The sequence below is a fragment of the Nostoc sp. UHCC 0251 genome (assembly GCF_034932245.1).
GTDB lineage: Bacteria > Cyanobacteriota > Cyanobacteriia > Cyanobacteriales > Nostocaceae > Nostoc.
Window position 1 is genome coordinate 1 of sequence record NZ_JAYGHD010000307.1, and the last position, 43500, is coordinate 43500.

Annotated in this window: 28 protein-coding genes and 3 pseudogenes; 8 read left to right on the top strand and 23 right to left on the bottom strand. The window is 40.8% G+C overall.

Translation table 11 applies throughout. The annotated features are described in order from the left end of the window. Positions 1 to 506: 506 nt before the first annotated feature. Positions 507 to 1448: an N-acetylmuramoyl-L-alanine amidase gene (locus tag VB740_RS23825; RefSeq protein ID WP_323202353.1), complete on the top strand. Its 942-nt coding sequence runs from the start codon at positions 507 to 509 to the stop codon at positions 1446 to 1448. A 336-nt stretch (positions 1449 to 1784) separates the two neighbouring features. Here VB740_RS23825 and VB740_RS23830 read toward each other — a convergent pair whose 3' ends face one another. Continuing rightward, complete coding sequence (locus tag VB740_RS23830) at positions 1785 to 2405, bottom strand: hypothetical protein (RefSeq protein ID WP_323202354.1); 621 nt, start codon at positions 2403 to 2405, stop codon at positions 1785 to 1787. A 182-nt stretch (positions 2406 to 2587) separates the two neighbouring features. After that, a complete protein-coding gene (locus VB740_RS23835) occupies positions 2588 to 4816 on the bottom strand; it encodes an EAL domain-containing protein (RefSeq protein ID WP_323202355.1) in 2229 nt (742 codons plus the stop codon). 328 nt (positions 4817 to 5144) lie between these two features. Between VB740_RS23835 and VB740_RS23840 the strand changes: the two genes are divergently transcribed. Next, entirely contained in the window at positions 5145 to 5339 is a 195-nt protein-coding gene (locus VB740_RS23840) for a hypothetical protein (RefSeq protein WP_323202356.1), read from the top strand. Positions 5340 to 5523: 184 nt separating this feature from the next. On the opposite strand, the gene VB740_RS23845 is transcribed toward VB740_RS23840, so the two are convergent. After that, positions 5524 to 6504, bottom strand: coding sequence for a helix-turn-helix domain-containing protein (locus VB740_RS23845; protein WP_323202357.1), 981 nt, complete (start codon positions 6502 to 6504; stop codon positions 5524 to 5526). A 658-nt stretch (positions 6505 to 7162) separates the two neighbouring features. Between VB740_RS23845 and VB740_RS23850 the strand changes: the two are divergent. Next, positions 7163 to 8587: pseudogene (locus VB740_RS23850) on the top strand (hypothetical protein). A gap of 112 nt (positions 8588 to 8699) precedes the next feature. Here the strand turns inward: VB740_RS23850 and mtnA are convergent. The 9 genes from mtnA to VB740_RS23895 all read right to left on the bottom strand — a co-directional run bounded on the left by mtnA (position 8700) and on the right by VB740_RS23895 (position 18481). Continuing rightward, complete coding sequence (gene mtnA / locus VB740_RS23855) at positions 8700 to 9803, bottom strand: S-methyl-5-thioribose-1-phosphate isomerase (protein ID WP_323202358.1); 1104 nt, start codon at positions 9801 to 9803, stop codon at positions 8700 to 8702. Further along, positions 9800 to 10507 (bottom strand): acireductone synthase, encoded by a 708-nt coding sequence (gene mtnC / locus VB740_RS23860; RefSeq protein WP_323202359.1) that lies wholly within the window; start codon positions 10505 to 10507, stop codon positions 9800 to 9802. Before mtnC ends, mtnA begins: the two co-directional genes overlap by 4 nt. Positions 10508 to 10658: 151 nt before the next feature. Then, the gene (locus tag VB740_RS23865; protein WP_323202360.1) at positions 10659 to 11531 is read right to left on the bottom strand and encodes an S-methyl-5'-thioadenosine phosphorylase; all 873 of its coding nucleotides are present in this window, start codon (positions 11529 to 11531) and stop codon (positions 10659 to 10661) included. A 75-nt stretch (positions 11532 to 11606) separates the two neighbouring features. Beyond that, positions 11607 to 12125, bottom strand: coding sequence for an adenine phosphoribosyltransferase (locus VB740_RS23870; protein WP_323202361.1), 519 nt, complete (start codon positions 12123 to 12125; stop codon positions 11607 to 11609). A 169-nt stretch (positions 12126 to 12294) separates the two neighbouring features. Beyond that, positions 12295 to 13458: an ABC transporter permease gene (locus VB740_RS23875; RefSeq protein WP_323202362.1), complete on the bottom strand. Its 1164-nt coding sequence runs from the start codon at positions 13456 to 13458 to the stop codon at positions 12295 to 12297. Next, entirely contained in the window at positions 13459 to 14571 is a 1113-nt protein-coding gene (locus tag VB740_RS23880) for an ABC transporter permease (RefSeq protein WP_323202363.1), read from the bottom strand. Between the two features lie 14 nt (positions 14572 to 14585). Further along, on the bottom strand, positions 14586 to 16565 hold the full coding sequence (locus VB740_RS23885; protein ID WP_323202364.1) for an ATP-binding cassette domain-containing protein: 1980 nt from the start codon (positions 16563 to 16565) through the stop codon (positions 14586 to 14588). Beyond that, on the bottom strand, positions 16562 to 17884 hold the full coding sequence (locus tag VB740_RS23890; RefSeq protein WP_323202365.1) for an HlyD family secretion protein: 1323 nt from the start codon (positions 17882 to 17884) through the stop codon (positions 16562 to 16564). The genes VB740_RS23885 and VB740_RS23890 overlap by 4 nt, the downstream gene beginning before the upstream one ends. 156 nt (positions 17885 to 18040) lie before the next feature. Then, the gene (locus VB740_RS23895; RefSeq protein ID WP_323202366.1) at positions 18041 to 18481 is read right to left on the bottom strand and encodes a DUF5367 domain-containing protein; all 441 of its coding nucleotides are present in this window, start codon (positions 18479 to 18481) and stop codon (positions 18041 to 18043) included. A gap of 100 nt (positions 18482 to 18581) precedes the next feature. Here VB740_RS23895 and VB740_RS23900 point away from each other — a divergent pair, with 100 nt between their 5' ends. Beyond that, entirely contained in the window at positions 18582 to 19235 is a 654-nt protein-coding gene (locus VB740_RS23900) for a TetR/AcrR family transcriptional regulator (RefSeq protein WP_323202367.1), read from the top strand. 340 nt (positions 19236 to 19575) lie between these two features. Here VB740_RS23900 and VB740_RS23905 read toward each other — a convergent pair whose 3' ends face one another. The 4 genes from VB740_RS23905 to VB740_RS23920 form a co-directional block, all read right to left on the bottom strand. After that, a complete protein-coding gene (locus tag VB740_RS23905) occupies positions 19576 to 23127 on the bottom strand; it encodes an NACHT and WD40 repeat domain-containing protein (protein WP_323202368.1) in 3552 nt (1183 codons plus the stop codon). 920 nt (positions 23128 to 24047) lie between these two features. After that, entirely contained in the window at positions 24048 to 24188 is a 141-nt protein-coding gene (locus VB740_RS23910; RefSeq protein ID WP_323202369.1) for a hypothetical protein, read from the bottom strand. 112 nt (positions 24189 to 24300) lie between these two features. Then, a complete protein-coding gene (locus tag VB740_RS23915) occupies positions 24301 to 27879 on the bottom strand; it encodes an NB-ARC domain-containing protein (RefSeq protein WP_323202370.1) in 3579 nt (1192 codons plus the stop codon). Between the two features lie 467 nt (positions 27880 to 28346). Beyond that, a complete protein-coding gene (locus VB740_RS23920) occupies positions 28347 to 28610 on the bottom strand; it encodes a hypothetical protein (RefSeq protein WP_323202371.1) in 264 nt (87 codons plus the stop codon). A gap of 419 nt (positions 28611 to 29029) precedes the next feature. On the opposite strand from VB740_RS23920, the gene VB740_RS23925 reads away from it, so the two are divergent. Both VB740_RS23925 and VB740_RS23930 read left to right on the top strand, forming a co-directional pair. Then, a complete protein-coding gene (locus VB740_RS23925) occupies positions 29030 to 29731 on the top strand; it encodes a serine/threonine protein kinase (protein ID WP_323202372.1) in 702 nt (233 codons plus the stop codon). A 282-nt stretch (positions 29732 to 30013) separates the two neighbouring features. Continuing rightward, positions 30014 to 30163 (top strand): hypothetical protein, encoded by a 150-nt coding sequence (locus VB740_RS23930; protein WP_323202373.1) that lies wholly within the window; start codon positions 30014 to 30016, stop codon positions 30161 to 30163. A gap of 38 nt (positions 30164 to 30201) precedes the next feature. Here the strand turns inward: VB740_RS23930 and VB740_RS23935 are convergent, their stop codons facing one another. Next, positions 30202 to 32742, bottom strand: a complete 2541-nt coding sequence (locus VB740_RS23935; RefSeq protein ID WP_323202374.1) for a calcium-binding protein — start codon at positions 32740 to 32742, stop codon at positions 30202 to 30204. A 1191-nt stretch (positions 32743 to 33933) separates the two neighbouring features. Between VB740_RS23935 and VB740_RS23940 the strand changes: the two are divergent. Continuing rightward, positions 33934 to 34911: pseudogene (locus VB740_RS23940) on the top strand (peptide chain release factor 3); the annotation flags it as partial. A gap of 75 nt (positions 34912 to 34986) precedes the next feature. Further along, positions 34987 to 35874: an aromatic ring-hydroxylating dioxygenase subunit alpha gene (locus VB740_RS23945; protein ID WP_323202375.1), complete on the top strand. Its 888-nt coding sequence runs from the start codon at positions 34987 to 34989 to the stop codon at positions 35872 to 35874. A gap of 66 nt (positions 35875 to 35940) precedes the next feature. Here the strand turns inward: VB740_RS23945 and VB740_RS23950 are convergent. The 6 genes and pseudogenes from VB740_RS23950 to VB740_RS23975 form a co-directional block, all read right to left on the bottom strand. After that, positions 35941 to 36516 (bottom strand): annotated as a pseudogene (locus VB740_RS23950) (SulP family inorganic anion transporter); the annotation flags it as partial. A 181-nt stretch (positions 36517 to 36697) separates the two neighbouring features. Further along, positions 36698 to 37561, bottom strand: coding sequence for a universal stress protein (locus VB740_RS23955; RefSeq protein ID WP_323202376.1), 864 nt, complete (start codon positions 37559 to 37561; stop codon positions 36698 to 36700). Positions 37562 to 37643: 82 nt separating this feature from the next. Further along, positions 37644 to 39035: a SulP family inorganic anion transporter gene (locus tag VB740_RS23960; protein WP_323202379.1), complete on the bottom strand. Its 1392-nt coding sequence runs from the start codon at positions 39033 to 39035 to the stop codon at positions 37644 to 37646. An 824-nt stretch (positions 39036 to 39859) separates the two neighbouring features. Further along, a complete protein-coding gene (locus VB740_RS23965; protein WP_323202377.1) occupies positions 39860 to 41383 on the bottom strand; it encodes a VanZ family protein in 1524 nt (507 codons plus the stop codon). 359 nt (positions 41384 to 41742) lie between these two features. Next, a complete protein-coding gene (locus tag VB740_RS23970; protein ID WP_323202380.1) occupies positions 41743 to 42408 on the bottom strand; it encodes a biotin/lipoate A/B protein ligase family protein in 666 nt (221 codons plus the stop codon). 166 nt (positions 42409 to 42574) lie between these two features. Beyond that, positions 42575 to 43054, bottom strand: a complete 480-nt coding sequence (locus VB740_RS23975) for a YbjN domain-containing protein (RefSeq protein WP_323202378.1) — start codon at positions 43052 to 43054, stop codon at positions 42575 to 42577. Positions 43055 to 43500: the final 446 nt, after the last annotated feature.

A 43500-nucleotide genomic window follows, 5' to 3' on the forward strand; every position in this document is an offset into this window, starting at 1 on the left:
GTTAAAGGAGTAAACATCTTTTCCCTTTACCCCTTGCCCTTTACCCCGCCAAGTTCCCTTGGCGAACTACTAGTACAGAATGACCGAAATCAACATATCGGTCCAAAAGCCTGTATTATCGGTTTTCCTCCTTCTACTCCTCTGCTTCTGTACCCCTTTGTCTTCTTGTACTAGGTAAATTTGTCATAGCTTTCTACTTTTACGAAGCGTTATTATTTTAAGGATGGAGATAATTGCTGCATTTCAGTTTATTGCAACAATCACCCAATTATTCCCGCTTTTGATAAATTATGAGAGTTGTGTCTTTCTTCCAAAAAGTGGGTTTTCCCACATAAACTCTATTTCCAAAGTTTGTAAACAAATTATTTTATTTACTAGCGTAGTAATGCTGAAAATAATGTGGATATTGCCAACAAGTATTTAAAGAAATTTATTAACAAAACTTTGTCTCTATAATTGGAAAAGTTTTGAATTAGTGTGAAAATAAGTAACTTGAGGATTAAATCATGAAAATTGGAATTGATAGTGGGCATAATTCTCCACCAGACACAGGAGCTAGAGGAATCAAAGTTGAGGATAACTTAACTCTAGATGTAGGTAATAGAGTTATAGCCAAGTTAAGAGCTTTAGGAAATGAAGTCGTAGTATGTAAACCAAGTAGTTCTAGAACAGTCACGGAATCACTCTCAAAAAGATGTTCTACAGCTAACGCGAGTAGAGTAGATATTTACGTCTCGATTCATTTTAATGCTTTTAACAGACAAGCTAATGGCACAGAAGTATTTGCAACTAGCGAAAATGGGAGAAAAATCGCTAAACCTGTATTAGATGAAATCGTCAAGTTGGGATTTTTTAATCGCGGTGTTAAGAGTGGTTCCCATTTGTATGTTCTGAAAAATACAGATATGCCTGCTATCTTGATAGAATGTTGCTTCATTGATTCGCAAAAAGATATGAATCTTTTTAATCCAGAAACAATGGCCAATGCGATTGTCAAAGGTTTAACTGGTAAATTGCCAAGTACTCCTGTTAACCCCGTACAAGATGAAGAAGATAATGTAGATGCCACTATTCTCAGACTGCAAAAATCCTTAAATCGACTAAAAATAACTGATAGAAATAATAGGGCGTTAGTAGAAGATGGCTTTACCGGGGCTAATACAAAATCTGCCACAGAAAAATTTCAGACTATTGTCGGGGTTCAAGCGACTGGAATTGCTGACTCAGCTACATGGAATGCCATAAATCTAATTTTGGCAAAACGAATTATCAGACCAAATCATGCTGGTGGTGCAGTTGTCAGATACTTGCAATATCGTGTAGGTGTTGAGGCTGATGGCGTCTACGGGCCGCAAACAGAGGTTGCAATTAAGAACTTTCAAAAGCAAAATGGTTTAGATGCCGATGGAATTGTTGGGCCTGCTAGCTGGCAGAAATTCATTGGTTAGATTAAGGAGTAAGCATTGTTTGTAGTTGGCGCTTTAGCCCTAAATTGCCAACTACAAACTTTTAACTTTTGGCTTGATTAAAAGAGATAACCAGGGCGTAGGAAGCCACCTATGCTGTTGACAGGAATATGTTCAACTTAACCAGGTTTACGTTTGATAACTATCAATCGCACTTGGTCACAGGTAATTTCCTATCGCTCTGGTGCTTTTTTGGCGGTGAAGTTTCGCCAAAAGTATAAAAGTAAAGGGCTTTTCAAGCCTATAATAATTGCTACTACTTTGTTGTATAAGTGAACACAATTTTTCGGGGTTTCAAATTTCAAAACACCTGGACTTTTAAGCAGCCACCAGATTGTTTAGCTGTAATTCACACTGTTGAAATACGTAATTGACAGCAGAAAATAATTTATCTAGCTCTTGAATAGAGTAAAATGTGATATTTCTGGTAAATACTTCATCTTTTAGCTTGCCAAATTGCCAGCGATCGCCATTAGAAACAACACCAAATATAGTAATTGTTAATTTATCATTTAATCTCTGTGCAGCAATCATTTCTGCCAGACATTGTGCCCACCCAGCTTCAAAATTATCTTGTTTTGCCTCTACTAAAATGAAGTATGGCTTGTCAAATACAACTTTGCCTAAAGGAGAACGTTTAGCCAAAATATATTCAGGAAATCCTGATAATTTTTCATCATAATTTAATGACTGATGGCTCCATAAAGTAAACTTGCTAGTGTATTTTTTCCAGACTTCCTTCAAAACTGGGTAGATCAAGTTTTCGCAAATGGCAAACTCTGAGTTATCCACTACTCCTTCCCGCATTACCGTTTCTAAGTCTTCCCGAAAGTAATCAGGAATATTGAACTCAGTTTCACCAATGAAATTCGATTCAGTATAGGTAGTTTGAAATGCTTTGAGAACTTCACCGATAGTTTTGTAACTACTGAAAGCCATATTGCCATCCTGAAGAAAATTTATCCGGTTGCTCAATTTACAGTTTAGCGATAATCAAACTGTGCGATCGCTCAACATCAAATTCACCCTATTATTAATAGAGTTTTTCCTTTTACGGAAGCATGGATAATCAACTAATCGACAATATTCACGATAATTAGCAGAGAACATAGAAACTGGCGCTAAAGGAGATATCTAACCTCAGTATCTTTACAATCCATCTGTACTACACAATTTCTTCCTTGTGCTTTTGCCTGGTAAAGTCCCTGATCAGCAGCAGCAATTAAGGTCGCGGGAGATAATTGACTATGGGGAGTGATGGTTGCCACACCAAGACTTAGGGTGATAAATTCACTGACATGAGAATGTGAATGAGGCATTTTTAATACACTAAGATTGTTTTGAATTTCTTTTGCAACTGCAATAGCCCCTTCGATATCAGTATTTGGCAAAATGACTGCAAATTCTTCTCCACCATAACGAGCGACTAAATCAGTGGGGTGTTTAACTGTTTGAGAGATTGCCTTGGCAACCTGTCTGAGCGCATCGTCTCCCGCCAGATGTCCATGTGTATCGTTGTAAAGTTTAAAGTAATCGACATCACACAAAATTAAAGATAGCGAACCTTGCTCTCGTGAAAACTTTTCCCACTGTACGTTTAACACATCATCAAAACAGCGTCGATTTGCCACTTGGGTTAGACCATCCGAACAAGCAAGGCGCTGTAATTCCTGGTTTGCTTGTTGTAATTGGTGGTAAAGTTCGGATTGCTGAATAGCGATCGCAGCTTGTCCCGCTAACTGGTTAAACAAGTTAATCTCCGATTGCTGCCATTGTCTGGGGTTATGGCATTGGTGAGCGATTAATAATCCCCACAAATGCTCTTGCTGCAAAATAGGCACAACAAGATTTGCCCGAATTTGCAAACTCCGCAAAAGGTCAACATGACACGGCGATAGTCCTGCATTTTCAACGTCTTCGATCGCTCTGGTGTTACCTTGTTGGTAGTAAGCTGCACGTGTAGATTTAAAGCAGGTGTCCATGACGTGAAATCCAAAAATTGACATGCACCCTTCTGCTAAGGATTCTACAGCGACTAACCCACTCCAGTCTGGCTCAAACTGGTAGATCACCACTCGATCTACCTCAAACAGTTGCCGCACTTCGGCTGCTGTAGTTTGCAAAATCTCGTCTAACTCCAACGATTGGCGAATGCGCTGCGTGACAGCGGCGACAATTCTCTCGGACTCGCTTTGGTGTTGGACATGCCACTCAACCTGCTTACGATCTGTCGATGCTAAAGTTAGGGCGATCAGATCAAAGTGAGGAGTTGTAGTCACAGGCACTGCATTGGGTTTAGCAATCAAATAGCCTTGAGCAAAAGTTGCGCCTCGTTCTCGCAGCCAATTCAGTTCCTCAATGCACTCAATTCCTTCAGCAACGGTCTGGATGTTTAATTTTTGAGCAATTTCTAGTAGCTTCTCGGTAATTGAGGCTTTGTACAGGTCTTGATGTACATTCCTTATTAACTCCATGTCCAACTTGATAAAGTCTGGACGTAATTGATGCAGCAAGTTTAGGCTGGAATAGCCAGAACCGAGGTCATCAAGGGCAACTAAAAAACCAGCATCCCGGTAGTATTGAAGCACTGCTTTGAGGTGGTCTAAATCTTGAGGATTATCTGACTCCACGACTTCAAAGACAACGCGTTCATGGGAAATGCCGGCAATATCAATCGCCTCTACAGTACTACCTAGGCAAGAAGCTGGGTCATAAAGTGACGTTGGTGCAAAATTGATGAAGATGTGCCCACTCACTTGATGGCGGTTGAATTGAGCGATCGCGCTCAGGCGAGCAACTTGGTCGAGTTGTGGTATGAGTCCGGCTTCGGTTGCTAACTCTATAATTGACCCCGGTAGGATTAAGTTGCCTTGTTCATCCAACCCTCGCAAAAGCGATTCATATCCAAAAATCTGCGATGTATCCTTAATTGAGACAATTGGTTGGAAGTAACTGGTGAATCGTTCCGTTGCCAGCATTTCAACCAGCCAGTCGGATTGATTGAACTTAATGAAGCGTTGTAATGAGGCTATGTCACTAAAATCGTGGAGTTGAGGTTGGATAGCACCTCGAATGAAAAGGACTTGCGTCTCTTTTAATTCTCTCGGTGCGAGTAGTTGCGCCAGATTACGGGCAATTTCTTGGGACTGTCCGGGTCTACAGTCCAAACTCAAACCTGGACGCTCGTGCATCAGTTCATACTCAATGGCAAACTGCTGTAGGTAAGAGGTGGCTTTTTTCAGGGTATGTGGAACGGGGAACCAGAGGAAGAGCCTACCTGCCTCTTGAGTCTGGCAGCGTGCAACATTGCGACAAGCACAGGTTTTAGAGATAGGACATATTTGGCTCATAACTAATTACTTTGTTCAATCCGATTTACTTTATTATTCCCAACATTTTTAGTGTAAAAGATAAACTATACTTCAAATAGATAAAGATTTGATGAGTTCGGCAAACTGAATAATTTACCTGTTCAGGTAACTCACTAATATATCTTTTATATCTTTAACTTTAGAATAAATACTTAATTAATAGTTAGTATTTTTTGGGAATCAAGTAAATTAATGACAAGTAGAATTAGCAATTTAAGATACAGAGAAAAGTAGAAGCTAGCCAAACTAGTAAAAATATTTAGCTGAATTATTTAAGAGTAAATATATATTACTAAGGGTCTCGGCTATGTCTACCATTGTATCTCGCCTCATATCACGCAAATCTTCGCTCGTTGTGGATGATTTCTGCAATCAGTGGCAAAGTTTATGGCCACAAGTACCACAGTTAGCATCCACCAAAGGAGAACGTCGCAGTCAGTCCAGGATGCATTTATCGAAAGTGATGATAATAGTAATCGCAAGTAATCGCGTTTCATGGTAGCGGTTATAAGACTTTTAAGGAGTTTTATACCTTGCACGTACTACAAAGTTGGCGTGGAGCATTTCCAAACTTGGTCAGCTACACAAGGTTTGTGGAACTCATGCCTTCTCTTCTCTACGAGAGGCTGCGCCAACGAGACGCTACGCGAAGGTGTAAAATGATTGTTGTGTTGTTCGAACTCACGTTAGTATAATCTTTCTGGTGGGGAAATATCAGATCCGACAGCCACACCAGTGTTAGTAGATTTAATCCCTGGTTTAACAGTAGGGGATTGTTGTTTTGACGATTGTAAAACAGAAGAAGAGTTATCTTGCTCAATTGATATATTGGTATTTGCTTGTTGCTGGGACATCAAAGCTAATCCTCCCATTGCACCAGCAAGAAGAGCTGTATAACCTACATATAAATGCGTCGGACGAATTTCCAATCCCATTCCTTTTTGAGTTTGCTCGGAAAAGGGGTGAGTTACTGGTATAGCTGCTAGGCATGGCAAAGAACCAGCTAAAGCAACACCATTAAGTCCTAAAGCATCTCCATAACGTCGTATAAATCCACGTACAAAAATGTCATCTGATAATTCTTTCCAGTTGCCGTTTTCTAATGCCTCTATCAGCTCCGTTCGGATATGAGTGGAAAGCTGGATGTGGTCTAAAGAAAGCCCTTTGGACTGACGGGTTTTTTGGAGTTGTTGCCCGATTTCACGTAGGCATGCCATGCGTTGTTGAGCTGCTTGTTCAGCAAGTTCTGCTTGAGAAATTCTCTGATGATTCAGCAATTGTAGTGGTTTTTTCCACAACGAATTTTCTGCTGTATTTTTAGAGGGTTTCTCCCGGAGAGTACAATGCTCCTGCTGTATCTCTGATGGAAGATTGACTGTTTCTGTGGCTTGCTTGGTATCTGTAGCTGTTTCAACTTTTTGAGATTGTTGGGCAAATTGTTGAAATGCTAACCCGATCGCTTCTCTACCTACGGCTTTTAATAAATCTTGAGCCTGATCTGTTTTTTCACCTATTAACTTCTGCACAATAGCTAAAGCACGTCGATAAACTCGGCTACGGTGCAGTTGTACTTCTATTTCTCCTAAAAGCGATCGCAACTCATCTTGAGGAATTTCAATATTGAGATTGTCCAGAATTTGCAAATAATATACAGGAGTAGTAACCATTGTGAAAGCCTTTTATATTAACTCAAGAAAAGAAAGTTACAATCATATGTTCACTATTTTTCCTAACTTCACCTTTGTGTTCCGGATAGTATTTGTATAATTTAAATTTTTTAATTGATCACCAACACTGAAGCGAGACAGTAATAAACGTAATCTTAATTGTAAAAATGATACCAATATCTTTTTGAAAAAAACCTTGGGTGGGTACCAAGGACTAAAAGAGGCAACGGAGCTTGTACTCCGCCCCAGTTCAAGGTATACTGAGTAAAATTTAAGTCGGGTTCCTCTAGCTATTTTCTCATCTAGAACTTAAAATAGTCGTTAATACTGTTTGCGGGACTTTGGTGCGACTTCCGAACCTAGCCTGTAACGCTATCCTAGCTTGTCGTGTCGTCATTCCCCGAACAGTACCCCCAAAGAAAAGGGTGTTGGGGGTAGGGGGTAGGGTGTAGGGGAAGAAGTGATGCAATATTCTTCACAAATGGCACGCTTGATAAGCGTAAATTCCTGGTATTTCTGGGTTTTGGTTGTAGGCTCGGGTGTGGGGAATTAAGAATGTGTTGAACTGCTTAACGTACTCGCATTTAATTGTCTTAAACACTACCCCCCACACCCTACCCCCCACACCCTACACTCTACCCCCTGTTTTCGGTCAACAATGGAAATTAATCGGGCTAACCAACATCAGCAGGTGGCAAGGGAAGATTTAGTCATGTTCATTAATGCCTGCCTCTCCTGCACAGGACAGCGTGAGTTCTATGGTGATGGTTACGGGCAGCGTGTATCTATTGACTTTTTGCACGACTATATTTTAGGTAATTACCGATTACTCTATACCCGGACATTGGCAGCAGGGATTAACCACTTCAACCAAGCGCAGATTATCCTCAAATTACTAGCAACAGGAAAACATACACCCCCTGAACATCGACAAGAAGAAGGTGCATTAATTGCCGCAGCATTAACAGCCCTACCACCACAACGAGGTTGGGAAGTATTGCAACAATTGCGGAAAAGAAGTATCAATAATCGTCGTAGCAGAGCGATCGCTCGTGATTATCTCCAGCAAAAACATGACATTAACTTTGATGCTGTGAAGTATCGCTCCAAATTTCGAGCTGTAGCCTCCCATGCTCACCTCACGCTACCAGGAGAATTAGGTAATTTTCTCTTTGGGAAATGGAAACAGCAAGTTTATCAAACAGAGCTATTCGAGACATTTCGCCAAGCGCACTATAGCGCTCAAGCAGTTTATCAACTACCCTTTACAGTTGCCGAAGGTTTAGCAGCAAAACATGGAATTAAACGAGAGGTCTTTTTATCTCGTATTCAAGAGCAAATGACCTTGAATGAAAAATTGCGCTTTCAAGGTTCAGCCAACCGCACAGAAGTAGAAATCGACATTAATTTAGGTCGTCTCCCCCTAACTCGTTTGGCGCTGTATATCCTATCCTTGCCATTGGATACTCGCAAACAGCAGTGGGATATCTTAAACCAAGCATTAGAGAAATCTGCTGCTTTCACATTAAGAAAATCACCCCTAAAACTAGGACGAGTAGCCGCAGTTCTAGATTGCAGCTACTCCAGTTCCGGTTCAGCCGAAAAACATCGTCGTCCTTTAGGGGTAGCTTTAGCTACTCATTACTTACTAAAAGCAGCATCCCAGGAATACCAAGCTTTTTGGACAGCATCAACCAACGATCCACTGCTGATTCTACCTCGTGGACAAACAGACCTAGCTACTCCCCTACTCGATGCTTTGGACTGGAGCGCAGATTTAATAGTACTTGTCACCGATGGTTGAGAAAACGATCCTCCCAGTGGAGCATCAGAAATTCTACGTGTATATCGCGATCGTTTAGACCCGAAACAAAAAACTTCGATTATTCATTGCAATCCTGTTTACAATGCCGATGACTTTTCTTTACACCCCCTTAGTCCCGCAATTCCCACAGTAGGATTACGAGATGCAGAAGATTTACCTACGATGTTGGGCTTTGCCCGGTTTGCTGAAGGTTCTGCATCTTTAGCCGAATTGGAATCATATTTAGCAGAGCGAGTCAAGCAAATGTTAGGGGGGTAGGGTGTTGGGTGTAGTGAGACGGCGTTGGACGGAGCTTGGAACTCCGCCCAACGCAATCGTGCTTCTTCCCCAACACCCCACACCCTACACCCGCCCCAACGGGGCTGGTCAGTTATGCTAATACGCATGTACCAAAATTTAGAGATCGCCTGTGACAGTTGCGTAAGTCCTGTTTGTGAAAAATACCCTGTTCTGTGATCAGTCCAGTTACTAGATGAGCAGGCGTAACATCAAAGCTATAGTTGGCAGATTGAACCTGTGGCACAGTAATACAAACCTTCTCTAATTTGCCTTGGTCAGTTAATCCAAAAACATGCGTAACTTCTTCTGTATTACGCTGCTCAATGGGAATTTCCGTAATGCCATCTTTTACTGACCAGTCAATTGTTGGTGTGGGTACAGCTGCATAAAACGGTACGTTATTATCGTTGGCAGCCAGAGCTTTTAGATAAGTACCAATTTTATTACAAACATCACCTTGAGATGTTACCCTGTCAGCACCAACTAAACAAATATCTACCATGCCATGCTGCATTAGGTGTCCACCCACATTATCAACAATTAAGGTGAATGGAACACCATGCTGGGCAAGTTCCCACGCTGTTAAGGCTGCTCCCTGATTTCGTGGGCGAGTCTCATCAACCCAAACGTGAACAGGAATACCAGCATCATAAGCCATATAAATTGGTGCTAGTGCTGTTCCCCAATCGAGTGTTGCCAACCAGCCAGCATTACAGTGCGTCAGAATGTTAACAGTGTCTTGTTTTTGTTGATAAATTTCTTTTATAAGTTTCAAGCCATACTTACCAATAGACTCATTAATCTTAATATCTTCCTCGCAGATTGCTTTTGCCTCTGCTAAGGCGGCTTGATAACGTTGACTGATAGGTAATGGTAGAAGCTTTTGCTTCATCCGATTTAAAGCCCAGGCCAGGTTAACTGCTGTTGGGCGGGTTGCCAGTAATTTTTGACAGGCAGTTTCGAGGGTTGTATTATCTGGATTATCTTGCAAGGCAAAACATAATCCCCATACAGCGACAGCTCCAATCAACGGTGCTCCGCGCAACCACATTTCGTGAATAGCAGTCACAACTTCTTCTGTTGTCCTAAGATTAACAAAAACTAGCTGGTGTGGTAGTTGCCTTTGATCTATAATCCGAATAGATTCGTCAGAATTAACTGTAATTGAGTGATACCAAATATCATTAATTTTCATAAGAATTTCAGAGGGATTTGTGAGAAGTTTTTTACATAGATAAAGTCATCAGATACAGGCATAGTTTCTCTACTTAACCCACAAACGTTTAAATTAGCAGCACTGGCCGCAGCTAACTCTTGTGAAGAGTCAGACAAGAACAAAATCTCCTGTGGAAGGACAAGTAATTTATGTGCAATGGTAAGGTAGGACTGACTCTCTATCTTACTGCCTGTAGTTGTATCGAAGTACTTGGAGAATAATGGGGTTAAATCTCCCATTAAAGTGTTTTGAAACAATAGTTTTTGAGCAGCAACCGAACCAGAAGAATAAATAGCTAGTGTTAAACCCGTAGCATACCAATGTTGAAGATATTCTACAGCATCAGGATATACATGAGCCTTTAGTTCACCACTGTTATATCCTTCTTGCCAGATTAAACCTTGCAAGGTTTTTAATGGAGTAATTTTGCGGTCTTCAGCGTGCCAAATCATCAATTTACTCAGACAGCTTTCCACATCAAGATTTGATTGGTCGCTGATTTCTCTGACTTGTTGTAGGATACCCTGAATAACCGACAATTCTAAGTGGTTCTGTACCCATTCTGATAAATGTTTTGCAGAATACGGAAAAAGAACTTCATGTACAAAACTAATATCGGTTGTAGTACCTTCAATGTCCGTAAGAATAACTTTAATTTGATTGTTTTGGTAAGTAACTGTCATAGTTTGAAAACTTTATTACAGTTAAATCGCTACTGAAATACTTTACTCGTTTTCTTTTTCGCAGAAAGCCGTGATAAGTTGCTCACTTCAGTATGAATTTATGGATACATTCCTCATTCTGCTGCATAATATAAGCTAAAGTTGCTGATAGTCAAAAATACCGCTTCAATAAAAATTCTAACTTCTCTTTCGTGGCTAAAGGAACTTTATCCATTTGAGTAAGAATTGCATTCTTTAAAGCTGAGTGAGCATCTGAGGGTGGTGAGTTTTCCTTAAGACGGCGTATTGTTTCCTGAATTACCTTTTGTGCATTCACTGCATTGCGTTGTAGATTGGCAATGACCATCTCAACTGTTACACTGTCATGATCTGGATGCCAACAGTCATAATCAGTTACTAAAGCTAAGGTTGCATAGGCAATTTCTGCCTCTCTCGCTAATTTGGCTTCTGGTAAGTTGGTCATTCCAATCACTGTAGCCCCCCAGCTACGGTATAGACGTGACTCTGCTTTAGTTGAGAATGCTGGGCCTTCCATGCAAACATAAGTGCCACCAGAATGTAGGGTAACATTTGGTAATTCCAGGTTAGCAATCACATCTGCTAACACTGTAGCCAGCTGATTACACACTGGATTGCCAAAAGCAATATGAGCAACAATTCCTTCTCCAAAAAAGGTAGATATCCGATTCTTTGTTCTGTCAATAAACTGATCTGGTACTACCATATCTAATGGTTTAACCTCTTCCTTGAGTGAGCCAACTGCTGAAGCAGAAATCAAGTACTCAACTCCTAAGTGTTTCATGGCATAGATATTAGCACGGAATGGAATTTCAGAAGGTAAAAGACTATGATTGCGATTGTGACGAGCAAGGAAAGCAACTTTTACCCCTTCTAAAGTTCCTATTATCAAAGCGTCGGAAGTTGCTCCAAAAGGTGTATCAATACTAACTTCTTTCACATCCTTCAGGGCATCCATTTTGTATAGACCACTACCGCCAATAATTCCAATTTTTGCCTGAACCATGCTTTTTCCCTTGTATTTAGTTGCAGAATACACACTAATTATTAATGCTTAATTGCATAAAAATGGCTGCGATCGCTAGTATTCAACTAATGCAATAATTGGTACATCTGGTAAATACTTACGCCCGTGTAAATTTTTTAACTCCACAATGAAGCTAAAGCCCACTAGTTGACAACCAATTTGCTTGATTAACTTTGCTGTAGCATTGGCTGTTCCACCTGTAGCTATTAAATCATCCACAATCAGAACTCGACTTCCTGCTTCTAGAGCATCTTGATGTACTTCTAGGCGGTCTGTACCGTACTCTAGCTCATACTCAACCGAGTAAACTGAACAAGGCAATTTACCAGGTTTACGGACTGGTACAAAACCAGCTTCTAATTTATAAGCCAATGGTGCGCCAACAATGAAGCCTCGTGATTCAATTCCTACTACATAATCTACACTTAGCCCAGCAGCATTAATCTTTTGGGCTAGGGAATCAATTGTGTAATTTAGTCCATTTGAGTTACGTAGCAGTGTGGTTATGTCTCGGAAATAAATTCCGGGTTTGGGAAAGTTGGGGACATCACGAATTAAAGATTTTAAATTCATATATTTGTTAGGCAATAACTACACAGACATGGTATCAATTAGAGAAAAACATAAATGGTTTTCATTCGGATCTGGTATCTTATTTAATGATTATTTTTCTAATCATTCACAATACTTTTTTGGACAAATTATTGAAAAAACTACCCTGAATTAGATTTTATTGATCAGCTTAATTTAATTGCTGTCGAAATTGTCTAATACTGAGATACATGAGGAATACAGCGAAAATTAGCAGGATAAGTGCTTGATTCCATAGTATTTCAAACCCAACTCCTTTGAGCAATATTCCGCGACAGGCTTCGACAAAGTAGCGTAATGGATTCAGATAACTTAACCATTGCATATAATCAGGCATTGCAGATATAGGGCTGAAAGGGCCAGCTAAAAAAACTAAAGGTGGGTTAACAAAGGCAGTTGATAGTAATGCCTGTAGTTCGGTTTTGGTGAAGCAAGCTAACAAAACACCAATGCAAATTACTACCCAAAAATAAAGTACTGCTATGGTGGTATAAACTAGTAAAGCACCATTAAATGGAAGATTAAAGAAAAGTCTACCTATAACAAGAGCAACAAGAGAATTACAAGTGAGTAAGATTAGTAGTGGAAAAATTTTTGCCAAGATAACTTCTGTGTCAGAAGCTGGAGTTATCATCAGAGCTTCAATAGTCCCCGCTTCTTTTTCCCTAACTACCAATGATGAGGCAGCCTGAACACCAACTACTGTGAATAAAACACCAATTGCACCCGAAAAGATAAACCAGGAACTTTCTAGCCCCGGATTGTAGAAAACGAAAGTATTAGCTTGGACGTTGCCAGTTGTGAGAGCTATATTAACAGTTTGAGAATGGCGGTTCAATTGACGTAAGTTGTAGTCACTGACTAATCGGCTCATGTAATTTGAAGCAATACTTGCTGTATTAGCATCCACAGCATTGTATAGAACCTGCACTTGGGCAGTATGTTTACGAGCAATGTCATCAGTAAATTCGGGTGGAATAGTGATGCCAACTGTCAGATTCCCAGCAGCTAAGGCATCTGCCATTTCTTTTTGAGAATTGTAGTATTTACTGATTACAAAGACATCTGTTTGGTTCAAAATCTCAACTAATTGACGAGACGTACTGCTATTACTATAGTCAGTAATACCAACCTTTAGGTTTTGAAAGTTTGGATTTAGGGCAAATCCAAACATTATTAATAATATGTTAGGCGTTATTAGAATTGTGACTAGAAGCTGACGATTGTGTGAAAGTTGTGCAATTTCTTTGTTAAATAATGCCCAGAACCGACTATTACAAATTTTATCTATTAGTTGTATAAACTGCTTTTTCATTTAATCCTCCAATTGCATACGCCGTAGTTTCCACCAAGCCAGCAAGAAAAAGAAACCTGCCAGAACTCCCAAAGTTAGAACCGAACTCCAAGCTATAGACCAGCCCATGCCCTGAGAAAATGCATCACGAGCCAGTAAAATATAGAAAGTAGTTGGTGTAAAATTGGCAAGCCAACGCAAAGCAGTAGGAATGTTAGCAATTGGATAGGTAAAACCAGACATCAGCCAGGGCAACATGAAGGTGGTTGCAACTACTACCTGAACTACAACAGGGAGAGATTTGAAATTACTACCAACAAAGATGCCCCAGAGAACGCCACAAGCTACATATAATGCAGAACCAACTATCAGAGGGGTAGGGTCACCAGCATACCAAAGACCAAAGAAAAACCACGCCATCACGTTTGTCAGAAATACCTCTGTGATTCCCACTAACCAGTAAGCCATTGTCTTACCTAATAAATACTCAGTGCCAGTGAGGCTAGAGGCGTAAACTTGGATAATAGTCCCATGCTCCCACTCTTTGGCTGTAGCTAGACCAGCAAACAATGGGGGAAGTAGTGTCAAAGACATACCCATAGCTCCTGGCCCAACGTAATTTAAGCTTTTTAAACCAGGGTTGTACCAAAACTGTGATTGAATGTTTACAGCGATCGCAGTTTTGTGATTCAAATTTCCAACAAAGGCATTATTAGTTGCGATCGCATAATTGCGAATGAGATTAGCAGTGTTAGCATCAGTACCATCTACTAAGATTTGCACTTGAGCTTCACGTCCATGCCGCAAGTCTCGCGTAAACTCTGGAGGAATAATCAGACCTGCTGCAATTTTTCCTTGATTGAGCATTTGAGGTACCTTGACTTTTGAGCCAATGGCAACTATTTTGAATTTGTTTGTACGCTCAAAAGTAGCAATGTACTCGCGGCTAGTATATGTGATATCTAAATCCTGAACAGCGAAATTAATATTGTTCACATCAAGAGATGATGTTAAGCCAAACAGCAGCATTGCAAACACAGGTAAAAGAAATGCTAATGCCAATATCAGTTGGTCACGTTTAAGTTGTACGAGTTCTTTGATTGTCTGGGTAATGACCCGTTTTGGTCGTACCATCACAATTTATCCTTCTACTCTGTTGGCACATATAAACCACGCTGTTGGGCTTGAGCCACAATACTGATAAAAACATCCTCCAGAGAGAACTCAATCTCACGATAGCTATCAACTATAATTCCTGCTTGTTGTAGCCAGGATTGAATTTGCGGTATCTCAGTTCGATGAGTGTCTAAAATTGTGTGCAAACATGAACCGAAAATAGACATTCGCCAAGGCTCAAACTTATCTTTAAGCAGTTTTGCAGCTTTCTGTAAAGGATTGCACCGCCATTCCACTAACTGTCCCGGTTGCTGAGATTTTACTTGGCGGGGAGTTCCTTGAGCAACTATCTCTCCTGCAACCATGAAACCTAAACGGTGACACTGTTCGGCTTCTTCTAAATAATGTGTAGTAACTAGTATCGCCATGCCTTCACGGGCAAACTCGTTAATCCAACGCCAAAACTCACGTCTTGCTAGGGGATCAACACCAGAGGTTGGCTCATCTAAAAACAAAACTTTAGGTTCGTGCATAACTGCTGCACCAAAAGCCACTCGCTGTTTCCAACCACCTGGTAAGTCAGCAGTTAACATATCTCCTTTGCCGATCAGGTCGCTCATCTGCAATACCCAGTTTTTCTTGGCTCGGCGATAGCGATGCGGTATACCATATACACCACAATAAAACTCTAAGTTTTGTTCGATTGTAATGTCATCGTAGAGGGTAAACTTTTGAGACATATAGCCAATTTTCTGCCTCACTAAAGAGCTACTTAAGGCATTTGTTTCGCCTGCTAAAGTTACTCTCCCAGAACTGGCTGGAAGTAAGCCGCAGAGCATTTTGATTGTGGTTGTTTTTCCAGCACCATTGGCTCCTAATAAACCAAAAACCTCACCATATTTAATATCCAAGTTGATTTGTTTGACAGCATGAAACTTACCAAAGGTTTTATTGAGATTTTGTGCGCCGATCGCAGTTCCAAAATCTTGTACTTGATGGCAAATTTGAGGATAGTTACACCTTGGACTGTCAGCTTTGAACTGTCGCAGACGCGCAACAAAAATGTTTTCTAGAGTTGGGGTATTAATAACTATGTTTTGCAGGTTTAGCTGTTGCTGCTGTAAAATACACTGCATTTTCTCAATAGTCTGGTGGGGCTGTGCTGTTAACACATCCAGATGATCTCCAAAGCGCTGTGTGTCTGAAACTAACTGATGTAAATCAGCGTTCTGCTGGAGAATATCCTCAGCCTGATCTAGCTGGGCAATTGGTAGGTAAACTTCCAAGCGTTGCACACCTAAGCTCGCTTTTACCTCAGCAACGGTGTCACACTGCTGAATCTTGCCCTCATACATGAGAGCAATTCGTGAGCAGCGTTCTGCTTCATCTAGATATGGTGTAGCTACTACTGTAGTCATACCTTCATCAGCAGCTAATTGCGCTAAAATATCCCAAAACTCACGGCGTGAAACTGGGTCTACACCTGTGGTTGGCTCATCTAGTAGCAAAATCTGCGGTTGATGAATCAGCGTACAACATAACCCAAGTTTCTGCTTCATGCCCCCTGACAAGTTCGCTGCTAAACGATCTTGGAATCGTGCTAAACCTAAAAATTCTAAGAAATATTTGCTACGAGTTTTGAAGGCTGCCTCACGCACTTCACGTAGACCTGCTGCATAGCGCAAATTTTCTATAATACTCAGGTCTGGGTAGAGACTAAATCGCTGGGTAAGGTAGCCCATCTGTAAACGCGCATCTTGTGGACGAGAACCCAGTACTTCAATAATGCCACTAGTCTGAGGCATGACACCTGAAAGCATCTGAAATGTTGTGGTTTTACCTGCTCCATCAGGGCCGATCAATCCAAAAATTTCACCTTTGTAAATATCTAGATTGATTCCGGCTACAGCTTCCTGCGCTTGCTTGCTGTAACGATACCGAAGATCACGGATCAATATTGTCGGGGTGTGAATTTGCTGCTTGGGTGCGATCGCTAAAAAGGTTTGATTCATAGTCTAAAAAACCCTAATATAAAAGGATTTTTAGCAGCACGCTTTTGTTGTTGCTGTGGAATCAAAATGCGAGCATCAGCAGGTATTCCTGGTTTTGCTAAACCTTGCGGGTTTTTAAGCGTGAGTTCCACACCAAATACTTGAGTAACTCGGTCTTTTTGGAAATAAATGTTTTCTGGGGTAAAGCTGGCTTTGGAGTCTATGCGAGTTACTATTGCCTCTAGCGGTTGGGTGGGAATAGTATCCAAATAAACCAAACTAGACTGATTGATTTTGACTTTACCTATTTCCTCCACTGGAACAAAGCCACGCAGATAAAGATGATTAAGATTAACTATTGACAATAGTGGAGCACTATTTGCAACTACTTCACCTACTTCCACCGAACGAGTGGTAATAGTACCACCAAGTGGGCTTTGAATTACTAAATCATTCAATTTTGCTTGAATCTGCGATTGGTTGGCTTGAGCATCATGAATTTCTTGCTCGGCCTCCTCTATATCAGTGTGAGCTTGAACAATTTGCTTCTCAATTTGTAAGGCAGCAGCAGCACGAATAGGTCGGTTACGGAGGGTTGCTTGAGCTTGAGTTAGGGTTCCTTGGGCTGCTAAAAGCTCTTGTTTGGCAAAATCAACACGTGCTTGTTGTACTTTTAAATCAGCAGTATCTTCATCCAACTGTTGGGCAGATACAGCACCTTCGGCGTACAATTTGCTGGTACGTTTTTGTTTTACCTGTGCCAGATGCAAACTTGATTGAGCTTCTACTAATTGGGCATGTGCGGAAGCTATAGATTTTTGTGCCTCAAACACTTTACCCTGTGCTTCTTGAGCCACTTGTTCAGTTGCCAAATTGGCTTGCTGTAACTGTGCTTGCATTACAGGTAATTGTAGCTGTTGACGCTTTAACCTTTGTCGTGCTGCTTGTACTTTAGCAATTGCTCCTTGCATCTCTGCACGTACTTGGGAATCATCAATTTGCACTAACAGTTGACCTGGCTTAACAAAATCTCCTTCTCTAACATTCAAAATAGCAATTTTGCCACCGCTCTTAGCAGATATATGCGTTTCATAACCCTCAATTCGTCCACTTAAAAACAAACCTTCAGGTTCTGATTGACGAGGGAAGAAACGGTAAATACCATACCCTACACCAGTTAAAATCCCAGTTATAGCCAAGAGTAGCACTAGTTTTGAAATCTTTCGCTTTGGCTTTTGGAAACTTGTTTGAGGTTGGGTTGATTGATCTTCTGGATATTTAACAAAATTGTTAGGTGTTTGCTGAGATTGATTATCTAATGCGTTAGGACTTTTTACCATAAACGCTTACTCAACATAAGGTTAATTAACTGTAGGAAGTGTTAGGTACACTTTGATGTATGATTGCAGAAATCAAACCCGTGTGTTAGATAGACTAACTCATCCTACGATTTGAAAATTTACCGCACTTGTAACTCAGCACTATTCATTTGGCTGTTAGACTTTTTGCGAATTACGTTTGAGACTAGAAATTACCCCTGTTAAGAAGACGATCGCATAACCCCAAAGTAACCATCCTCCATAAAGTCTATCTACTGCTACAGACATATTAGGGAATGCCTGTGGAAAGAAGTATGTTGTTGGCACATCAAGCAGCATTCCTGGAATTCCTAAACAAAGAGCAACATTAATTCGCTGTTGAGGCTTGACATTTTGCCAACGAATAACGCCATAAACTATCAGTGGTAAGAACAATAGCGACCACAGAAAATTAAGTCCCATGACGAGGTTGTTATCGGGGATAAGGATTACCTGTCCCCACAACCGCAGAATCACAGTCGCAGTTAACCAGATTAAAAAACCAAGAAAGATAAAGAATCTGTAGGAGACTTGCTTGTTAGAACTTTCACTCGTAGGGAATTGAGTTGTACTTTGCATGGTACTCTCCATTAAAAATGCGATAAACTAGAAAGCGAGGTTAACCTCACATTTATAAAATACGAGATTAACCTCGCGTTTGTCAACCTAGATTTGAATTATGACTGAAGTTTTTCATCCAGAACAACTGCGACGCCTACCACAACAAGCACGTAGTCGGGAGCGGTTTAACCGGATTCTGAACGCGGCGGCTGAGTTATTTGCAGAAGTAGGCTTTGAATCTACAACCACTGATGAAATCGCAGCGCGTGCAAAAACTTCTGTTGGTGGACTATATCGTTTTTTTCCAGATAAGTTAGCTATATTCCACGCTTTAGCCAATCGCTATATAGATCAGCTAAGAGAAATATTTACAGCACTTCATACTGAAGAAAGTACCCAATGGAACCTCGACACTTACGTCAGCCAAGTAGTCGATGTCTTCGATCAGTTTGTTGCCGCAAATCCTGCCTTTCGAGTTGTATTTGTTCAATCTCGTCTTGTCTCTACAGAGGTTATTGCTATGGATACGGCCTTGAACCTGGAAATCGCACAACAACTGGCAGCTTTTTTTGGAGTCCGTAATCCTTCGTTAAATCCAAGTCAGAGAGATTTGCTGGCAATGATAGTTGTTGAGGTCGCAAGTGCTCTAGAAATTCTCTCACTGACGCGCGATCGTGATTTTCAAGATCGAGTTCTCATCGAAACCAAAAAAATATTGACTTCCTACCTACAGCCGTATTTCTCAGTTAGAACACATGGCGAATGTCACTAGCCCTCGTGGAGTCCACGTCCACGTTTCTCTTTGATTTCTATTTTTTTGACTTCGATATGTCCGTGAAATGTTAAAAATGCTTAGGGAAAAACCTGAGCCTATTTTATTAACCCAAATTTTTGTCAAGCTTACTGCTTTAGGACGTATTCATCCCCTTTCTACAGGTGTTTAACCCTCGTAAATTGGCAGCAGTATTGTTCTTAACTAAACTGCGGAATGTGGGTTTCATACCCTATTACATATACGATTATCATTATCAATAAACCTATTTTGAGTATTGTAACTGATTGACAAAATATGCTTTATCTTAACCTCTCATGGATGGGTACGATAAGCTTTTTTAAGCAACTGCTCCTAATAATTTCAATGTAGCAATAGTCGCTGTATTTAGACCTGTAACTTTTTTAATATTCATTTGCTCATAAGGTTTCTCTGCTTTGAGCGTTTTTGAGCAATTACCTGTTGTTATATCCCATAGCCTAATAGTCTCATCCTCACCACTGCTAGCCAAAGTTCGATTATCAGGATTAAAAGCAATTGACCAAACCCTGCCTGTATGTCCTTGCAAAGTTCTGAGGCATCGTCCCATACTAACATCCCATAATTGAACAGTGAAATCTTGGTTGCAACAAGCTAGTATCCTACTATCTGGACTAAAAGCAGCTAACTGTAACCAACCTGTATCTACCTGCAAAACTTTAACGCATTCATTAGTGTGAACATTCCACAATCTGATTGTTTTATCAGGGCTAGTACTTGCCAGTAATTTGCCATCTGGACTGAATGCAACTGACCAAACCCAAGCCTTATGCCCTTCCAATATTCTTTTACAATTACCACTACTAACATCCCATAACTTTACCGTCTGGTCATGACTGCCGCTAGCCAAGAGACCGCCCTGTAAACTAAAGGCAACTGACCAAACTGCTGCATGATGTCCCTCAAGAATCCTCAAAATTTTACCAGTATTGACATCCCACAACCTGACTGTTTGATCTTCACTGCCACTAGCAAGTGTTTGACCATCAGGAGAGAAAGCAACTGACCAGACTAGAGCACGATGTCCCTGAAAAGTTTCTAAGGCTTGACCTGTGCTGGCATTCCACAACCTGACTGTTTGATCTTCACTGCCACTAGCGAGTGTTTGACCATCAGGACAGAAAGCAACTGACCAGACGGCTGCACCATGCCCCTGAAAATTTCTCAAGACTTGACCTGTGCTGACATTCCACAGCCTTACTGAAGAGTCGTGACTACCACTAGCCAGCATTTGCCCATCCGGACTAAAGGCAACTGAGAGTATTTGATCAGTATACCCTTTAAATGTTTTGAAGCATTGACCAGTGTGAACACTCCATAACCTTGCCGTTTGATCATAACTGCCACTAGCCAGGAGTTCGCCCTGTGGACTAAAGGCAACTGAATATACCCAACTGGAATGTCCCTGAAAGGTTCTGAGGCATTCACCAGTACTGATATCCCATAACTTCACAGTTCGGTCATGACTGCCACTAGCCAGCAGATTGCTTTGGGGACTAAAGGCAACTGAATATATTTCATTGGAATGTCCCTGCAAAGTTTTGAGACATTTCCCAGTACTAAGATTCCATAACTTCACCGTATGGTCTTCACTGCTACTTGCTAGCATCTGTCCATCTGGACTAACAGCAATCGACCGTATTCCATCACAATGTCCTTGGAACGTTTTAAGGCATTCACCTGTGTTGATATTCCATAACTTCACAGTATGGTCATCACTACCACTTACTAGCATCTGTCCATCTGAGCTAAAAGCAACCGAGTGTACCCAACTTGTGTGTCCCTGCAAGGTTTTGAGACATTTTCCAGTACTAATATTCCATAATTTCACCATCTGGTCATCACTGGCACTCGCTAGCGTAGTACCATCTGGACTAAAAGCAACTGACCAAACCTCTTGCTCATGTCCTTGCAAAGTTTGCAGGCATTGACCTGTATCAATATCCCACAACTTCAAAGTGTAATCACCACTGCTGCTGGCAAGAGTTTTACCATCTGGACTAAAAGCAAGTGATATAACCCAGCTACTATGTCCTTTACAGATGAGGACTTGTATGCCATCTGCAAGCTGCCGCAAGTGAATCTCACCATTAGTATCACCTATAGCTAAAAGTTTGCCATTAGGACTAAATGCTACTGACAGCACGCCGCCGAAGGTTTCAGCAAAAATAGACTTATTAAAATTGGCGTTTTGGAAATTTACATCGTGCAATTTAAAAGACCGCAAGTCTGCTTGCCAAATACTCAGATTAGAAAAATCATAGCCACTGATATCAGTCTCTAAATGACAAAGCAAATTGAGAATATTCCCAGCTGTATAACTTTGTTCTAGCGGTGATGTCTCTCGTAGGCTTGCTAGAATTTGGATTAGCTGATTTTCAAGGTTTTTTTTGCTTCTCAAAACAGCGAATAACCCATCTATAACTGGCTCAATGATGAGCCGAATTTGAGTCTCCCTAACATAGTCTTTCGCCGTTGCCTTCATCAAAGTATGACACCTAAACAAATTAATATTTTGAGTAACAATTTCCTCACAAACTTGCTCTATCAATTGCTGAGTCACATACTCCATGACTACAGGTTGTAGCGTGAAGAGTGCTGTGCTTTTTTCAACCAAGGAGCGCCTTACCAAAGATTCCAAAGCCTCCAGTAATTTTTCTGCTGGTATTGGTGATACGATATCTCCTCGTATTTCTGATAGCGAAACTGGCTCACGATTGATTGCTAGCCAGTACATTATATCTTTCTCTAAATTTGCCAAACGTGAAAACTGCTGGTCTAGCAGATCCCGAATGCTGCCAAAAACAGCCGTGTAATGTTGCAGAAATTGAGCAACATTACCATCAAAAACATCTTGTATCGTTGTCGCCACTATCTTCAAAGCTAGGGCATTGCCTGCATAACGCTCAACTACCCTTGGTAATTCTGACTCTGAGCCAGAAAAACCCTTGGCTTCAAAGATTTTCTGCCCTGCTACTACTTCTAAACCACTGAGTTGTAATGAGCGTACAGCCAGCGCTTCTCCTGTCAATGAAGCTACGTCTTTAGGTTTTTCTCGGGAAGTCAGCACTAAAGAGCTTCGATGAATAACTTGCCCTAGCCGTTTTATCAGTAAGCCATAATCCTCATAGCCTTCTCGATAGCATCCAGCATAAGCGCCTGTTTGCAAAATAGTCTCAACATTATCTAAGATGATGAGACAGCGCTGTTGTTGCAAATATTTAATTAGTTGTGATATTCTACCATCTACACTTTTTGGTAAGTCAGTTTCTAAAATCTCCTCATTAGATAAAAATTGAATTAAGTTAGCTAAAAGGTCAAAAAGTGGGGGAGCATTGTAGAGCGATCGCCAAATAACGTACTCAAAGCATCCTTGAACCTTTTGTGCTAACTTGGCAGCCAGAGAGGTTTTACCGATTCCTCCCATTCCCAACAGCGCCATCACTCGACAGCGTTCTTGGATGAGCCATTCCTCTAACAGAGCCAGCTCGGCTGTACGTCCATAGAAAACAGATACATCCACCATCTCTCCCCAATCAACACGTTTGGGGTTTTTCAAGTCTTCTTGCCCCTTTAAATCAGAGTCTGGGCTTATATAATCGTTTTGATCTAGTTCTAGATTAAACATCATAAACAAACTAACAAGCGTCCGTTTGTCAACCTTGGCTTCACGAGTGAGTACTTTCCTAAAAGTGACACTAGTAATCCCAATCTGTTCACTTAATTCTTCTAGAGTACACTTGGAGCCATTGTTTTCTCTAAATTCCCACTCAAGTTTGGCATTCTGAAGCTTTTGCCAGCCTTCGCGAGTCAGTATAAATCCACGATTGCGTTTGAGTTTCTCCGGTTTCATAATTTTTTAACAAGAATTTTATTTGGAGTAATAAGCTCCTACTGCTTGCGTGTATAGAAGGGGATTGTTAATAATTTATATTTGTTGCTAAATAAGATGAATGATTGGTAAAAACCAGTCATGACAAATATTTTTAAAATCCGATTTTGCTAATCAAAAGCTTTAAAAAAAATGCTTTTTGTCTGTCCAATCATTATTTAGCAACAAATTTATTATGAGCAAGCTAAAAGTTGATTCATCTAAATAAATATCCATTAGGTAAGTTAGCAGATATTTACTCTCACGAGAGTAAATATCATACTATATCTCTAACTTTAGACTCATGTTTGTAATTAGTAGCTTCTATAGGATAATACTTGAAAATTCATTAAAAGTCAATGACAATACCCCGAAACAATGCTGTTAATTTAATAATTAAGTTTACATTGAATGAGAAAATAATTTGGGAGGAGCATTGTGAGAAAATGTAGCGAACAAAGAGCGATCTAATTTGAAAGATGGTATGCTCACTTAAAAATGTTTAGACAGTAACTCAAGTTGTCCAGAAGTTTGGAAACCCATAGCTAAAAGGAAATTATTCCACATCTAATTTTTCATAGCTAAATCTTCCACATAGGTGATTAAACCCACAAATGATGAAAGTCAAATACGCTATAGTTTAAAAATTTTTCAACATTTTGTAATTTTTTACAGCAAAACTATTTAAGTTGTGAAAAAATAGTTGATAACTATCATGCCCATATTTTATTTAGAATTTTTATATAATTAAGTAGATATAATTAAACTTGAAGAAGGCAGGAGGCAGAGGGCAGAAGGCAGATCGCGCTTCGCGTCTCCCCTTGCGAGAAGGTTCAATGTTTTGTAGGGGATTCAACACCGTACTTAATTGAGTCCACCAAATTGAAAATTTGGTGGGGGTCTTAAACCCTTGTTCCATGATTGTCACGGGCTTCTTGACACAAGTCAGAATTCCCTTCTGCCAACTGAGCCTCCTGCCCTCTGCCTTTCCCGATAAAATACCAATCAGTGAAATCAGGTTGATGAGTAGCTTTTACATCCAACTTAGCTGCCTTCTACTTCAATGCAACGACTAAAATCAAAACTCTCCTGATTAAAAATCACCTCTTCTCTCCAAGCTCAAAACAAAATAGAAGCGAAGTAAAACTAAGGAGATTAATTCTCAATTGCTCCTAGAACTTTTAAAGAAGCAAGAGTTGCTTGAGTTAAACCTGTAACACCAGTAATATTCATTCCCTCGTAAGGTCTTTCGTTTATTAAAGTTTTTAGGCACTCACCTGTCAAAACATCCCATAATTTAACAGTTTCATCTTCGCTACCACTTACCAGGGTTTGACTATCTGGACTAAAGGCAACTGACCTGATCCAGTGGGTATGGCCATGTAAAGTTTTAATACATTGACCAGATTGGATATCCCACAACCTGATAGTTTGATCTACGCTACTGCTAGCCAAGAGTTTACCTTCAGGACTAAAAGCAACAGACAATACCCAACTTGTGTGTCCCAACATAGTTTTGAGACATTTGCCGGTGCTAACATCCCAGAGCTTCACTGTTTTATCTTTACTGCTACTGGCCAGAATATTACCTTCAGGACTAAAAGCCACAGACAATACCCAACTTGTATGCCCTAACATAGTTTTGAGACATTCACCTGTGCTAATATTCCAGAGCTTAACTGTTTGGTCATCACTGCCACTGGCCAGAATCTTACCTTCAGGACTGAAAGCAACAGACCATATTCCATGACTATGTTCCAAGATATTCAAGACTTTACCAGTGTTGACGTCCCATAGCCTCACAGTTTTGTCATCACTGCCACTGGCCAGAATCTTACCTCCAGGAGCAAAGGCAACTGACTTTACCCAGCCGGTATGCCCTCGTAAGATATTGCAGCATTGGTAGGTGCCACTATCCCACAGCCTTACGAGATGATCATAACTGCCACTTGCCAAGATATTACTTTGAGGACTGAAGGCAACGGTTCGGACTCGATTAGAGTGTCCCCGCAAAGTTTTGTAGGACTTTCCATCCGCAACATCCCACAGCTTTATAGTTTGGTCATCACTACTGCTAATTATGGTCTGACCATTAGGAGCAAAAGCAACAGACCACACCCCGTTACTGTATCCTTGCAAGATTCTTAAGGCTTGACCTGTGCAAACATCCCAGAACCTTACAGTTTGGTCGTCACCACCACTAACCAAGGTTTGACCATCCGGACTAAAAGCAATTGACCAAACCGAACTTGTATGTCCCTGGAAAGTTTTGACACATTCTCCTGTACTAATATTCCAAAGCTTTACAGTTTGGTCATCACTGGCACTAGCTACGATATTACCTCTAGGAGCATAGGCGACAGACCTAATCCTATCACTATGTCCTTGGCAAGTTCTGAAGCACTTACCATCCGAGATATTCCAGAGTTTCACAGTGTGGTCATCACCACCACTAACCAAGGTTTGACCATCTGGACTAAAAGCAATTGACCAAACCGAACTGGTATGTCCCTGCAAAGTTTTGACGCATTCTCCTGTTAGAAAATTCCATAACTTCACACTTTTATCACTACTAGCGCTGGCTAAAATATTACCTTTTACATTAAAAATGACTGATAATACTGGACCAGTATGTTCCGGTAAAATTTTGTAGCATTGACCAGTGATGACACTCCATAAACGTACTGTTTGATCATCGCTGCCAGAAGCTAGAATATTACCTTCAGGACTAAAGGCAACAGTTCGTACCCCCTCAGGATGTCCCGTTAAATTTTTCAGGCATCCACCTGTGTTAACATCCCACAATTTTATATTCTGGTCAGTACCCCCACTGCAAAGAGTGCTACTATTCGGACTGAAGGCGATCGCTCCAACCCAATCAATATGTCCTAAACAGGTCAAAAGATGTTCGCTTTCAGCAAAGTCTCGCCACAAGCAAATCTTGCCATTTGCGTCACTCGTCGCTAACACTTTTCCATTAGGGCTGAATGTTACCGCAGAAATTCTATTGAAGTTTTTAGTAAAAACCGATTTCGATAGATTAGTATTTTGTAAATTCACTTGAGGTAAATTTACACTTCGCATATCTACTTGCCAAATGCTTAGGTTAGAAAAATCATAACCTCTTAAATCGCTTTTTAGCTGACAAAGTAAGTTGAAGATATTTCCGCTGGTATATCCAATTTCTAGTATAGATCCTCCTCGCAGCTTTACTAGAATTTCATTCAAATGATTTTCTAAGTTGCTTGTAGTTTTAAAAATAGTGAGAAGTTCATCTATAACTGGTTTGATAAGTAAACGTATTTGAGCTTCTCTAATGTAGTCTTTGGACTGAGCTTTACTCAAAGCATAATACTTGAGAAGGACAAATTCCTGGCTTGCAATCTCTTGAGAAGTTTGTTTAATTACTTTGCTAGTCACATACTCCATTAGTACAGGATGTAATGTGAAGAGGAAGCCACTTTTTTCACTTAGCGTTGACTGAAACTTGTCAATCAAATTTCGCCTTACCAGAGACTCTAAAGCTTCTAATAATTTGTTTGATGTTACTAATGACATGAAATCATCTTGCAATTCGTAGAGTGTAATTGACTGGCAATTAATTGCCAGCCAATACATTACCACATGCTCTAAATTAGATAAGCGCTCAAACTGCTGCTCTAAAACAGCATGTATATCGCCAAAAACTCCGGATTTTTGGTTTAAAAATTCAGAAATATTCCCATTAAAAACATCTTGAATAGTCGTTGCAACTATCTTCAAAGCCAATGGATTACCAGAATAACGCTCAATCAGTACTTTCTCATTGGACTCTTCTCCAGACAGACCTTTGAGATGAAAAAGTTTTTTTCCTTCTTCCTCTTTCAAACCTCTAAGTTGTAATGAACGAACAGGCAATGCTTGTCCTTCTTCTAACGCCACGTCTTTGGGTTTTTCGCGAGAAGTCAGCAATAAGCAGCTATTATAAGGAACTTTTCCCAACCGTCTGATGAGAAGGCTATAATCCTCATAGCCTTCTCGATAGCATCCAGCATAAGTGCCTGTTTGCAAAATAGTCTCAACATTATCAAGGACGATAAGACAATGGTGTTGTTGCAAATATTTAATTAGTTGTGATATTCTGCCGTCTACACTTTTTGGTAAGTCAGTTTCTAAAATCTCCTCGTTAGATAGAAATTGAATTAAGTTAGCTAAAAGGTCAAGAGGTGAGGGAGCATTGTAGAGCGATCGCCAAATAACGTAGTCAAAACATCCTTGAACTTTTTGTGCTAACTTGGCAGCCAGAGAGGTTTTACCGATTCCTCCCATTCCCAACAGCGCCACTACTCGACAGCGTTCTTGGATAAGCCATTGCTCCAAAAGAGCTAGTTCAGCTGTGCGTCCATAAAAAAGAGATACATCTACCATCTCTCCCCAATCAACTCGCTTCGGAAAGTTCAAGTCTTGAAGTATTGCTAAATCAAGATTTAACTTGGAATAGTCCTGGGAACTTAGCTCTAAGTTAAATGCCATGAATAAATAAACAAGTGTTCGTTTATCAACTCCTTCTTGGTTAGCAAGTATCTTGGCGAGTGTATTTGAAGTTAATCCAGCGCGTTCACTTATTTCTTCCAGGCTATACTTAGAGCCAGATTTCTCTCGAAGTTCCGCTTCAAGTTTCGCCCTCTGAAACTTTTGCCAGCCTTCACGAGTCAGTATAACGCCACGATTACGTTTTGGCTTGTGCTGATTCATAAATTATCAGTACCTATTTTTTAAGGCAAAAGCCCATAACTCCCTTGTAAAGGTAGTGTTCTGCGCGATCATTAATTTGGCTCAAAAGCCAGTTAAAGATGGAATCAGCGCTAACAACATCTAAAAAGTTAAGATCTGATGACCTGATCGCCTCCGGCGTGTCTCTTTGGAATTCAGTACTCGCCAAAGGCAAGCTCTTACACTACTCACTGGGGAGCGAGTAAAGAATGCCTTCTGAAGATTTCTCAGAGTTTAATTTAAGATTTATGCAAGTTTTAAAAGAACTTTACAAATATTGCTGAATTTGTATCGAAAGCAAGTTTTATTCAGTAAAATGTAACATTTAAAAACTATCATTTAGGTTAGATTACAACATCTACCCTTTGATAGATGTTGTAATCTCTAACAATTGTACTTAAGTTGAAGAATGGCACTAAGATAAATTTTTGCAATATAACCTATGTATATTAGTATCCATCTACCCAAGAAGCAAAGGTTTTGTTAGGGTGTGGGTCAGACAAACCTAAGCCAGGACGGTCAATTGCAATCAGTTTTAAGCCGAGTTCTGCCAGACAGTTCATACCAAAACCGAGCGTTCCGCTCATTCCAGCCCCAGTGCAAAATAAAACCGGAATACCATCAACAGGCCCCCATTCGTACCATACAAGGCTACGATTATCATGCAGTCGCATCGTTTTTTGTCTTTCGGGTGGTTTTACAAAGTTACTCATGCTATTCATTAGAACTCTTGCAAAGAACAATCTTAACCGCACTCAACTATCTACACCTCACAACAGCAATGGCATCGGGTCTGAAAGCTAGAAGAATATCTATGTTCATTGGCGAAAAATTCTTATAGGAACAATACTTTTAACTTAGTCGATTTTAAGATAAGCTTTGTTGATTGATAAGTCACTATAGATTGCAAAAATACATCGTCATGAGTCAGGGTGTATATCCAGACAATTGGAAAGAAATTGCTACAGCGCTAAAAAGCGATTTCAGATGTGAGCGCTCACACTTTTATTTTTGGGAATCATAATAGCAGGGATTGCCATTTCAAAATTAAGCTCAATTTCAACTGTTGCCGTAATAGTTGAGATCAATCAAGTAGTTTATCTTGTTCTTTGGTGTCAGATACTTATCCTGTATGGACAAATTGCTCCCAGAACAGTTAGTCAAAAGCATTTATCAGCAACTACTGCCTAGATTACAAATTGAAAGTGTCAATCCCCGTAATCCCATTCAGGTCAGCTATCTTCCACAACCCTGGCGGCTGCTTGGTAAAGGAAATTACGCCGCAGTAGTTTATCACCCCGATTGCCCTGAGTGTGTAGTTAAAATTTATGCCCCAGGACGACCAGGCTTTGAAGAGGAAGTAGAAGTCTATCGTCGTCTAGGTTCTCATCCGGCATTTTCTGAGTGTTTGTACGCCAAAGATAGCTTTCTAATTTTGAAACGGCTTTATGGAACAACTTTGTACGATTGTATGCACTTAGGTTTACCGATTCCCAAGCAGGTGATAAGAGACATCGATGAAGCTCTTGACTATGCCCGACGTTGCTCCCTCCACCCTCATGATGTTCACGGGCGTAATGTTATGATGCACAAAGGTAGAGGATTAGTTGTAGACATTTCAGATTTTTTACATCTTGAACCCTGCTCAAAGTGGAATGACTTGAAGAAGGCTTATTACTGGTTATATCTCCCCGTGTTCTGCCCACTTCGACTCCGTGTCCCATACTCTGCCTTAGATATGATCCGCACATCTTATCGTCTGGCAACCTCTTTCAAAACTTCCTGTTGTCAACTAGTCCTAAGATTAACTCGTTTTAAATGTTTAAAAGGTTAGGCTAATTTATTCTTGCAAACATTAAGTATTTCTGTGCCAAAAAGTCAAAAGAAAATAGTATTGCACCCTCTTGCTATTGCTTTAAGTTTTCTGACTCCTGAATTCTGACTCCTAAATTCTTGCTAGAAATTACCTTATGTGTTCCTACGCAAATAAAAGGTAGTAATGATGGTAACCGCTCAATAATCCGGGGTAAATCGCTCAGTGACAAGGCTCAAATAGCGTAAACTCGTTCCTGAACTGGTAGTTCGCCCCGATTTATTGAGCGGATAGTAATGATGGATGAGCAGAACAATCAAAATTATCGTTCACAAAGTCGTTACTGACCGTCCCGCACGCAGGGAACCACGAGTTCATAAACGCCGCCCCAAAGCTTACCCCTTCAAGACAAAACCTCGACAAGAATTACGTAAACAACTGCAAACGTCTTAATTGGCAACTGTTTCCGATTTTCTTAGTCCTATTTGTCTTTAGGCTACAGTGACTCCTAGCGTATAAGAACCAGGGTCAAAAAAGCTAGAACTGAAAGTTCCGCCATTTTGAGGGAAGTAATCAAAATCACTTACTGAGATGGAGTAAGTACCTGCCCCTAGTGAAGCGGTGATTGATTGAGAAGTACTGGAACTCTGTAAGTTCCCAGCACTATTAAATAGGCCGAGAACTGGAAAGGTACCACTGTAATTCGGCGTGCTGATAGTCACAGTTCCTGGGTTACCTAAAGAAAATGTGAAAAAGTCGAAATCAGGATTGTTCCCTGGAAGTGTTGCCAGTTGAGCAGAGGTATTAACTTCTGAACCTGATGTTAAAGTACCTAGCTCCTCAGCAGTAGCTAGTGTGTTGTTTGTCCCTTGTCGAGCATCTTCTTCTTCGTAGAACAGGAAGTCGTCACTATCAAGCCTCAGAGACGACGCTTGCACAACACCAACGAGTTCATCTAGCTCTCCCCCTGATTTGTCCAGAAATACCCTTGTATTGGCTCCCACAGTCTGCAAGCGATAGTCTCCCAGTGTTCCTTTTATCTGGATTGTATCCTCGTTGGAGTTGAAGCCACGGACGGTAGCATAGTCTGCAAAACCACTACTTCCACTGTTGTTATCGTCATAAAAGACATTAGTAGCATCTCCAAGTAAGAACTGATCTTCTCCAGGCCCTCCAGTTAGGGTATCAACCTCCCCTAATCCAAAAGAATCAGAACCGTTAGTATCAACGCCTATGAGAACATCATTTCCAGGCCCTCCAAGGAGAGAGTCATTGCCGACCCCGCCACGGAGGGTGTCATCGCCTTCTCCTCCTTCGATTTGGTCATTGCCAGCCCCGCCAAACAGGCTGTCATTCCCATCCTCGCCCAAGATGAGGTCATTACCTTCCTGACCATCAAGAAAGTCATCGCCATCCCCACCAAGCAAGGTGTCATTGCCGCCTCTGCCAAAGAGGGTATCACTGCTGCCTCCTCCAATCAGGAAGTCGTTAAAACTAGAACCAAAGACTTGCTCGATATTGAACAGGACATCATTCCCATCTCCTCCACTGGCAGTTCCAGTGCTAAGATCAACGGTGACTCCGGCAGTGGCATTTAAATAATCAGCAGTATCAATGCCAGTCCCACCAAAGAGTTGGTCATCCCCGCCTCCACCAAGGAGTTGGTCATCCCCGTCTCCACCAAGCAGAATGTCATTGCCGCTGCCGCCTAGCAGGGTATCATTACCTTCTCTACTAATGAGAGTGTCACTCCCGTCCCCACCTTGGAGTTGGTCATTGCCAGCCCCACCAAGCAGGATGTCAATGCCGCTACCGCCAAGCAGGGAGTCATTGCCGTTCCCGCCATTGATAAAGTCGTCGTTAGTCCCGCCAAGGAGGGTGTCATTGCCGTTATCGCCAAAGAGGCGGTCATTACCAGCCCCACCATTGACAGAGTCATTCCCGTCCCCACCACTGAGGAAGAAGTCATTGCCAGCTCCGCCAAAGAGGGTGTCATTGAACCTAGAACCAACGATTCTTTCAATCTCCAACAGGACATCATTCCTGCCCTGCCCTGTAGCGGTTCCAGTAGCAAGGTTAATCGTAACTCCGGCAGTGGCACTGAAATAATCAGCAGTATCAACACCAGCTCCACCCAAGAGTCGGTTATTGCCAGTCCCACCACGCAAGGTGTCATCGCCAGCCCCACCACGGACAATATCGTTGCCTTCCTCGCCATCAAGCAGGTCATTGCCAACTCCACCATCAAGCAGGTCCTTGCCACCTCTACCAAAGAGGGTGTCATTACCGCGCCCGCCAGTTAGGGAATCGTTGAAACCAGAACCAAAGACTTGTTCGATATTAAATAGGACATCATTCCCAGCCCCTCCACTGGCAGTTCCAGTCGCTAGGTTAACGGTGACACCAGCAGTGGTATTTGAATAGTCAGCAGTATCATTGCCAGTCCCACCAAAGATTTGGTCATCCCCGTCCCCTGCTTCGAGTCGGTCATTGCCAGCCCCGCCAAGGAGGACATCATCGCCAACCTGACCAATCAAGCTGTCATTGCCATCCTCGCCATCAATCTGGTCATCGCCAGCCCCGCCATTGAGAGTGTCAAACCCTTCCCCGCCAAAGAGTTGGTCGTTACCGTCTTCTCCAGCGAGTCGGTCATTTCCGTCCCCGCCTTCGAGAAGGTCATTGCCAACTCCACCAAGGAAAGCATCATTACCGAACCCACCAAGCAGGGTGTCGTCACCGCCTTTGCCAAGGAGCTGATCGTCATCCTCCTCGCCATCGAGAAGGTCATTGCCAACTCCACCAAGGAGGACATCATCGCCGAACCCACCAAGCAGGGTGTTCTCGCCGTCCTCACCATTGAGAAGGTCATTGCCATCCTCGCCATTAAGCGAGTCATTGCCAGCCCCACCCAAGAGGTCATCATTGCCGCCCCGACCAAAGAGGTTATCATCACCGCCCAGACCAAGGATAGCGTCATTCTCAAACGTGCCAATTAGAGTGTTATTCCTGTTGTCTCCAATAATGTCTGCCATATCAATCCCCTCGGTTATAAGTTTGATTCAGAGATATTCGCTGGCAGAGGTGTCATCTATGAGTAGCCCTGCCAGCGGGGAGAAACCCTAGATAGGTAGTTCAAATAAATGCAGCATCTACTTAGACTGGTTTCGTAACCGCTCAATAATTCGGGGTAAATCGATCAGTGACAAGGCTCAAATGGCGTAAACTCGTTCCTGAACTGGTAGTTCGCCCCGATTTATTGAGCGGATACCTGGTTTCTTGGTCTAGACACAGCTTTGCAGATATAGTCTGCTACTTCCCTACACCAATAGTACATTACGCACCCTGAAGTCGGAAGTAGCAGTAGGTTTAAAATCTGAGGTTATTAAGAAAGTAGCAAAATCTGACCATTCTTGGTTAACCAATGGACAATGGGGTGTGATTCAGTTCGTGGCTTAGTAATATAGATGCAATGCTCGCATTTACTGTCTGTCTAAGGAATAGCATTAACCGCGAAGAAACAGAGTTTCTAGATAAACTTGGAAAACACGGCGGTCGCCATTAGCATTTTGCTCATCAGAGCGATTGCACTCAATATACTTCGTCGAAATGGTTATTTATAGTTCCATCACAACTGCCCAAAGATTTATCTCTCACGATATTGACAAACTTCTTATTCTTGTGGCGTGAAACAGCCCTGCCTTAAAAAGGAGGAGCAAAAGTTTATAGGATTGTCGAGCAAACCCAAAAGACTGGCGCTGTAAGCTTCTAAACTTAAGTTGACACGTATGATAAATATATGCCCAACGTGTTTTTAGCAGTAATTGCTTAAATTGGCGGTACAGTTTTGAAAGTGTCACTCAATATACTCGCCTTTTAATTGAAGCAGTGATACTATTTACTTGTGTGAGGAGCAAGTTAAAAATAAAAAGCGTCTGGGGTGGAAACACGGTAACACTCCCAGGCGCTTTTTAATTGGTATGTAGAAAAAATGCCTTGCATGTTTGCTGGAATAACTGAGATAATCGCCTACAGTCCAAAATCCAGTCAACCCCACGCATAATCAGAAATTCAGGTGCAAATCGATCGCTTGCGCTGTTTTGTCAGTTCGGACTGTGCCAGTTGCGTAAGTCCTGTATAATTATGAAAAGACCTTGAAACAAGTTTGTATCTTTGAGCCGTGAGCCACTGTAGCCCAAGAAAAATTCACTCCTCTGACCTGAGAAGATCCGAGAATTGAGTCACTTTTAGAGCCAGAGTTATACTACCAACTCAAAGAAGACATAGAAATTCTCGATGGGTTAGGTTCAACCTTCGACTTAGAAGCGGTACATCAAGGTAAAATGACCCCGGTGTTTTTTGGCAGTGCTATGAACAACTTTGGTGTGGAGTTATTTCTAGAGTCATTTTTGGAATATGGACTCAAGCCAACTCCTCACAAAAGTAATAAGGGTGAAATTGCGCCAACTTATCCAGAATTTTCTGGGTTCGTGTTCAAGTTGCAAGCCAACATGAACCCGAAACACCGCGATCGCATTGCTTTTTTGCGTGTCTGCTCTGGTAAGTTTGAAAAAGACATGGTGGTAAACCATGCTCGTACAGGTAAAACTATTCGCCTATCCCATCCCCAGAAGTTATTTGCTCAAGAACGAGATACCGTGGAAGTCGCATATCCAGGGGATGTAGTAGGGTTAAATAATCCGGGGACATTTGCGATCGGAGATACTGTATATATAGGTGAAAAGCTGGTGTACCCCAGTATTCCTTCTTTTTCCCCTGAGTTATTTGCTTACCTGAAGAATGCAGATCCCACCAAATATAAGAATTTCAACAAAGGGGTTACAGAACTGCAAGAAGAGGGAGCAGTGCAGATTTTACACTCCACAGATGAGAGTAAACGCAACCCAATTTTAGCTGCTGTGGGTCAACTTCAATTTGAAGTGGTGCAGTTTCGTCTCGTTAATGAGTATGGAGTAGAGACTTACCTAGAGACTTTACCTTATTCAGTAGCACGATGGGTTACGGGAGGCTGGGATGTTCTCGAAAAAGTAGGTCGTTTGTTCAACACCTTTGTGGTCAAAGACCGTTGGGAGCGTCCGGTATTATTGTTTAAAAACCAGTGGAATTTAGATCAAATCATGAGTGAACATCCAGAGTTGGAGTTAAGTCCAATTGCTTTACCGCCCACAACAGAGAAGGGTTAGTGCAGCTTTGCGTAAGCTCATCAAATTTTTAACCGCATCAACTCAGCTGACAATTACTTTCACCCAAATTCTCAGATGGCTAAAATACCTTTGTTTTTAAGAAATACTTGGTACTATGCATTACCGAGTAAGCAGCTAAAACCTGGACAAATACTTTCAAAAACCCTCTTGAACGAGCTAATTGTTTTTAGTCGCGATCGCTCAGGAAAAGTCTTTGCTAAAAGAAGTGAAACGAAAAGTTATCCAATACAAGAGGCGCAAGGAAATATCTGGATTTATATGTCAAATGATGAGACTTCCTTAGTACTAGAAGACATCCCACGAATCCCTGAATTTGCCGACCAAACTCACCAAGCCGTTGAATCTATCCGCTTTCCCTGTGATGTCGATCATGCTGTATTCGGATTGATCGATCCTGCTCATATTGCTTTCGTTCATCAGGCGTGGTGGTGGCGTTCTCCACAAACACTCAAGGAGGCAGTCAAAACTTTTGAACCATCTTTGTACGGCTTTACCATGCGGAAGCATCCACTAGAACAACAAACATTTTTCTATCGGTTGCTTGGAGGTAATCCACAAATCGAAATCTCATTTCGTTTGCCAGGAATTCGGATTGAGAAGGTGTCTACCGAGAAACATCTAGTCTGTAACTTAACAGCAATTACTCCCATTTCCGAAACTGAAACTGAGGAAACAACTATCTTCTACACAACTTTACCTTGGTTTCCTATTCTTCAGCCATTGATGTTGTGGTTTACGCGCAGTTTTCTCAATCAAGATAGAGAAATTTTGCTTAAACAACAAATCGGCTTGAAATATAATTCACCCTTAACTTTAGTTGGAGATGCTGATGCTCAAGCTCGTTGGTACTATAGATTGAAAGCAGAATTTGCGTGTTCTCAAATGCAGAGGCGTTCTTTCGTTAATCCAATTAAAGAAAAGACACTTCGATGGCGTAGTTAGATCGTTAAATCTAACTTTTACATTAGCTTTGTATCGATGTGCGTAGCCATGAGTTTAAAAGACAAATTTAAGTTTAGAAGGGTAAAAGAAAAGAATTGCTAAGGTGATTGCCCCTAAAAAAGTTTCCCAAGGATTGATATTAGTGATGAGAGTCGGTAAATTTTGGATAACACCAATGACACCACCTTTAGGAGTTTCTTGCCCTAAAAATGGTGATAATTGCATAAAAATCAAAATTACGCCGATTCCTGTCATAAATCCAGAAATCACGTTATAGGGCAACATCGTAATATACCGCCCTAATCGCAATACCCCAAAGATGATTTGAACTACTCCTGCCATCATGATGACGGTAAATGACATTGCCAGACCATTTTCAGGATTATTCGTTGTAAGTCCGGTAATGACTGCGGTGACAATTACTGTCATCGGGCCTGTTGGTTCAGAAATCAGGCTGGGTGTACCACCAAATAAAGCGGCAAAAAATCCGACTAAGATTGCTCCCCATAACCCCGCAGAAGCACCCGCACCAGAAGCAATACCAAATGCTAATGCCATAGGTAAGGCAACTACTGCCGCCGTTAAGCCGCCAAGGATATCTCCTTGGAGGTTACGGAAATGGATTTGATTGGTTATTTGCATGAAAGGTTTTCCTCTATTAAACAATTGCAATTAATTCATCTCAATTGAGTCAGAATCTATTTCTAGAACTCTATATATTCCCAAAAACAAGATATTTTATGTTAAATCGTCTATCTAAGGGGGACTCAGGGAGATTAATGAAAACCTAAAGTCATGAAAAATCACTTTGATTAACAACCTCTTAACGGAACAACAAGACAGGAATATTACTACTTCTGAGTATTTGAACTGTCGTACTACCAATTACTAAATTACGGATGCGGCTATGTCCATACGCTCCCATCAATAAAAGGTCGATATTTTGCTCATTAATATATTTCTTAATAACCTCTTCTGCTTCACCTTCTCTAATACTATAAATAATATTAAAACCTGCTGATTCTAAAATCTGTCTAGCTTCATTAACTCTACTTTGCGCTCTGGAATATGTCTCATTTTTAATTACTTTCAATAGATGTATTTCTAATTGTTGAAAGCAAGATGAGTTTATTAAAAATTGTAGTTTTTTCTTCCCTGTTAAACTGCCGTCATAAGCAACTAAAACTCTTTCAATAGGTTTATATTCACGCGGAGTTACTAAACATGGTTTTTTTGTGCTACGAACAATTCGCTCTACATTTGACCCTAAATGTCCCGATGCAAAATCTGCGGCTTCTCCCCGTTTACCTAAAACAATTAAGTCTGAATTTTCTTCAAATTCATGAAAACAATCTACCAAGAAGCCTGTTTTATTTTTGACGTTAAAACCTTCTACGCCTTCTTCTCTTAGGGTGGCAGCTGCGTTTTGTAAAATCAATCTTGCTCTTTGATTGTTTAGCTTGGCTTTTTCATGTTCCAAATTTACTAATTCATTAAGCAATTTCTCTGAAGCTCCAAGCCCAATACTACCACTTAAGTTCCCAGTGGATACTACTTTTTGGCTGCGAATATCAGTGACAAATAAAACATGAATTTGAGCATTAAATCGCAGAGCAAACCAAGCCCCATATCGATAAACATTTTCCGCAAAATCTGAACCATCGGTACAAAGTAAAATATTTTTCATTACGGTTTTAGCCCATGATAATTAAAGGGTTGAAAGATAAAGAGTGACAAAACAAAACTCCTAAAGCCGAGAGGATCAGACTTTAAGAGGTAGTTAATTTATTCAGCAAGGTAGCACTAGCTTCATTCAATCCGATTAGTTCTACTTCTGCGCCATTGCGGCGAAATTTTAATACTGCTCTATTGAGTACCTCGACTGCCCCTTGATCCCACAGGTGAGCATGAGTTAGATCAATGGTGACGCGCTCTACCAGTTCTGTAAAATCAAAAAACTCTAGAAACTCATCTCTTGATAAAAAGAAAATTTGTCCGGCTACTTTGTAGATGCGATGCAAACCATCTTGGCTCAACACTTTATCCACAAATACCAACTGGGCAATCTTGTTAGAGAAAAATACGGTACTCATAACGATGCCTGTCACCACGCCAAGGGCAAAATTACGGGTGAAAATTGTCACAAACATCGTCGTTAACATAACGGCGGTTTCAGTGCGGGGGATGCGGGGAAAATTTTTTAAGGATGACCAGCGAAATGTACCGATTGATACCATAATCATCACGGCTACTAATGCCGCCATCGGCATAAGCTTGACCCAATCTTGCAAAAACAAAATGGCAAATAACAGGAAAACCCCGGCTGCAAGGGTTGACAGCCTCCCCCGTCCGCCAGACTGGACATTAATTACCGATTGGCCAATCATGCCACACCCTGCCATACCTCCAAAAAAGGCAGTAACGATATTTGCAATGCCTTGTCCTTTGGCTTCTTGATTTTTATCGCTGGGGGTATCTGTAAGTTCATCCACTAATGAAGCGGTTAAGAATGAAGCCAACAATCCAACGATCGCTAATGTCAAAGAATAAGGCAGAATAATCTGCAATGTTTCCAGAGTCAACGGTACTTGAGGCAGAGCAAAACTCGGTAACGCAGTTGGTAACTCTCCCATATCCCCAACAGTTGGAACCTCAAGTTTGAGCGTGATCGCTGCGATCGTCATTACCGCCAGCGCCACCAAAGGAGAAGGGATTGCTTTGGTAAAACGCGGCAGAATATAAATAATCCCCAAGGAAAGGATAGTTAACACATATACAGTCGGCGGCACATTTGTTAGCTGGGGCAACTGGGCGAGAAAAATTAATACCGCCAATGCATTGATATAACCAATCATCACTGCTCTGGGTACAAATCTCATTTGGCGGCCCAGTTTTAGCACCCCAAAGAAAACTTGAAAGACCCCAGTTAACAAGGTGGCGGCGAATAAATACTGCAAGCCATGATCTTTAACTAAATCAATCATCAATAGAGCCATCGCTCCTGTGGCGGCAGAAATTGACCCCGGTCTACCTCCTAAAAACGCCGTCATGACTGCAATAATAAATGAGGCATACAGCCCAACTTTGGGATCAACCCCGGCAATGATCGAAAAGGCGATTGCTTCTGGAATCAAAGCCAATCCCACCACAGCCCCAGCCATAATATCTCGCTGAGTATTAAAAAACCACTCTCTCCTTATAATTGTTCCGTTCAAGTTGCCTCCTAGCGTCTTAATCCAATTAAAATTCTTAGTGTGTAATTCACACTCAAAATAGCCCACTCGCCAATATGATTCTGTAATTAATAATCGTAATATCTTGAGGAAAATAGCTCTGCGTCTACATAATTGCATCAGTGGTTGCTCTATCCCTCCACTGATTGTTCGCCTTCCCTACGGGACATTTTACGAATAGCGTTCCCGCATAGTAGACGACTAAATTCTTAATTGGCGTGGTTGCTTATTCTCTTTTAATTACGAATTAGTAATTATTTCATACTGATTGGAGAGTAAGACAGTATGCAAAACGCTTAATAGGTGAATAGCTCACACAAACTAGTAGCACCTAAATCCCCAGGCTGAACTATAATTCGCGTATTTTCCTATACGAATAGTTGCAAATACTTTTAATTACTGCAATGCTCAGGCTGCACCTTAAGGCGGACAATCCCAACTATTTAAAGCTACCGAAGAGATCGTTACCTGCGACATTACCCGAACCTGCTTACTATTGAATAATTGGACGTTTATAACGTAACGCAAGCATATCACAGCGTCGTTACAATTTGCAATAAACTATAAAAGATTTTAAACTCCTATTTTTTAGCGATGGGCTACGCCCTGCTCGAAGTGATCCATAAAAAGCCTGAAACGCTCTGTGTAGCTTACCTAATTGTAGGATCGATGGGCTACGCCCTGCCCGAAGCGATCGCAGAACTTTTCAGTCTACTGAAATTTAAAAAAAGAATTAGTGTATAGCAGAAAGTTCATTTTAAAGCTGCTTTTTTAACCAACGCCGAAGCCCGTAATCTTAATATCAGCATAGTACCACTTGTAAAGAATATACCAAATAATATGTTTGTCAAGCTGATACTCTTGCCAGAACCAATTACCAAAGTACTTTCTACTATTAAAGAAGGTAATAATATTCCGGTTAGTAGCAGAAATCTATAAAACATTAACTTTTTATTTGCCAGAATAGTTAGAAAAGTTAAACAAACACCTAAAGGGATAAAAGTTAGCGCATAGTAAAATGCTTTTTGGTCTTTTGGGATTAATTGTAATAAATTAAAAAAGTAAAACTTTTGCAATTTATCTAAATAAACTTGGATATTACCTTGAGAATAAGTAATAACAATATCATGGAAGTTAGTGTCTATAAAAATATCAGGAATACTTAATTTTATATCTGTTGCATTTTCTCCAGTAATCGGTGTTCGTATCCGTAAATCCAGGTTGTTTCCCTGCTGTCCTAATGTAAAATTGCGACGAAGAATACCAGATGAAAGTGAGATTATCCGTGCAGGGCCTGTTTGAGTTGTATCAGCCGTAGCAATAGTAGTAATTATTGTAAATTGAGATGTTTTACGTATTTTTTTAGTCAAAAAGGTAGTAGGATTTCCTGTTTTTAACCAATAGCTCGAACTTAAAGCAACACTTTTCCCATCTTGAATATTTGTTAAGTGCCCTTGCGACAAAAGTTCAGGAAGTTGTCCAGTACGATCCTGATAACCTCTTTGATCGCTTAATTTATAAGAAGCTATTAAATGATCTCCAATAATATCTAAGTATTTTTTACCATCAAAAAATTGCGAAACCTCATTTTCAGGAAATGCTTTATCCGCAATGTGAATCTCCGTAATATATCCCTGCCAAGGTTTATCACCTGTTTTCTCATTACCAATTAATAGTGGATAAGCTAAATTCCAATTGCTTAGATTTGTCGTAATTTGCCAGGGTATTAAAACTATAAATGACAGAAGTATATATCCCAAAAACAATAATGATATTTTTTTGGTAGAGTTTTTTAATCTACTATTTTCTACAGAAGACAATATATATATAAAGCTTTGGGAATTCCATATATAAAAGCAAATTCCACCTAAAATTCCACCTATAGTATTGTTAATAATATCAGCAGGAGTAGGTGATCTTGAAGGCAGAAACATTTGCAGAATTTCAACTGTCACTGATAGACTAGTACTGATGATTATTAGTGTGAAAAATTTTCTTATTGGTTTTATATTTATCTTTTGCAATAAAGCATTGGAACTAAAGCCTAAAGGCATAAATAGTAAAATATTATTTACTAGGTCTTCAAAAGAACTAGCATTATCAAAATTGCTAATAATTGCTTGTATAGATAGATTACCTGAAAAATCAAAATTAAATGGATAAAGTGTAGCTATTAGCACTGCTAATACGCTAGTTATTACCAAAAGCCAGTTCATGCTGGGTATTAATTTACTCAATAAATTAGATGTTTGTGTAAAAATTTTGTGTAGAGTCATAAATATTTATGTTATCTGCAATACAGATAATAAATTACTAAACGATTGATTATGTAGACAGTTAAACGCGAGTGATTAACAGAAGCTAAAGCTTTTTTTATATTATTTAATTATTGAGAATAATGGGAAAATAATTTTAAATATTTTATAAACTTGTTTCTTGTGAAAGTAGGCTCATCTTTTGCATTGAGCATTTGAGGATTAGGTTAGCGTCACTTCTAGTACAGCATTATCAGCAATCAAACTGTATTTTGTTTTACGAAGTGGATTAAAAATTCGATCATCTATTACCCAAAATTTTTGCCGTTTAGCGTTACGCTATCGCTAACGCAGCCTAGTGGGAGATAAACTCCCAGTTCCTAGAGTTGCGCCAAAATTTCCTCCCACTCAGATTGTGAGAGGGGCTGCAATTCTATTTGCATATCAAAACAATCACTAGCTGCGGTAATTAAAGCTGCAATAATCTTTTCAATATTCAGATTTTGAGACAGTTGTACAGTTGTAAAAGATTCTGCACCAAAGACTTGAGCAAACAGTTCAGCATCCGGTTGCAAACGGATGGAACCATGTTGCAAAATTGCCCCACTACGTCGCAATTGAGCGCTACCAATGAGTTTGCCACCATCTGGCAAAACTAAATCTGCACTAGTGGCTGTGCCAAAACAGTTAGGGTTGTGGATGTAACCTCGCCCAGCCATACCATAATGTAATTCTACGCCAAGCGATCGCCACCCTTGAATCAAAAACTCACAAATTTTTTCGTACACTTGGAGGCGATTACCCGTCAGTCCAGATGTGACTACAGCGTAAGTTAAATCACCTTGGTGTAACACCGCCCGTCCACCACTAGGACGCCGCACTAAATCCAGTTTTTGCCCTTGCCAAGTTAAATGTTGCCAATATTCAGGATATTGGCGTTGATGATAGCCTAGAGAAATGGCAGGTGGCGACCAGGTATAAAAGCGCAGAGTTGGCGGATGCTTTCCCGAATAGTGCTGTTCTAGCAACCAGCGGTCAATCGCCATCTGCACATTGCCGTCTGTCTCTAACAAAGGAATTAGTCGCCACACTTTAGAATTCAATAGTTGGGAGAGACGCGATGAATCGCGTCTGTATAGGAGTTAGGAGTTATAAATTAAAAAGTTTAGATAACTCAGCACTTATAACTCCTAACTGAAGCGAAGCGATTAGTCAAGTCGCACCAAATTCAGATTGTAAAGGTTCATCGTTATTATCAGCGATCGTTGCCACAATGGTAATGAGCCGAGACACTTCGCCAGGAGATAACTCTGCTAAGGTGCGTGTTGATATCACAACTACTCGGTTTTCAATGATACCAAAACGCGCTTCAAAAGTACTAGAGCAGTTTAACTCCAAAAGATACCGCATCAATTTAGGTTCATCTTTGGCAGGTAAGTTTAGCACCGCAGACCAAACCGTTATGGTGTCTTCATCGGTTGTCCCGTTGAGTTGGACAAATACTTCCACACTTCCATACTTAAACTTCCAGAGATAACCACCCTCTGGAGTGTGGCTAACCATCGCACTATCATCTTGTTCTAAAGAGTCAATGACATTTTCAATTACCTCCACATGGTTAATGCTTGCCGTCTCGGCAATTAGCTCATTAATGGATTCGTTATTAGTTAGAGTTTCTTGGTAGCTTGTCATACAGATTTTTTCCTCAACATACTTGCTGTTTTATCTACACATACTTTATTACCTCATCTGTCCCTTAGTCTGCACGTAAACCCCCTAAATGGTAATGCTTTACAACTATTACAGCAGAAAGCCCACTAGCAAAACCCTGAAATCTTTTTGGGATTTCAGGGTTTTGCGTCCTTTAGGTGTGGGAATGCCAGTCGCCTGCAATAGGAAACCCTTCTACAGCGCTGGCTCATGAATGTGTAAGCTGTTGTGCTTTTAATTTGCACTTTGAGGCAGCAGAGGGGCAGAGGAGCAGGGGAGAGGGTTTGCAGGTTTTATCTAAAAGATGATAATGCAACTTGTAGGCGCGACAGCTTAACACCTTTAAGTGCTATCTAGATTTCTGGCGTTGCTCAATTAAAGTATGAATCTGGATGTAGAGACGTAGCACTGCTACGTCTCTACAAGGA

Bases quoted from the DNA above. Each gene is read 5' to 3' on its own strand.
- VB740_RS23825 (WP_323202353.1), top strand. From the start codon at position 507: ATGAAAATTGGAATTGATAGTGGGCATAATTCTCCACCAGACACAGGA.
- VB740_RS23830 (WP_323202354.1), bottom strand. From the start codon at position 2,405: ATGGCTTTCAGTAGTTACAAAACTATCGGTGAAGTTCTCAAAGCATTT.
- VB740_RS23835 (WP_323202355.1), bottom strand. From the start codon at position 4,816: ATGAGCCAAATATGTCCTATCTCTAAAACCTGTGCTTGTCGCAATGTT.
- VB740_RS23840 (WP_323202356.1), top strand. From the start codon at position 5,145: ATGTCTACCATTGTATCTCGCCTCATATCACGCAAATCTTCGCTCGTT.
- VB740_RS23845 (WP_323202357.1), bottom strand. From the start codon at position 6,504: ATGGTTACTACTCCTGTATATTATTTGCAAATTCTGGACAATCTCAAT.
- mtnA (WP_323202358.1), bottom strand. From the start codon at position 9,803: ATGAAAATTAATGATATTTGGTATCACTCAATTACAGTTAATTCTGAC.
- mtnC (WP_323202359.1), bottom strand. From the start codon at position 10,507: ATGACAGTTACTTACCAAAACAATCAAATTAAAGTTATTCTTACGGAC.
- VB740_RS23865 (WP_323202360.1), bottom strand. From the start codon at position 11,531: ATGGTTCAGGCAAAAATTGGAATTATTGGCGGTAGTGGTCTATACAAA.
- VB740_RS23870 (WP_323202361.1), bottom strand. From the start codon at position 12,125: ATGAATTTAAAATCTTTAATTCGTGATGTCCCCAACTTTCCCAAACCC.
- VB740_RS23875 (WP_323202362.1), bottom strand. From the start codon at position 13,458: ATGAAAAAGCAGTTTATACAACTAATAGATAAAATTTGTAATAGTCGG.
- VB740_RS23880 (WP_323202363.1), bottom strand. From the start codon at position 14,571: ATGGTACGACCAAAACGGGTCATTACCCAGACAATCAAAGAACTCGTA.
- VB740_RS23885 (WP_323202364.1), bottom strand. From the start codon at position 16,565: ATGAATCAAACCTTTTTAGCGATCGCACCCAAGCAGCAAATTCACACC.
- VB740_RS23890 (WP_323202365.1), bottom strand. From the start codon at position 17,884: ATGGTAAAAAGTCCTAACGCATTAGATAATCAATCTCAGCAAACACCT.
- VB740_RS23895 (WP_323202366.1), bottom strand. From the start codon at position 18,481: ATGCAAAGTACAACTCAATTCCCTACGAGTGAAAGTTCTAACAAGCAA.
- VB740_RS23900 (WP_323202367.1), top strand. From the start codon at position 18,582: ATGACTGAAGTTTTTCATCCAGAACAACTGCGACGCCTACCACAACAA.
- VB740_RS23905 (WP_323202368.1), bottom strand. From the start codon at position 23,127: ATGAAACCGGAGAAACTCAAACGCAATCGTGGATTTATACTGACTCGC.
- VB740_RS23915 (WP_323202370.1), bottom strand. From the start codon at position 27,879: ATGAATCAGCACAAGCCAAAACGTAATCGTGGCGTTATACTGACTCGT.
- VB740_RS23920 (WP_323202371.1), bottom strand. From the start codon at position 28,610: ATGAGTAACTTTGTAAAACCACCCGAAAGACAAAAAACGATGCGACTG.
- VB740_RS23925 (WP_323202372.1), top strand. From the start codon at position 29,030: ATGGACAAATTGCTCCCAGAACAGTTAGTCAAAAGCATTTATCAGCAA.
- VB740_RS23930 (WP_323202373.1), top strand. From the start codon at position 30,014: ATGAGCAGAACAATCAAAATTATCGTTCACAAAGTCGTTACTGACCGT.
- VB740_RS23935 (WP_323202374.1), bottom strand. From the start codon at position 32,742: ATGGCAGACATTATTGGAGACAACAGGAATAACACTCTAATTGGCACG.
- VB740_RS23945 (WP_323202375.1), top strand. From the start codon at position 34,987: ATGGCTAAAATACCTTTGTTTTTAAGAAATACTTGGTACTATGCATTA.
- VB740_RS23955 (WP_323202376.1), bottom strand. From the start codon at position 37,561: ATGAAAAATATTTTACTTTGTACCGATGGTTCAGATTTTGCGGAAAAT.
- VB740_RS23960 (WP_323202379.1), bottom strand. From the start codon at position 39,035: ATGGCTGGGGCTGTGGTGGGATTGGCTTTGATTCCAGAAGCAATCGCC.
- VB740_RS23965 (WP_323202377.1), bottom strand. From the start codon at position 41,383: ATGACTCTACACAAAATTTTTACACAAACATCTAATTTATTGAGTAAA.
- VB740_RS23970 (WP_323202380.1), bottom strand. From the start codon at position 42,408: ATGGCGATTGACCGCTGGTTGCTAGAACAGCACTATTCGGGAAAGCAT.
- VB740_RS23975 (WP_323202378.1), bottom strand. From the start codon at position 43,054: ATGACAAGCTACCAAGAAACTCTAACTAATAACGAATCCATTAATGAG.